Here is a 57,671-nt window from a genome sequence, read left to right as displayed (position 1 = left end):
CAGCCCCTCAAGCGTCACGGGCGTCGCGGTTTTCAAGGTTTCCTCGATGTGCTCGTCGATCTCGGCGGCGAAGCCCTCGTTCAGCACTTCGAGATCGACCTCGAAATTCAGCCGCAGCGACCGCGGATCGAGATTGGAAGAGCCGACATAGGCCCAGGTACCGTCGATCGTCAGCAGTTTCGAATGGCTGAAGCTGCCGGTGGAGCGCCAGATGCGGCAGTAATTCTTGAGGATCTGATCGAACTGCGCCGTCATCGCCCGGTCGACCAGCACGAGGTTGTTGAGCGCGGGCACGACGATATCGACTTCGACGCCGCGCCGCGCCGCCGTCACCAGGGCGCTGATGAGTTCGCGGTCCGGCAGGAAATAGGGCGACATGATGCGGATCGACTGGCGCGCCACGGAAAAGGCGCCCATCAGCATCTTGTGGTTGGTCTCGACGCTGCGATCCGGGCCGGAGGCGACGACGCGCATCAGGATGGGATCGCCAGGACTGCGCTCCGGCGGTTCGATGCGCCAGGGCTCGTCGTTCAACAACTCCTGCGTCGAGAAGCGCCAGTCTTCGGCGGCGAGGTCGAAAAGGTCGGCCACGACGGGGCCGGTGACGCTGAAGTGCGTGTCGTGGGCAAAGCTCTCGCCTGTTGCCTCCTCGCTGAAGCCCGCCCTGATGTTCATCCCGCCCGTCAGCGCGATTTTCCCGTCGACGATCAGGATCTTGCGGTGGGTGCGCAGATTGGCATAGGGCAGCCGTAAACCCATGATGACATTGCCGTTGAAGACGGCAACGGTGACGCCGCCTTCCCTCAGATGGCCGAGAATGCTCGGCACCGAATAACGCGCGCCGACCGCGTCGATCAGCACCCGGACTTCCACACCACGGCTGGCCGCCGCAATCAGCGCATCGGCGATGCGAAGGCCGACCGCATCGCGGTCGAAAATATAGGTTTCGAGCAGGATGCTGCGCGCCGCCTCGTCGATGGCGGTCTTCATCGCCGCATAGGCCTCGTCGCCGGTTTCCAGCACATCGATCGTATTGCCTGAAGTCAGCGGATTGCGCGTCACCCGGTCGCCGAGCGTCTGCAGCGCCGCGAAGCGGCGGCCGAACTGGCTGATCACCGTCTCGGCCTCGGCATCGAAGGTCTCGAGTTCGTCGAATTCGGCCGCAAGCAGCAGCGCGTCGCGCCGCACGCTCAACGATTTGCGGCGGATGCGGTTGATGCCGGCAATCGCATAGAGCACCGCGCCGATGATCGGAGACAGAATGATGACGCCGACCCAGCCAATCGCGGCGCGCACCTCCTCCTTGGTCATCGCGGCATGGATCGCCGCGGCAGCCCCCATGGCGATCGAAACGACAAAGAGGATATGCGGCCAGTAGGTCGACAGGAGATAGAACATCGCTGGCGAATATAGCCGCGAAACGCCGGCGATCAATCACAACGCTGTTCTCTCATGACGCGAAATTTTATGCCGTGACCATTTTACCGCCGCCGCCCGCTTCACCGCGGGAACAATGCCGGCACAGATCGATTGATCCCGAGGAGATGAGGGTCGCCATCATGACCATAGCCGCAAATGTCGGTCCCGCCTGGGCGCTTGAAGTCGCGAATGCCGACAGCATTCCCGAACTTTGGCATCAGGCCGAAGACTGCACCCGTTGTGATCTCTACAGGAATGCCACGCAAATCGTCTTCGGCGAAGGCTCCGGGAAAGCCGAGATCGTCCTCATTGGCGAGCAGCCGGGGGACCAGGAGGATTTGACCGGCAGGCCCTTTGTCGGCCCCGCCGGCCGGCTGCTCGATCACTGCCTCGAAGAGGCCGGTCTCGATCGTCAACGCTGTTATGTCACCAATGCGGTCAAGCACTTCAAGTTCACGCCGCGCGGCAAACGGCGGCTGCATGCAAAACCGAATGCCGGCGAGATCAGGCGGTGCGCCTGGTGGCTCGGCGCAGAGCTCAACATCCTGCGGCCGAAGCTCGTCGTGACGCTCGGTGCAAGTGCGCTGTATGCGTTGCTTGGCCCGAAAGCAAAGCTGACGCCGGAGCGCGGCCATATCCTGCATCCGACAAACCATCCGCCTGTTCTGGTCACCATCCACCCCTCCTATCTCTTGCGCATCCGTAACGAGGCGGACCGAGACCAGCAGCGCCGGGATTTCGTGTCAGATCTGCACAAGGCTGCGGAGTTTCGGCCCCGGTAAACCTCGATTCTCAACCCTAATATGCTGCGATGCGAAATATTTCCGGTTGCGGCGCGATTTCGCTTGAAAGAGCTCCCCTCCTCTGGAACCATCCGAGCAGTATCGCGTTCGAACGACGGCATCATGTGACTGGAGATCAGCGATGGCAGAAACTCGGGAAGAGTGGATCAAAAAACGTGCATACACCCTCTGGGAAGAAGAGGGATATCCGACAGGGCGAGATTCCATTCATTGGGAACAGGCACGAGACGAGCGCGACGCGCTCGAGGGCTCTGCTGCGTCTTCCAACGGCAAGGAAGCCAAACCCAAGGCGAAGCGCAGCGTGACGGGCAGCAAGGCCAACGGCGTCGTGACACCGGCACCGAAGCGGGCTGCAAGCCGCAAGACGGCGTCCTGAACACTGGATTACCGAGCAAGTCTATTAAAAAGGGCGTCGTCGCGACGCCCTTTGATCTCGTTTTGTCATATGCCTGAATTAGTTTTGCTTTAGGGATTCCACGATGGGCTTCCATGCGGGGGTGAACAGAGGCCGAATGACGCTGCAAGCTTTGAGGCTTCCGAAAAAAGTTGAATCTTCGTCCGATAACCGGGAACAAGAAGGTGCGATGATTGTTTATGGCGCAACGAGGAAGTTGCCATGAAGGACAGTCATACCGAAATCCTCTTTTTAGCCAGCAGCCGCGCTTCGACCGCGATCGTGTGAGGGATGGAGATGTCGCTCCTCATCGTCGCCGCGCTGCTCTACCTCGGTCTCGCCCTTGGCTTCATCCTTGTCGTCGATAACCTCGTCGGACTGGTTTTCCGCGATCCCCGTGCGCCCGCGCAGTTGCCCTTCTTCCACATCGGCCGCGCTTTGGTCGCTTCACAAAAGCTCAATCAAAAATAACCTCCCGGGCACCGCCGCAAACCGCGAAAAGCGTTGAACACCCGGCAGTCAGGGATATTTCGATCGCGCCCTTTTCCTCCCATCGTTAGCCTCTATGTTGAAGCTTTGGAAGGGCTGGACCCCGAGCCGACCGATCACATCGGTGCGGCAGACGACAAGGAAGCGATTTTGAATGAGAAGCGTCGGGGACGGCTGGCCGAGAGGTGGAGGCGAAATCGGCGAATTGTTACGGCATCCGGATTTCCACGCCGTCGGTCTCGGTCCGGTCGAAAGCTGGCCTGCCTCTCTCAAGCACGTCGCCGAAATGGTGTTGAATTCCCGCCAGCCCAAATTCGTCGCCTGGGGTCCGGATCTCGCTTTTCTCTACAATGAAGCCTATGTGCCCGTTTTCCCCGAGCGGCATCCCGATGCCCTCGGACGACCCTTCCGCGAGGTCTGGGCAGATATCTGGGAACAGTTCTCGCCGATCGTCACCAGCACGCTCGAAGGCAGTTCGCAGCTCTTCAAAGAGCTGCTTATCCCGATGCGCCGCGACGGCCGTACCGAAGACACCTGGTTCACCTTCTCATACACGCCGCTGCGCGACGATGACGGCAGGGTCGCCGGCATCCTCTGCGCGGCCCTTGATGTTACCGACCAGGTGTCGGCCAAGCGCGGCGAACAAAGCGCGCTGGAAGAACTGCGTGCAAAATCGGAGGCACTTGCGGTTGTCAACCGGGCGGGTGCGGCGATCACCGCCGAGCCCAGTGTCGAACGCCTCACCCAGATTGTCGTCGATGCCGGCGTGACGCTGACCGGCGCGGAATTCGGCGCCTTTTTCTACAATGTCGATGATGGCGAGGGTGGCAGCTACATGCTCTATGCCCTCTCCGGTGTCGATCGGAAGAACTTCGAGAAATTCCCGATGCCGCGCAATACCAAGGTCTTCGCGCCGACCTTCAACGGCGAAGGCATTATGCGCTCCGACGACATCCTGCTCGACCCGCGCTACGGGCAGAATGCGCCGCATGCTGGCATGCCGAAGGGCCATCTTCCCGTCAGGAGCTATCTTGCCGTGCCGGTGAAATCACGCGACGGCGGCGTCATCGGCGGCTTGTTCTTCGGCCACGGCCAGCCCGGCCGTTTTTCCCAAGCGGCCGAGGCGAGCCTCGTCAGTCTCGCCGGCCAATCGGCCGTCGCGATCGACAATATCCGGCTTTTCCGTGCCGCCAAAATCGAAATCGACCAGCGCCGCAATATGGAAGATCAGCTGCGGAAACTTAATGAAATGCTCGAGGTCCGCGTCGCGGCCGAGATTGCCGAGCGCCAGCAGGCCGAAGCAGCGCTCCAGCAGTCGCAGAAGATGGAATCGATCGGCAAGCTCACCGGCGGCGTTGCCCATGATTTCAACAATCTGCTGCAGGTGATCTCAGGCAACCTGCAGCTTCTGGGCAAGGACGTGGCAGAGAGCGGTCGGGCCAAGGAACGCATTTCCAACGCGCTTGCCGCCGTCGAACGCGGCTCGCGGCTGGCAAGCCAGTTGCTCGCCTTCGGCCGCCGGCAACCGTTGGAGCCGAAGGTCGTCAATATTGGCCGTCTCGTCACCGGCATGGACGACATGCTGCGCCGCGCGCTCGGCGAGGAGATTGAAGTCGAGACCATGGTCTCAGGTGGGCTCTGGAACAGCTTTGCCGATCCGACCCAGATCGAGAACGCACTGCTCAACCTTGCGATCAACTCCCGAGACGCGATGGCTGGCCCCGGTAAGCTGACGATCGAGGTCGGCAACGCCTTCCTCGACGACACCTACAGCCGCACCCATCCTGAAGTCACCGCCGGCCAATATGTCGTGCTGGCGGTTACCGATACCGGATCCGGCATGATGCAGGAGGTCATAGAACAGGCCTTCGAGCCTTTCTTCTCGACCAAGCCGGAAGGCAAGGGTACCGGTCTTGGCCTGTCGATGGTCTATGGCTTCGTCAAGCAGTCCGGTGGCCACGTGAAGATCTACAGCGAGATCGGCGAAGGCACGACCGTCAAGCTCTATCTGCCCCGCTCGTTCCAGAGCGAGGATCGCATCACCAATGTCGACAGCGTGCCGGCGACCGGGGGCACGGAAACCATCCTCGTCGCCGAGGATGACGAGGGTGTGCGCACGACTGTCGTCGAGATGCTGACGGATCTCGGCTACTACGTGTTGAAGGCCAAGGATGCGCAAAGCGCGCTCACCGTGATCGAAAGCGGCGCCCATATCGACCTGCTCTTTACCGATGTCGTCATGCCCGGGCCGTTGCGGAGCCCGGAGCTTGCGCGCATGGCACGCGAGCGTCTGCCTGACATCGCCGTGCTCTACACATCGGGCTATACCGAAAATTCGATCGTCCATGGCGGCAGGCTCGATCCCGGCCTCGAACTGCTCTCCAAACCCTATACGCGCGAGGAACTCGCCCGCAAGATCCGCCACGTGCTTACCATCAGGACGCAACGCCGCCAAGGGGCGAGCGATGCCGCGGTGGCCGCTCCCAAACATCCCGAGGTCGCCCGTGAAAAGCTGAAGCTGTTGCTGGTGGAAGACGACGCCTTCATCCGCATGGATACCGCCGAGCTTTTGCAGGATCTCGGCTATGACGTCATCGAGGCTGATAGTGGCGAACGGGGCGTGGAAATCCTCCGACATACCATCGTCGACATCATCGTCGCCGATGTCGGCCTGCCCGGCATGTCGGGTCAGGCCTTTGCCGCGAAGGCGCGTGAGGCCTTTCCTTCGGTCGGACTGGTCTTTGCCACCGGCAACAGCAGCCTGCCGGATGCAAATCATCTCCCCGGCTCGGTGCTGCTGTCGAAACCTTTCAGCAGCATAGCGCTCGACCAGGCGGTCAAGAACGCCGTCCAACAACGGCCTGGCGTGTAGGCCAGTCACGATATGCTACAACTTTTGCTTTATGCGTCCGCGCCGTCGAGCTCAGGATATTTCCGCATCAGATCCACCTCGCTGGTGCAACTTTCGTCGCGCGCCGTCAGCTCGATCGAGATCGTGTCGGCAGGGTCGAGACGGCCATCATCGTGATGGCTGCCGCCATCGTGAAAACTGCCATCGTCGTGATAGGGGGATGCGCGCACCGCTCTGACTGACCAGCACGGCATCACGCCTGAAGCCCCTCCGTAGCAGCCAGTCAGGCGGCGCCATCAAACGGATGTCGACCTCATAGGAACGCCCCTTCCCGTGCTTGAGGCTGACGGTTAGATGACCGGTGATACCTGGCCGTTCACGTCGATCGCACCGTTTCCATCGGCTTTGACGATGTGTTTTTCCATGTTCTCGGCTGCTTCTTATGCACATCGGAAACCTGACAAACCCGGCTTTTGTTCCGAATTCGGCCCAATGACCTGGGCGGGAACTTTTGGGCTCCGTACCGGTTCAGTCCCTTTGCAAACCACAGGAGGCCGAGATGCCGAGAGGTGATAAATCCGACTATACCGACAAGCAGAAGCGCAAAGCCGAGCACATCGAGGAGGGCTACGAGGATCGCGGCGTCTCCGAGAAGGAAGCCGAACGGCGTGCTTGGGCGACCGTCAACAAGGAAAGCGGCGGCGGCAATAAATCCGGTTCCGGCCGCGGCAAGAAGGATACGCATGAATCCTCCGAAAAGGGCGGCCGCGTCGGCGGTGCGGCATCCGCCGCACGCTCGAAGGAGGAACGTTCCGCTTCCGCGAAGAAGGCCGCGGCGACGCGCAAGCGTAACGAACACCACAGCCACCATTGACTAGGATGCGGCAGCGGAGGCTTTCCGCCAGCCACACGGGGAGTTTTAGACCCATGGCCAAATCGAAAAAGAAATGGTCTCAGGACGTCACCGAACGCAGCGATGCGATGGACCTGAAGGAAGGCGTGTTCAAATCGGACGATCCGAGGAAGATTGCCCGTTCCGTCAAGCACTCCGCCGAGGAGAGTGATCGCCGCAAGTCGAGCCCTTATCGCGCTGCCATGTCGATGCTGACCTTCTACATTAACCGCGCGGGCGACCAACTGACGAAAAAGCGGCGCGGAACCCTTGAAAAGGCCAAGGACGAACTGCGAAAAGACTTCGGTCGTAAACCGAAGGATTGAGCAGCCATGGCATACGAGCTTTATTATTGGGACGGCATTCAAGGCCGTGGCGAATTCGTGCGGTTGGCGCTGGAAGAAGTCGGCGCCGCATATATCGACGTTACCCGCCAGCCCGGGCGCGGCACCGGCGCCATGATGGAAGTGATGGAGAGCGAAAGCGAAACGCACATTCCCTTTGCGCCACCGTTCCTGAAGGACGGCGACCTTATTATACCGCATGTCGCCAACATCCTGTTTTATCTCGGACCGAAACTCGGCCTTGCGCCTGAGGATGACGGCCTTCGCCATGTCGTCAACGGCCTGCAGCTGACTGTCACCGATTTCGTCGCCGAAGCGCATGATACGCATCACCCGATCGACATGTCGCTTTATTACGAGGACCAGAAGCCAGAGGCAAAAGCCCGCTCGGCCGCCTTCATCCGCGACCGCATTCCGAAATTCCTCGGTTATTTCGAGCGGGTGCTGCGACAGAACCCGAAAGGCCCCAACCATCTGGTCGGCGATGCGCTGACCTATGTCGACCTCTCGCTCTTCCAGGTAATCGAGGGCCTGAATTACGCCTTTCCGAAAGCCATGACGAAGCGCAAGGCGGAATATCCCTGCCTCTTGGCTCTGCATGACGCGGTCGCGAAGCGTCCGAACATCGCCAGCTATCTCGCCTCCGCCCGCCGCCTCGCCTTCAACGAGGAAGGGATTTTCAGGCATTATCCTGAGCTGGACGGTGCCGGCTGAGACAAGAGAAATTTCAGGAAAAGTGCGAAGCGGTTTTCGCCAGTCAAAGCGCGAAGCGGTTTTGCCGGGACTGCGTAAAAGTAAAAGGATAGAGCGGCTTCTGCGCTTCCGTTAAAGCCGAACTAAAAGCCGTTCATTCCAGCGGAACGGCCGCATCGAAGAAATTTCCCCATGGATCCTTCGGCCGGGTCTCCAACCGTTGCGGCACGTTGGCGAGCGTGAAAGCGGCCGGACCGCTCACCTCGTTCAATTCTGACCAATCCAGCGGCATGGAAACCGGCGCGCCCGATCGTGCCCGCGTCGAATAGGCCGCGACCGCCGTGTTGCCGCGGCCGTTGCGGAGATAATCGATGTAGATATGTCCACCGCGTTTTGCCTTTGTCGCGGTTGCCAGATATTTGTCCGGCGCATCGGCCGACATGCTTTCGGCCAGTGAATGGGCGAAATCCTTCACCTCGGCCCAGCCGGCCTTCGGCGAAAGCGGCGTCACCACATGCAGCCCCTTGCCGCCCGACGTCTTGACGAAGGCAGCCAGGCCGCGGGCTTCCAGCCGCGACTTCAATTCAAGCGCTGCTGCTATCACCGCGCTCCAGGTCACGTCTTCGCCGGGATCGAGGTCCATGGTGACCATATCGGGTCTTTCCCAATTGTCGGCCGTTGCCCCCCAGGGATGAATTTCGAGCACGGCCGACTGCACCAGCGCCACGAGACCGTTGAAATCGCCGATGCGCAGCAAATTTTCGCCGTCCGCATCCTGCGGGTCGGCGATCTCCTCGATGTGCGGATTCATGCCCTTCCAGGCATGTTTCTGGAAAAATCGCTGTTGGCCCTTTATGCCGTCCGGCAAACGCAACAATGCCAAGGGCCGGTTGACGACATAAGGCGCCATGAATGGCCAGACCGCCGCGTAGTAATCCGCCAGCGCCTGCTTGGTCACGCCCTCGTCCGGCCAGTAGAGCCGGTCGGGATGCGTCAAGGATACGTCCGATGCCGGCGTATGTCTGGGGCTCATTCTTCGATCTCGCTTGTGAGGAAATCAAGTAGCCTGTTTTCCTCGGCCCGCAAGCCCCGCAGCGGCTCGTTGCCAGTCTCGATCAGCGGATGATCGTTGCCGGCGAGCGCGATGATCGCGGGATGGATATAGCTCGAGCGCGAGATCGCCGGTGTGTTGTGTAGCGCCTCGGCCGCGGCCTCCGACATCTGCTTCACGGTCGGCCGGCCGCCACCGAGGATCGTCTCGCGCGCCGCTCCGAAAGCCGCCAGCGATCCGGCCCAGGTGCGAAAGGTCTTCGCCGAAATCGGAATGCCCGATATCTCGGCCAGATAGGCGTTCAATCGCCCGGAATCGATTGGCTTCAGCGTCCCGCTTTCGTCCTTCCAGACGAAGAGTTGGCGGCCTGGCAGGTCGGCTATCTCCTCCAGGATCTTCTGCAGCCTGGGATGCTTGAGACTGCGCTGGACGCGCTTGCCACCTTTCGCACGGAATTTCAGTTCGATCTGCCCGTCGACGATCTTCAGGTGGCGTTTTAGCAGCGTCGTTGCGCCATAGGTGCCGTTCTCCCTGACATAGGCCTGATTGCCGACGCGTAGGTGCGCCTCGTCGAGCAGCGTCGTCAAGGCCGCAAGCACGCCATTGACATCCTCTGCACCGGTATCGAGATGGCGCAGCACGGTGCGGCGTATTCGAGGCAGCGCCCGGCCGAACTCGATCAATTGATGGAATTTTCCCGCACTTCGGAAGGATTGCCATTCCTTATGGTAGCGGTATTGCTTGCGCCCGCGCGCATCGAAGCCTGTCGCCTGCAAATGGCCGTTGTCGTAGAGGCAGATCCAGACATTCTCATAGGCTGGGGGCAGACCGAGCGCGCCTATGCGCGCCCGCTGCAATTCGTCGGCAAGCGTCGTACCGTCGGGCATCACATAGCTGAAGCCCTTACCCTTCCTTCGCCTGCGGATGCCTGGTTCGGTGTCGCTGACATAGACAAGACCAAGGTCGGTGATGGCTTCGGCATTCATGTTCTCTGCGACCCGTTACTTGCTCCTGCGGCCGAACTGGAACCAGCGGCGACGCTCGGCTTTTGTCGCGCCTTTCGGCGGCTCGGTTTGTCCCTTCGGCGCGAAGACCGCCACGCTCTGGGCATAGACGATGACCGGATTCTCTGGTTCGCGCACCTCGAAAGAACCCGTCTCCGAGCCCGTGTCGAGAACCCTCGACCACTGTTTCAGCCCATTCACCACGGGTAGGTGAACCTCGCAGTCGCCACCTGCATTAAAGACGAGGAACAGGTCGTCCATCTCCTCGGTGTCCGGTGCATGCACGCTCCTCGAGACGTAGACGCCGAGTACCTGCAAACCGTCGTCGTTCCAGGCCCCATCGTCCATGAAACCGCCATCTGGCTTGTACCAGGCGATCTCGATGCGTCCGTCGTCGGCTGTCTCTCCGGTCAGGAACCGCTCCTGCCGCAAGACGGGATGGGCCTTGCGGAAGGCGACGGCCTGCCGGCAGAAATCGAGGAAGGGGTCGTCGAGCCCCGACCAATCCGTCCAGCCGATCTCGTTGTCCTGGCAATAGGCGTTGTTGTTGCCGCCTTGGCTGTTGCCCAGCTCGTCGCCGGCAAGGATCATCGGAACGCCCTGGGAGAGCATCAGCGTCGCCATCAGATTGCGGCGCCGCCGCGCCCGAAGGCTGTTGATGTCCCCGTTATCCGTCACGCCTTCGGCACCCATATTGTCCGAATGATTGTCCGAATGTCCGTCCCTGTTCTCCTCGCCGTTCGCGTCATTGTGCTTGTCGTCGAAGGAAACCGTGTCCATCAACGTGAAGCCGTCATGGGCCGACAGCAGATTGATCGATGACGTCGCGCCCCGGTCCGAGTGGTTGAACTGTACCGCCGAGCCGGTGATGCGTTGCGAGATCTCCGAGACCATGCCGCCATCGCCCTTCCAAAAGCGACGCACGTCGTCACGAAACTTGTCGTTCCACTCACGGAAGGGATGTGGAAAGCCGCCAACCTGATAACCGCCATCGCCCACGTCCCAGGGCTCGGCGATCAGCTTGACACCGGCAAGGATCGGATCCTGGCGGATTGCGCCGAAGAACAGGCCCTGCCGATCGAATTCCATATCCTGGCGGCCGAGCGTGCTGGCAAGGTCGAAACGGAAGCCGTCGATATGCATGACGCCGACCCAGTAGCGCAGGCTGTCGAGCACCATGCGCATCACCATGGGATTGGCGGCATTCAGGGTGTTTCCGGTCCCCGTGGTATCGAAGGTGTGGCGCGGATCGTCGGGGGAGAGAATGTAATAGCTCGCATTGTCGAGCCCGCGGAAGGACAGCGTCGGCCCTTTCTCGCTGCCTTCGGCGGTATGGTTATAGACCACGTCCATGATGACTTCGATGCCGGCGGCATGGAACTTCTTCACCATGGTCTTGATTTCGGTGATCTTGTCGCCGGACAAGTAGCGCGATTGCGGCGCGAAGAAGCCGAGTGTCTGATAGCCCCAATAATTGCGTAGGTTTTTTTCCAGGAGATAACGATCGTCGAGGAAATACTGGATCGGCAGTAGCTCGATCGCCGAGATGCCGAGCTTGACGAGATGGTCGATGATCGGATCGCTGCACATGCCGAGAAAGGTGCCGCGTAGCCGGTCTGGCACCTTCGGATGGATCATCGTCAGGCCGCGCACATGCGCCTCGTAGATGATGGTGTCGGGCCAGGGACGGCGGATCGCCTCTTCACCCGCCCAATCGAAGTCCGGATCCTGCACCACGCCCTTGACCATGAAGGGGGCGCTGTCACGCTCGTCGAAGGAAAGGTCGTCCTCGCCGATCTGGTAACCGAACAGCGCGTCATCCCATTTAAGCTCGCCCGTCACTTGTTTGGCATAGGGGTCGAGCAGGAGCTTGTTCGGATTGAAGCGATGGCCGGCTTGTGGGTCATAGGGGCCGTGGGCGCGATAACCGTAGACCGTGCCCGGGCCGACGCCGGCGATATAGCCCGACCAGATGTCGCCTTCGCGCTTCGGCAACGGCAGCCGGGCAATCTCGTTCTTTCCGTCAGGCGAGAAGAGGCAGAGCTCCATCTGTTCCGCATGGGCGGAGAATACCGCGAAATGGGTGCCAGAACCCGTATACTCCGCTCCCAGCTCCGGCTTGAGGAAGTCGAGTTCCGAAAATGAAAAGCTCATGGTGCCCCGCTTGGTGAAAAGAACAAGCGGGAAACGTCACGGCGGTTCGAAAGTTCCCTTTTTTAAAAAGGGAAAGCGAGGATCTTGCCCGCCGATCGAGGCGTTCACGGCATCAGCTGGCCGCCATTGACCTCGATGATCTGGCCGGTGATGTAGCCCGACAGCGTCGGCGAGGCGAGGAAGAGATAGGCGCCGACGCAATCTTCCGACGTGCCGACGAAGCCCATCGGGATCGACTTGCGCTGCAGCTCCATCTGCTCGTCATTGGTATAACGCTCGTGGAAGGGCGTGGCGATAACGCCCGGCGCCACTGCGTTGACTCGGATCCGGTCGGGGACGAATTCCTTGGCATGGCCGCGCGTGATCGTCGAAACGAAGCCCTTGGACGCCGCATAGAGGATCGCACCATTGCCGCCGCCATTGCGCGCAGCGATCGAGGTGGTGTTGATGATAAATCCACCCTGCTTCTTCAGCCAAGGATGCGCCGCACGTGTTGCCGCCAGCACCGAGCGGGCGTTGAGGTCCATGACCGCGGCATAATGGGCGTCGGTATATTCCGAGGTCGGCTTGCGCCCCAGCATGCCGCCGGCATTGTTGATGAGCCCGTCGAGATGACCGAAGGTCTTCGCCGTCTCCTCGACGACACGCTCGGTCTCGCCTTCCCTCGACACGTCGCCCTGGATCAGGTGCACGGTGCCGCCGGCAGACCGGATCTCGTCTGCAAGCTTCTCCGCCGGTTCGCGGCTGGCATTGTAATGCACGCCGACCTTGGCCCCTTGAGCCGCAAAGGCGCGGGCCAGCGCCGCGCCGATCCCGGTCGAGGCGCCGGTGATCAGCACGGCCTTGCCGGACAGGTCCGGCAGCTTGATGGATGCGAGCGATTGCGCAAGTTCGACCATGGCGACGATTGCCTCCCGAATAACCAAGGACATAGGTGATGAAACGACTAGGAGAAGTCTTATCAGGGGAAATCGGCGAAGGGCAATGCACGAAAGGGAGAGATTCGCAGGGTGCCTAGTCCCGACCAGCGGGATTGAGTTCCCGAGAGAGATCGACAAGTGTCGCGCCCCGGCCTGGCAATGTTTCCTTGCTGCTTTCGATATAAGGACCATAGGCATCGAGGAAAGACTGCACGGTATCATTGAAGAAGACCGCGGTTGTCTCCTTGGAGCAGAGCGACGCACTCACGCAAAGACCAAGCCGGTTGAAGAAATAGACGACCTCCCTGACCTGCTCCTGGCGTGCGGGCTCCTGCGCGATCCGACGGTTGAAGGACTGCAGCAGGTTGTCCCTGGCGCGTCCGCTCGTCTCAGCCGTCTTCCTGTCGGCGGGCGGGACCGTCGCGATGAACGCCGTGTAGAACTCACGAAGTTCACCATAGGCTTGCCGATAGCCCTGCGTTTCCCAGGTCTCAATGAGGGTGAGCGTATATTTCGTCCGTTCGGTCTCCTGGTTCTCGCGGTACTCGAAGACTGCCCAAAAGATTCCCCCCACCGCGCCGACGAAGGTCACAACGGTGATAATGCTGCTCAGAAGCGACCAGCCGGCATCGGAAACGTAGAAGAAAGAGAGGCCGGCCGGCCGCCTGGATGATGGCTGGCTCATGGCTTGCAGTTCTCGACCAGATCGAACCGCACCGACGGATCGATCGTGCCTTCGTGACCATCCAGCAACCGCTTCAGGCAAACAAGGCCTGCCTCATCGAAGATGTAGACGGAGCGTAGCTCGCGCTGGTTCCGTGCTGTGGATTCACCTCCGGGCGGTAATAGCCCGGGCATCCGATCAAGACCGCGGCGTTCGCGTCCGTCGTCCCCGGCGCAGGCGGAGAGATCGACCTCCGCATTGCTCGTTTCCGCGCTCCGGGCGGTTGAAAGAAACTTTTCATAGTCCTGACGGAAGCATTTTGCCCTTACCTCATCCAGCTCGACGACCTCGTCACAAATGAGGCACGCGGCGCCGGCGGCGGCAGGTGCGAGAAGCAGCATGGCGGCGGCAGGTGCGAGAAGCAGCATGGCAGCTGCCAGGGCCGCAACCGTTTTATACGCGTCGCGAAATCTAAAAGAGGGCATAGTCTCCCACCAGTCGGCTGTTGATGATCCAGGGTGTCTGCTTGCCGTCGCTCGCCGCGAAAACCAGCGTCTTGACGCCGCGATACAGTTCGGAGGCCTCGATGCGACCATTGTGATTGTGGTCATAACGATCGCGTTCCTTTCCAAGGACGGTAACGATCGCGTTGGTGAACAGGCCGCCGACCTCCCGCCGCCCAAGCGACTCCTGTCGCCCCTTCGCAGCGGCGAGAATGGTGAGATTGGATTTAAGGGCGACGAGGCTGTTGGCGAGATCGTCGTTGGTGGTGAAAGCCCCGGTCCCCGCGGCGCCGGAGTGGCAGGCGTCAAGAAGGATGGTGATGCGCGCCTCGGTCCTTTCGAACAGCGCGGCCAGCCGGTCGAAAGGCAAGGCTGTGTGTTCGAGATCCGTTGGATCGGTGGCAGACGTCGCGAAATAGAAACGCCCATTGCGATCCTGCATGCCATGGCCGGCCAGAAACAGGACCGCGTGGTCCCCACGGACCAGCCCGTCCAGCAGTCGCGCCGTCGCCTCCAGTATGGCCTCGGGTGTGGCACGCCTGTCCTTCGGCCCTGCCTCGCCGCGGAACGGTGGCTCTTTACCAAGCGGCTCGGTCAGCGTTTCGAGCACCGTGCCTGCATCGCGCAGAGGGTAATTGAGCGAACGGAGGCGCTCATCCTCGTAAGTGTTCACGCCGATGACGAGCGCGCGGGTGACCGCACGGCGCGCAAGCGGCTCGCCGAGATCAGCCGATACCGGGAGGCTCGCCAGGCCCGCAGAATTGAATCCGATGACCGACACCCAACGCGCGTCCTTGAGCCTCTCGATCGACACTGCATTTCCGATGGTGGCTGCATCAACCGTTCCGGTCAGAACACCGTCCTGAAAAACGGACATATGCACCGTCTCAGCCGGGTCGAAGTGCAATACGGCTCTTACGCGACTGCCGTTTTCCTCGAGCGCAATCTCGCCTGTCAACGACGGCGGTACGCCCACCTCGGCGACGGCCTGCGGCGTCTGCCCTCGATCAAGAACGGCGCGCGCCAGATCTGGGACCTGGCGCGCTATGCCGAACCGGTCGAGACTATACTGTCCAACCCTACCGGGAAACTTCAGATCGATGAGGGCGGCGGCCTCGGCTGTCGCGTCGTAAAAGTAGTCCCTGGTCCAGACCGCGATCTCGTCGTCGGCGATGCGCCCGGACAGAAGCGACTGCCTATCGTCCAGAATGGCGTGAATATAGAAGTTGCCGTCAGAATTAAGTTGCACCGCATGGCGACGGTCTTTCGTCAACCAGGCGTCGACGAGGAGGTCGCCATTCGGAAGATTCTCGCCGATCCAGAGGAACTTCTGTGTTGCGCGGTCACGCACGGTAATGACGCCGTTGCCGGGCGCATAGGTCAGCAGCAGGTCGTCATTGGCTTTGATACGAAAAGCGTGCTGGTACCACAGACGATGGGCATTGTTTTCGAAGAAAAATGCGCCTTCCGCCTGAAGTGCCGCACTCGCCGCCGGCGCGGGGCGCGCGATATCCATGACGTAAAGGGCAGCATAGGGCCTGAGGCTCCCGAACGTCGCCCCCGCGACACACTCCGCACGCGCCACCCATACCGCCCCGCGAGACGTGCGGACGGTCGAGACCTCGACAACATCGCGAGGCGCCGACAGCGAGCCCATGCCCCCCGAGCTTGAGGATTCTCCGAGCAGAAGATGTTCACAGTCGGAGATGGGACCCTCCTCCCCGACGGGCAGAGCCCAGTCGAATCGCCAGCCCGCACGCTCCGCCTCGCGGCGGAAGCGCCCCATCGCCTCTGCCGATCGTTTCAGCCGCTGGTCGCGATCAAGCGCGTGAAGGGCGTTGTTTTCACCCGCGGCGTAGGACGCGAGGAGGCGTTCACCGTCGACCATTGGATCGAGCGCGACGCCGAGGCGCAAGAGTTGTTCGGGCAAGGCAGCGGCGAGAGGCGTGTCGTTGCCGGCTCTGGTGGAGCCTTGGTCGTTCGATGCCACAGCGGTATCGATCATGACTGCCTGAAGCTCAATTTTGGCCAACGTGCGCGACAGGCTCTCCGTAAAATCGCGGGGGCGGCGGCTGTCGGCTTCCGCGACCTCCCAGTCTTCCCAGGTACTGGTCGTCTTGAAGCCGCCGGCAACATCGAATTCCCGAGCGACACTGACGGGCGACACCATGCCAAGCGACCAGAACATATGAAAATGAAGGGGAATTGTCTCGCCACCTTCGGAACTGTAAGCGCCCGAAGAATTCGCGATCGAGGCGTAATCCGGGTTCTGGAGCGCACCAACGCGGTAGCCGGCGCCACCCCAGATGGCGTAGGCAGCATTCTCCAGATCGATCGCCACGCGCGTTTGACCGCGTTGCGCCGTGCAGCAAGACGGCCCGGTAATCTGTTCCCGTATGCGCAAATGATCGCCGAAGGTAGAGGAAAAATTCACCTCCGCCCAAGGCGCGAGTGTGGTGAAGACGACACTGTCGCCGAGCGCCCAGCGAAGGTCGCCGGCGTCCGCTGTCGCGGCCGTATGCCCATCGACCATGTCGACGATGTCGAGCCGGCCATTATGCTCGACGCCGATGAAGCGGTGGGTTGGCGAGATCTGCAGGTGTGTGCCTGCCCGCTCGACGATTTCCGTCCCGCTTGCCGCATCCAGCAGAAGAAAGCGGGTATCGTTGAGGAGGATGCGGCGGGAGAATTTAGGGATATCGATGCTATGTGTGAACGCCGCGCGACCCTCGGCGGTGTTGAGGACGATCTCGGCGGGCGCCGGTGCGATTTCGAGCCGCTCCGACTCTTCCTTCAGAACGATCTCCTCCTCGCAGGCGCGCAGATAACCCACCAATGAGACGGATAGGTTCAAAGGCCCGGCTTGCAGCGGAATGGCTGAAACTGAACCACTCGCCGCGGCGCCGCGCGTCGCCAGAGCGACCATGGCGCGTGTCTTGCCGAGACCGGTTTTGATCGCGAACGGATTGGGTGCATCAGGAGCCAACGCGACATGCCCCTTGCCCTTAAAACGGACGGGCTGTTCTGCTTTGACCATGAACCAAACCGGTATGCGATCTTCGAGCGTGTTGCCCGACCACTCGATCGCAAAGCTGTTTCCGGCGCGGAGCGGTCCCTGATGCGGCAGTGTCCATTGGAATTTTTCGGCCAGGCGCCGGAGCGTCTCCTTCTCCTCGTCGCATGACCCGCCGAGCCTGCGAGCAGCTTGCTTCACGCGGGCCTGGAAGCCTTCCAGCGGCTCGCCCTCGTGCCACCCGACCGCTCCATCCACGATCGGTCCCGGACCGCGGGTGGGTGGAGGTGCTAAACCCACTTTCCGGCCATCGAAAACGCCGCTCTTTGCGGCTGCGTAGGGTTTCGGCGAGCCCTTTGCGGACTTCAGGAAACATACCCCGCCGCTCGGGTTGAACGTATAGGCTCGGCACATGTCGGTTTCGGAGCAGATCGCGATACATTCGCCTTCCTTCAGGCCACGCAGAAGCGGATCGGTCAGCCCATGTCGAATGTCATCGCCGCCAAGATCCGTATTCGGCTGCGAGGTCCAGGTTCCTTCGGACACGGTGGCCTCGGCCAGTTCGTCGGCAAGACGGGAGAACTGGCCAGGGAAGGGATCCTGGCCGCTACGAAGCCTGGCGAGGAGGGTAGCACATGCCTTTCCAACCCGGTCGTACTCGGGGCCGAATTGCGCGAGACCGAAGGACATCGACCATGTCCCCAACTTGAGGTTCAGCGACCGCCCGGAGGAAAGGCGGGCGATGAGCGCTGCATCGCGACCGGCATCGAGGACCGGTCTCTTGCGGATGCCATCGAGGGGAAGCGTTGCCTCAGGGCCCCGATCCACCGTCAGTCCCGCGCTCGAGACCGACGGTGTCGAGTAGCCCGCTACCTCTTCGAAATCAAGGACCACACCGGCTTCGGCATCGCAGGCAAGACGAAGGCAGACTTTGCTGTAGCCGGTGGAGGCGCAGATTTTGCTGCCTATCCCCGTGTCGTCCGGCTGCCACGGTGGCAAGGCCGCATCGCCGACAACCGGGCCTGTCCCATGGGAAAGCTCCTCCTCCATGTTGACGGCATGTGCCTCGCGGATCGATGCCGGCGCCTCCCAGCTCCGATCGGCTGCCCAGGCCGCCATGGCAGCCATGGTCGCTTGGTCTGTCTGGCCATTCACCGGCCCCGAATAGTAGCCGAGCCGTGAGAGGGCCGATTGAACGCGACGAACAGTCCCATCTTCTGGACCAGAGCCTGGACGATCCTGTTCTGCGACCTGTCCCTGCGCGCGTTCAGCTTCAAGAGAATTGAGATGCGCGACACGGAGGGTTGTTGGAGCCTCCCATCCCCGGTCGCGTGCCCACGCTACCACCGAACTCCACGTCTCGACCCCGGCATTTCCGTCGATCGGACCATGATAGTAACCGAGCGCTTCCAGGGCACGCTGCAGGCGTTGCACTTGCGATCTTGTCAGCTGTGATTGAAGAGTCGGTATCGGTTTAGACGGTGGGCTACCAGCATCTGGCGGCGCGGCATCACGTGTGACGCCGTCGGTCAAGCTCCTGATGATGTCGAGTGGAGACTGCGCCAGAGCCGGCTGCGACAGCAACATGATACATGCCAGAGCAATCCCTATTACCCTCATTGATGCAGCATGGCCCCCAGCCAAAAGTTAATAAAGAGTATACTGCCGAAGAACTGAGGGTTCCTCAAGTGAATATTTAAGGATTGGTGCGTCTTACCCGTTACCGCCCTAGCAGAGCGCGTCGCCGTATCGTCCGCTACTACACCAATACGAACTCGACTTTTGCGTGAATCAAGTATATTCCTTGCCTTGCAACGCTTTGTTCTTTCGCAATCCAGAATGGCACACAAGCCAGCGGATGTGAATGATCGCGGTCCGGCTGGTCCTCGTCCATTTTTTACGGTGGAGGCGAATGTGCCGCCTGCGGTGTTGGCGATCTGGCGGCAAAAGTCGCGACGATGCGAAAACCTTGAGTGGGCGTTCACCGACGTCCACTCTCGATACTGCTCGTGAGGGCTTTAAGGCGCCGGTTACGGCGCCATGCCGAAGGCAGGTTGTGGTTTCTGGCGGGCGAGAGGCGGGAACGCGAGCGCTATCGCCGCGGCCCCCAGCCCGACCATCGCGGAGCCGATGAACAGCCAGGAATAATTGGCGAAGGTGTCGAATATCCAGCCGCCGATGAGAGGGCCGAAGGCCATGCCGAGGCTGGAGAGCATCGTCGCCGCGCCGAAGACCGTGCCGATGATGCGCGGCCCGAAATATTCCCGCGCCAGCACGGCATAAAGCGGCATCACACCCCCATAGGCGCTGCCGAAGACGATGGCGAGCGCGTAGAATTCACCGAGCTGGCTGACGAGGAGATAGGTCGCAAGGGCCGCCGCCTGCACGAGCAGGCCGGCGACCAGCACCGGCTTCACCCCGATCCTGTCGGCAAGGCTGCCATAGAGCAGCCGGCCACCCAATCCCGCCAGACCCTCGACGCTGTAGATGCTGACGGCCGCCATCGGTGCGACGCCGCAGATCGTCGCATAGTTCACCATGTGGAAGATCGGCCCGGAATGTGCCGCACAGCAGGCAAAAAAGGTCAGGCCAAGCACGATGAATTGCGGCGATCGAAAGACCTTCGACAGTTGCGGCCGGGCGCCGTCGGCCGCGAACTCGGCTCCGGTGTCAGTAGTCTCGGCGGGCGGACGCCTGACGAGAAACGCAGCCGGCACGAGCAGCACCCAGGCCGCAACGCCGATGATCAGCATGGCCGGCCGCCATTCATAGGTTGAGATCAACCAACGCGCGAAAGGTGAGATCGTCATCGGCGCGACGCCCATGCCAGCCGAGACCAGCGACACCGCAAGCCCGCGGTTTTCGTCGAACCAGGCGGTCGTCGCCGCGATCATCGGCGCGAAGAACGTGCTGGCGGCCAGCCCGACGAGGATGCCGTAGGTTAGCTGGAACTGCAGCAGCGTTTCGGCCCGGCTCGCCAGGACCAGCGCCAAGCCGAGCAGCACGGACCCGATCATCACGACGATGCGCGGGCCGAAGCGGTCGCTTGCCGCCCCCCAGAAGAAGCCGCCGAAACCCATGACGATGAAGTTCAGCGTCATCGCGCTTGCTATGCCGACATGCGACCAGCCGGTCGCCGTTGCAATCGGCTCCTGAAAGATCGCCAACGAGAACATCGCGCCGAGCGCAACGCATGTCATCAATGCGCCCGCAGCGACGATGACCCAACGATAGGAAACACTCATGGCTACATAACCTCCATGCCGACAGAGTGATCGCGGCGCATGCGGCAAGCCTACCGCATTTCGCGCCTGCGATCTCAAGACGTTTGAACCGCCGCGATTTCGACAGCGCACTCACATCTTTTTTAAGTGTCGAACCGGCAATGGCCCTATCGGCAATGCGCTCTGATCCTCGAAACTAGTCCAATCCCAGTCTCTGAAACAGTTCGGTCGGCGCGCCATACTGCTCGACGACTTGCCGCATAAGATGCAGCATTCGTTCTCGCTCTTCGCGCCGATCCTGCCAGAGGTCGCGCTTTTGGCCTGGATCATTGCGTCGATCAAATAGCAGCGGCTGGCTGTCCAGGTTCCGCCGGTCTCCGGGGCCGTCGGGGGTGATGGGAATTTTCCATTGCGGCATGTCGATACCGGGAATGTAATAGCCATGATCGACCGGCCTGTCCTGCGGCTCGATGGTGGTGGGCACCATGGTCGAGTAGGCGTAAAGCGGCTTTTCGCGATCCGGCGGCTGGATCAGCGTCCATTCGCCATCGGTGCAGCAGATGCCTTGCCCGAATGTCCCGTATATGACGGCGTTCCGCGCGTTGCTGGTCTCGCCTTTGAGAAGCGGCAGAAATGAATGCGAATGCGTCTGTCGTGGCGGCTCGACGCCGGCCATAGCCAGGATCGACGCGAAGAGGTCGACGGTCGACGTCAGATTTTTTATCGCGCCACCATTGGCTTGGAAGCCGGGGTGCCAGACGAGCAGCGGGATGTTTGCGTGGCTGTCGAAATGCGGGAATTGTTTGCCATAGCCGCCGCGTTCGCCGAGGTCGTGTCCGTGATCGGTGGTGACGATAACAGCCGTGTCGTCCCAGAGCTCAAGTTCGTCCAGGGTTGTGAACAGCTTGCCCAGCCACCGGTCCGTCATCGTCAGCTTGGCGCCATACTGGGAGCGAACGAAAGCCAGTTCCTCGGGGCTCGCCTGGCTCATGAACTCCGCCTGACGCGCCGCATCCTGATAGGGCGGCCACAGCGTGAAGCGGTCGCGCGCCGCACCGTCACCGTACATCGATGCATAGGGCTCCGGCACATCGAAGGGTTCATGCACGTCGAAGGACTCGACCTGCAGAAAAAACGGCTTTCCGGTTTTCGGTTTGGCCAGCCATTCGCTGGCTGATGTCATCACCTTGGCGGGAAAGAAATCGGCCTCATCGTTGAAGTTCGCGACATTGGAGAAGTAGCGATGGCCATAGCCCGGACGCCATTTCTCGATATTGTGCGCCCATCGCGGCAGATCCGCCTCCGGCACAAGCGGTTCCCAGAAATCCAGCTCGTGCCCTCGAATGAATTCCGCGCCTTGGAAGCTCTGGATGTAGCCGTTCGCCGACTCCTCCCAGTAGTGATAGTGATCGGTGACGATCGCGGTGGTGTAGCCCGCACTCTCCAGCAGTTTCGGCAGACGAAGGTCGAAGGGTTCGAGCGGGCCCCAAGGACGCCATTGCATGCCGCTGAAGCCGGCAAAAATCTCACGCCGCGCCGGCATGCAGGGCAGGCTGCCGACGAAGTGATTGTCAAAACGCCAGGCCTTTTGCGCAAATGACTGAAGGTTCGGTGTCGCAAACTCAGTTCCGCCATAGGCCGAAAGAGCATTGCGGTTAACGCTGTCGATAAGCACGAGGATGATGTTCATGGAAGGACCTTCGATGTTCGTTCGAGGCTTTCACGCCGCTACAGCTTCACCGCACCGGCCGCGAGATCGGAGACCAGCTTTCGTTGAAGCAGCATGAAAAGGACAAGCGTGGGCAGCGTCGAAATCACCGATGCCGTCATCACCAGATTCCATTGGGTGGTGTATTCGCCGAAGAAGCCGGCCAGCCCGACCGGCACGGTCTTGTTTTCGTCCGCTGTCATCAGTGTCAGGGCAAACAGAAATTCATCCCACCCCGACACGAAGGCGTTGACCGCGACCGTCACCACACCCGGCCAGGCGATCGGCAAAATGACCTTGAAGATGATCTGGATCGTGGAGGCGCCGTCGAGCTTGGCTGCCTCGTCGAGATCCTGGGGAATTGTGTCGAGGTAGCCGAGAAGCAGATAGATGGCGAATGGCAGGTTCATGGCCGTATAGGACAGAACCAGGCTCAGCGGATTGTTGATCAGCCCGACGGCGAAAAACATCGAATAAAGCGGCGTAATCAGGATCACGTAGGGAAATAGCTGCGTGCAGATCACCAGGATCAGCAACAGGCCGCGGCCGCGGAAATCGCGGTTGCGCGAAAAACCATAGGCGGTGATCAGCGCGATGGTCACGGCCGCGACAGTCGAGATTGTGCAGACGACGAGGCTGTTTCTGAGGTAGTTCGGGAACGGCGAATTCTGAAGGAGGGTGTAGTAGTTTTCCAGGGTGACGCTGGTGAACAGCTGAAACGTCCGGGTGAAGATTTCCTTGTCCGGGCGGAAGGAAATCAGAACCACCCAAATGAAGGGGAACGCCAAAATCAGCAGCAGGCCGATACCCAGAATGACGGTGATCAGGTCCCTGGCGAACCTGATATGCCGCGCTTTATGCGTCATCGAAACATTCATGACGACGCTCCCCGTTTCCCGCGGGAGAGAATCCCGAGATAGACGAGCGCGAAGGCGAACATCATCAGGCTCATGAGAACGCCGATGGCGGCACCCTCGCCGACGCGATAGTCGACAAACGAGACCGTATACATTTTCGTTGCCAGAACCTGGGTGTAGTCGCCCGGTCCTCCTCGGGTGGCGAGCCAGACGTAGACGAAATTGTTGAAGGTCCAGATCGTCGTCAGCAGCGCGACGACCGCGATCACGGGCTTCAGCATCGGCAGGATGATGCGCAAATGGATCTGAAACTCGGACGCGCCGTCGATGCGGGCCGCTTCCCTGAGTTCCCTCGGAATCGACTGCAGCGCCGCGAGAAAGGTGATGATGACGAAAGGAAGCTCGCGCCAGATCAACATCGTTTCGACCGCGCCCCAGACCGTCGACGTCCTGGAAAGGAACGGAATTCCCCTGTCGATGAGCCCCGTCGACAGGAGAAACTGGTTGACCGCGCCATAGCGGGGATCGAGCAGCCACTTCCAGGCGGCGACGGCGACGACCGGCGGCGTTACGAAGGGGACAAGCACCAGCGACCGGACGAGCCAGCCGATGCGCCATCTGGCGAAGACCTCGGCGTTGAGAAGGATCGCCAGCGCAAGTCCGAGTGCCAATCGAATGACGACCGTCACGAATGTCAGCAGGAAAGCGGTGTTGAATAAGGCGCCGGCAATTCCATCATCCTTGAGGACGGCGGCGAAGTTGGCAAAGCCGACCCACCGACCCTCCTTTCCCAGATCGAAAAGGCTAAGATCCTGAAAGCTGAGCGCGATATTGTAGAATGCCGGGCCGGCAAAAAAGATTGCCAGGATGAGCATCGCCGGCATGACCAGGCCATAAGGCTCGAAATGCCAACTCCGGAATGATCCTCGTCTTTCGGCGCGCTTGGCCAGCGCGCCGTCCGGGTTTGCGGAAACAGACATCATCAGCCCTTGCCGCGGGCAAGCAAGTCGTTGAGCTCCTTGATGATGACATCCGCAGCCTCATCAGGATTGCGCTGCCCGGAGAATACGGCGCCGAACTCACGATTGATGAGCGCTGTCATGCTCGACACCTTGATCGGGGACGAGATGTAGCGCTCGAAGGTCTGCGCCAACGGAAGCATCGTTACATAGCCCTGTTCGGCCGGCGGAAACTGGAGCTGTGAAAGCAGCGACTTCTGCGAGGGATATTGGTTGTAGGTTTTGAAGGTCTCGGGGCCGACCAGATATTTGACGAACTCCCAGGCCTCCTTCTGATGCTTGGTGTTGGGATTGATGCCCAGCGCACGTCCGCCAAGATGGGAGATGCGCTTTTCCGTCCCTTTCGGGATCGGTGCGGTCAGCAGCGGCTTTTCAGATTGTTTCTGGGCGGCCCTGAAGGTTTGCGGCGGAAAGAAAGTGATCGCGCAGTCGCCTCGGCCGAGCCCGCCGATCAGCTCGGGATCGCCCCAGGCATTCACGGTGATGAGGTTTTCGGGCGCCGTTCCGTCCACGAAAAACTGGTTGAAATAGTTCATCGCCGCCGCCAGTTGCTCCGGCGTCACCGCCACCTTCCATTTCCCCGGGCTTTCCTCCGTGACCAAGGTCGAGCCGTTGCTCCAGAGGTAATAATTTACCAGCGTCCACATGCCGCTGTCGGGTGCGCTGCCTGCGGGGAAGCAGAAACCGTGTTGTTCGGTCCCACTACCTTCGGTGGTCAACTTCTTGGCAGCTGCCGCAAGATCGTCCCAGCTATCGGGAAAGTTCGAGACACCTGCTGCCTGCAGGAGATCCGGGCGATAGGCCATCGAGAATGTATCCGCCGTCCATGGCAGGCCGAAGATTTTGCCATCGAGGGTGGCGAGGTCGAGAGCCAGAAAATCGTCGGTGCCGGCTCCCGGCGCATTCGATTGGATGAGAGGGCTAAGATCGAGGAGCAGCTTTGATCGCGCGAGATCACGCGTCCACACGAAAGCCAGCTGCTGAACATCCGGTCCCGCACCGGCGGGAATTTCGCGCGCCAACTGGGCAAGCGTGTCGCCGCCCGACATCGTCTCCAATTTGACCTGGACATCGGGATGACTAGAGTTCCAGGCCTCGACGGCGGCAATCAGGCCTTGAATTTCGGTCGGGGGATCGAATTGACGAAACGTCAGCTGGACCTTGTCCTGCGCCGCCGATGGAGCGATTGCAAAAATCATCGACGCCGCCGTCGTCGCGGCGAAAATCAACTGCCGGCCTATGCCATTTTTAAACATCGGTTCCTCCTCCTTCTATCCCCATCCCGCGCCCCGATTTCTTTGTCGAAGGCTTATTCTTCTGTGTAGAGCGTCCGTCGAGAACGTGCTCATCGGCGCGAAATTCCCTTTCATGAGGGGCTTTCGCAGCTCTTGGCACGCTCGAATTAGTCTACTATTGTTGTGTACAATGTGGCGCAGATGGTGCTGAGGTCAAATGCAAACATGCTATATGTTATGCATAAGTCGCATAGGGAGGGAGACGGATGCGGGAGCTACGCCAATTCGTCGAAGTGGCAAACCAGCGATCGATCTCGCGTGCCGCCAAGAAGCTGAATATTTCGCAGCCGGCGCTTTCCCGGGCTATCCGGCAACTCGAAGACAGCTACGGCGTTCCGCTGTTCAATAGGACCGGCGCCGGCGTCGAATTGAGCGTTTACGGTTCAGCCCTTTATAGCCGGGCGGTGCGGATATTGCCGGCGCTCGATGAAGCGAAAGAAGAGATCGAACATCTTCAGGGCCGCGCCAAGGCCGTTATTCGCATAGCCACCGGCGATCTTTGGGGGCTCGTCATATTGCCGGGGATCATAAAAGCCTTCAGCCGGACGCATCCGGGTGTCGTCGTCCACGTCGAGATCGCCGATGACGGTACACGTTTCGAAGGGATGCGGCACGGCGTCTACGATCTCGTCTTCGGAACGCTCTCCTACAAATATGAAGCCGTCATGCAAGTCGAGTTCGAAACGCTGGCAAGACAGGCGACCTACATCTACTGCCACAAGGATCATCACCTGGCCAAAGCGGCGACCGTCACCCTCGATGATCTTCTGCGTCAGCGCTGGATCAGCCCCGGTTACGGAGATGATGAAGGGCCTGGTCAACTCGAGCGTCAGACCCGGGATTTTGCGGTTCGTGTGGACTCCATGTTGCAGGCTCTGTTGATCATGCAGGGTTCGCCGCTGGTGATGGCCGCCTCCAGCGGCTTTGCGAAATTGTTCGATGGGTTCGGGATCAGACCGGTGATGTTCCAGGACCACGGCCGCGTACAGGAATCGGGCGCAATCTACTTTCCGCGCGCGCTCGAAAAATCTCCGGTCCGCGATTTCCTGCGTTTGGTGCGTGGTTCGATGCCGTTGTTGGCGTTGCCCGAATTCTCGCTTCCTGAAACTGCGTGATCAAAGCGTGCGAAACATCACCAATGCGTCGACATAGCCCTGCGTCGGATGAAGAAAGACGCCCGGGAGCCGGCCGACGATATCGAACCCGAGAGATTGCCACAGCGCGACCGCGCGTTCGTTGCTGCTGACGACGAAATTGAACTGCATGGCGCGAAAGCCACGCAAGCGGGCATGGTCCAGGGAATGCTCATGCATCAGCCGGGCGACGCCACGGCCGCTTGCTGCAGCATCGGTCATGTAACCGCAGTTGCAGACATGCCGGCCGCCACCTGCCTGATTGGCCTTGATGTAATAGGTGCCGAGGATCACGCCATCCGCTTCGGCGACGAAGGTCTCGCGGTCCGGTCCCATCCAGTAGGCCAGCGCATCAGCTTCGCTCAAATCGCGATCGAGCGCATAGGTTTCGCCGGCGCGGATCGTCGGACCGATGATCCTCCAGATGGCGCTTCGATCGTTCTTGTCCGCGGGTCGGATCAGCATGCCCGATCTCTAACGAAACCGGGCACGCCGCGCAACGGGTCGGCAGCCTCCGGCAAAAGCTGGAAGCGTCCCGGCCTCAAACCCTTTCAAGTGCTATCGCAATCCCCTGCCCGACGCCGATGCACATGGTCGACAGCGAATATTGTCCGCCGGTCTGCAAAAGCTCGAGGGCAGCCGTGCCGGTGATGCGTGCACCCGACATGCCAAGCGGATGGCCGAGCGCGATCGCGCCGCCATTGCGGTTCACCCGCGCATCATCATCGGCAATGCCGAGCGCGCGCAGCACCGCCAGCCCCTGGCTGGCAAAGGCCTCGTTGAGTTCGATCACGTCGAACTGATCCGCGGTCATGCCGAGCCGTGCCATCAGCTTGCGCGAGGCCGGGATCGGCCCGACGCCCATCACCCTTGGCGGAACGGCGGCAGCCGCGCCGCCGAGGATGCGGGCGATCGGCGTCAGGCCGTATTTCCGCGCCGCCGCTTCCGAAGCGACGATCAGCGCCGCCGCCCCGTCATTGACGCCGGAGGCATTGCCCGCCGTCACCGTGCCGCCTTCTTTTTTGAAAGGTGTCGCGAGTTTCGCCAGCGTTTCGATCGTGGTTGCGCGCGGATGCTCGTCCTTGTCGACGATAACAGGATCGCCCTTGCGCTGCGAGATGGTCACCGGGGTGATCTCCTTCGCCAACCGTCCGTTCGCCTGGGCGGCGGCGGCCTTCGCCTGGCTTCGCACCGCGAAGGCATCCTGATCCTCGCGGCTGACATGATAGTCCTCGGCGACATTCTCGCCAGTCTCCGGCATGGAATCGACGCCGTACTGCTTCTTCATCAGCGGGTTGACGAAGCGCCAGCCGATCGTCGTGTCATGGATTTCGGCGGCCCGTGAAAAGGCCGTCTCGGCCTTCGGCATGACGAACGGCGCGCGTGACATGCTCTCGACGCCACCAGCGATCATCAGCTCGGCTTCGCCCGCGCGGATGGCGCGTGCGGCCGTGATCACCGCATCCATGCCGGAGCCGCAGAGCCGGTTGATCGTCGTGCCGGGGACGGCGATCGGCAGGCCGGCGAGCAGAGCCGACATGCGCGCGACATTGCGGTTGTCCTCACCCGCCTGGTTGGCGCAGCCGAAGATCACATCGTCGACGGCTTCCCAATCGACGGCGGCATTTCGTTGCATCAGTGCCTTCAGCGGGATGGCACCGAGATCGTCGGCCCGCACCTGGGAGAGCGAGCCGGCGAAACGGCCGATCGGCGTTCTGATATAGTCGCAGATAAAGGCTTCGGTCATGGCTTTTCCTCAGAGTTTCGGGACGACAAGGTCGGCAACCGGCCCTTCGACGTGCAGCGGCGCACCGGTCATCGCCAGCAATTCCTCCTGCGACATCGCGGCCAGTTTCTCGCGCAGGACGAAACGTCCGTTGACGATGTCGACGACGGCGTGGCTGGTATAGACGCGGGTGATGCAGGCAACGCCGGTCAGCGGGAAGGTGCATGTCTCCACCAGTTTCGGCTCGCCTGTCTTAGTGACGTGCTCGGTAATGACGCAGACCTGCTTGGCGCCGTGCACCAGGTCCATGGCGCCGCCGACGGCCGGCACGCCTTTGCTGCCCACCCGCCAGTTGGCAAGGTCGCCGCTCTGGGCAACCTGATAGGCGCCGAGGATCGCGACGTCGAGATGGCCGCCGCGCACCATGGCGAAGCTGTCGGCGTGATGGAAGAAGGCGGCACCCGGCTTCAGCGTTACCGCCTTCTTGCCGGCGTTGATCAGATCCCAGTCCTCCTCGCCTGCCGCCGGCGGTTCGCCGAAATTCAGGATGCCGTTTTCCGTGTGGAAAATCGCCTGACGGCCGGGCGGCTGATAGCGGGCGACCATTTCGGGAAAGCCGATACCGAGGTTGACATAGGCGCCGTCGGCGATGTCCTGCGCGGCGCGCCAGGCGATCTGCGCATTGGAAAGCTTGATGTCTTCGCGGGTGTTGATGGGGCGGGTGTTGATGGTCATACGTAGGCCACTCCGGCTCGAATGAGCTCTTCTTCCTGCTGGGGATTGGAAACAGTGACGACGCGGTCGACGAAGATGCCTGGTGTCACCACCTGCTCGGGATCGATGCCGCCGGCCGGCACGATCGATGACACCTGGACGATGGTCTTCGCAGCTGCCATGCACATCAGCGGATTGAAGTTGCGGCCGGCCTTGTTGTAGGTGAGGTTGCCCTGGATATCGCCGATCGCAGCCTTGACGATCGCGAAGTCGGCCTTCAGCCAGCGCTCCTGCACATAGTGGCGGCCATCGAATTCGGCGATGACCTTGCCGTTGGCCAGTTCGGTGCCGTAGGCGGTCGGCGTATAGAAAGCCGGGATGCCGGCTCCGCCGGCGCGGATGCGCTCGGCAAGCGTTCCCTGCGGCACCAGCTCGAGCTCAATTTCGCCGGCCAGATATTTATCCGTGAAGGCGCGCGGATCCGACGAACGCGGGAATGAGCAGATCATCTTTCTGACCATGCCGGCATCGATCATCGCTGCAATGCCGATGCGCCCGTTGCCGGCATTGTTGTTGATCACGGTGAGGTTCTTGGAGCCCTTGTCGATCAAGGCATGAATGAGCTCGATCGGGGCGCCCGAGCCACCAAAACCACCGATCATGACGGTCGCGCCATCACCGATCTCAGAGACGGCTTCCGCCGTGCTCCCGACTGTCTTGTCCATGCGTGACCTCTCCTTGGCTACTCGGTCGGGGAACTCCCATCCCGTCCTCTGGCGTAGACATAAAGTGCCGCGGGCCAAGCGGCAACGTATTTGTGCGATATTTGACATTTGTTCATATATCGCACAAATTGAGATGAATCCATTGGAGACTGGACCCATGCGCGAAACGGATTTCGTCAGTGGCTTTGCCCGCGGCCTGAAGGTGATCGAAGCTTTCGGCGAAACGCGACAGCGGCTTTCCATCGCCGAGGCCGCCAAGCTGACGGAGCTCGACCGCGCCACTGTGCGCCGCTCGCTGCTGACGCTCGCCGAGCTCGGATATGCCGATTATGACGGCAAGTTCTTCACGCTGACGCCGAAGATCCTGCGGCTTGGCCATGCCTATCTCGCAGCGACGCCGCTGCCGGCGCTGCTGCAGCCGCATCTCGATCTTCTCTCGGAAAAGGCCGGCCAGAGCGCCTCGGCCTCGGTGCTCGATGGCACCGACATCGTCTATATCGCCCGCGCCTCGCAACGCCGCGTCATGTCGATCAACCTCACCCCCGGCAGCCGCCTGCCCGCCTACTGCGCCTCGATGGGGCGCGTGCTGCTCGCAGCCCTTAGCGAGAGCGAGGCGCGCGCCATCCTCGCCCGCAGCGAGCTGAAGCAAAACACGCCGAATACGAAGACCGATCCGGAGGACCTCATCATCGAATTCCGCCGGGTCCGCACTGACGGTTACGCCATCATCGATCAGGAGCTGGAGATCGGCCTCTGCTCTATCGCGGTGCCTGTCGACAACGACCGCGGCGAAACGGTCGCGGCGATCAATATCGGCGCGCCGGCCGCCCTCGTCCCGGCGGCCGAGATGAAGGAGCGCTATCTGCCGCTGCTGAAGGAAACACAGGCCGCGTTGCGGCCGCTGCTGCGCCGGTGAGCCACCGCAATCTCGGCTTCCCTCGGGCTCCCCGCACCCCGCAACGCCAGTTCGATGCGCAGAACGCAGCCGTCGCCGTCTCGCGCGGCGCTCCACTCGCAACGCGCAATGCGTCTGATTTCGAGGGGCTCGGCTTGCAGATCATCAATCCGTGGAAGGATCTCTAAGTCCCTCGCATCGCAGAATTCTGAACCATCTAAAATCAGCCGAGACCCAAGCACTCCCACTTGATGTATCATAATTTCCGATATACATCACTTCAGCGGAAATAGTGGAGGAATGATGGAACGCTCGTTTTTGACGATTGCCGCTGGCGAGAATAATGATGCGATACGCGCGCTTTCGGCACCGGCGCGACTCGAGATGCTCAAGTTGCTTTGCGCCAAAGGGCCGATGAATATCAACGATATCGCACGTGCCCTTTCTCTTCCTCAATCGACTGTCGCCACCGGGATCCAGATTTTGGAAGACGCCCGGCTTGTCGATTCGCAGTTGACGAAGGCCCGCAAGGGAAACCAGAAGATCTGCTCGGCGATCTACAGCGAAATTCTGATCAGTTTCGAGGAAAGTGCGGCCCAAAGGGCCAACAATATCATCGAAGTCGAGATGCCGGTCGGGCTCTACACCAGCTGTGACGTCCATGCGCCGTGTGGTCTTTGCTCCACCGAGAGCGTCATCGGCCCGCTCGATGTTCCCGACTATTTTCTCGACCCGCAGCGCATGCAGGCCGGGCTCGTCTGGTTCGGCCGGGGTTATGTGGAATATAAATTCCCCAACAATGCTAAGGTGTTAAACAAGGATATCCGCGCCATCGAGTTTTCGCTGGAGTTGTCGTCTGAGGTGCCTGGCACCAATCCGGACTGGCCGTCCGACATAACGCTCTGGGTCAACGGCATGGCCATCGGCACCTGGACGTCGCCCGGCGACTACGGCGACAAGCGCGGCGCCTTCACGCCGGCATGGTGGAAGCTCGAAGGCTCGCAATATGGGATGATGAAGACCTGGCGGATTTCCACCCGCGGGACCTTCATCGACGGTATCGCCGCCTCGAATGTCACGCTCAGCGACCTCGCGCTTGCCCAGCACTCCTCGATCCGGCTGCGGGTCGGCATCGCCGAAAATGCCGGTCATACTGGCGGCGTGAATATTTTCGGGCGTAGCTTCGGAAATCACGGGCGCGATATCATCATGCGACTGCATGTCTGAAAAATAAAAATCGGAAATCTTGATTTAAATATTACGATTCTTTCCGGTTCCGGTGGCCGATAAAGGCGCCCAAATAACTGTAATTAAACAATTTTTTTTGAACTCCATATTAGTATGATTAAAGTCGCAACTTGGTTGACACAACAACATTCCTGATATCAAGTTAGAGGCAAGAAAACAAAATATCTGATACATAAACGGGAGGATCCGTTGAAGACGAACGTTGTGGTTCACCGCGATTTCCGCATCGCGACCATTGATTCCAGGCTCTACAGTTCATTTCTAGAGCATCTCGGCAGGGCGATCTACGGGGGCATTTATGAACCCGGTCACCCGACGGCCGATGAGGACGGATTCCGCCAGGATGTCCTTGATCTCGTCCGTGATCTCGACACGCCCTATTGCCGCTATCCCGGCGGCAACTTCGTCTCGGCCTATAATTGGGAAGACGGCGTCGGCCCGCGTGCCGAGCGCCCGGTGCGCCTCGACCTTGCCTGGCGCACCCGCGAAGCCAACCAGATCGGCGTCAATGAATTCGTCGACTGGTGCAAGAAGGCAAATACCAAGCCGATGCTCGCCGTCAATCTCGGATCACGCGGCCTGGATGCGGCTCGCAATTTCCTCGAATATTGCAATCATCCCGGCGGCACCTACTGGTCGGATCTGCGCCGCAAGCACGGCTGGTCTAATCCGCACGATGTCAAATTGTGGTGCCTCGGCAACGAGATGGATGGCCCCTGGCAGGTCGGCCACAAGTCGGCCTATGAATATGGCCGGCTGGCGGATGAGACGGCCAAAGCCATGCGCGGCTTCGACAAGTCGCTTGAGCTCGTGGTCTGCGGCTCGTCCAATTCCGACATGAAGACTTATCCCGAGTGGGAAGCCCAGGTCCTCGAGCAGTGCTATGACAGCGCCGACCATATCTCGCTGCATATGTATTTTGCCAACCGCGAGAAAAATACCCTCAACTATCTTGCCCGCGCGACGAAGCTCGACCGCTACATCACCACGATCGGCGGCGTGATCGACTACATCAAGGCGAAAAAACGCTCGAAGAAGACGATCGGCATTTCCTTCGACGAATGGAATGTCTGGTATCATTCCAACCAGCAGGACAAGGAGATCCTGGCGCGCGACGAATGGCCGGATGCGCCGCATCTCTTGGAAGACATCTATAATTTCGAGGACGTGCTGCAGGTCGGCGGCATCCTCAACACCTTCATCCGACGTTCCGACCGGGTGCGCATCGCCTGCATCGCGCAGCTCGTCAACGTCATTGCCCCGATCATGACCGAGGACGGCGGTGCGGCGTGGCGCCAGACCATCTATTACCCGTTCTATTACGCCTCCAGATATGGCCGTGGAACGGCACTGCAGCTGGTCGTCGATGGCCCGACCTATGACAGCGACGAGGAGAACGACGTCCCCTATCTCGACGTATCGGCAGTCCATTCCGAAGACGGCAAGACGCTGACCTTCTTTGCCGTCAACCGCCATCCGAGCACGGCGCTCGATCTCGATGTGCGACTGGAAGGCTTCGGAAATGCCCGGGTGGTCGAGCAGGTGGAGATGACCCACGGCGACCTGGAAGCCGTCAATACGGCGGTGCGGCCGAAGACGGTCGCCCCCGTCAACGTCGAGAGTGGAAACATCGAGGATGGACGCCTGCGGGCGGCGCTGAAACCGTTCTCCTACAACGTCATCCGGCTGTCGGTGTGACAGCTACCGCCGGGTAGCCCATTGGGGGCACGCCCCGGCTGAAAATATTCGGCTCGCTGCGAGGAGGCAGGGAGCCGGAGAGATGGTTCACTGAGGTCCCGGACCTGATTGTTCAAGTCCTGACGCTTCTGCGAACCGACAACCGCGACGTGCCCATGCGTGCCTTTGCGGCCGCCGTATCGTCGCTTTCTAGGGAGGAGTTCATGCAACAGTGGAAGAGGCTCGCATTTGGCGTCGCGCTGGCCGCACTCGGCCTGACAGCGACGGCCAAGGCCGATGACTACACCTCCTTGCCGCGCAAGGAGACGCTCATCGTCGAAAATCCGGAAGGGACGATCAAAAATCCCGGCTGGTTCAACATCTGGGTCAATGGCGGCGGCGGCGTATCGACCGGCCTGCAGCAGCTGACCATGGATACGCTCTGGTATATCGACCCCGAACAAGGGCTTGGCGGCGCGACCTGGGACAATTCTCTGGCTGCCGACAAGCCGCAATACAATGCCGACTTTACCGAGATGACCGTGAAACTGCGCAAGGGGCTCTTCTGGAGCGATGGCGTGGAGTTCACGGCAGACGACGTGGTCTATACCGTGAAGACGCAGATGGATCACCCCGGAATGGTCTGGAGTGCTGCCTTCTCGGTGCAGGTGGCAAGCGTCGAGGCGACCGACCCCTCGACTGTGGTGTTCAAGCTAAAGAAGCCCAATTCGCGCTTCCATGCCATCTTCACCGTTCGCTGGAACGGCGCCTGGATCATGCCCAAGCATGTTTTCGAGAAAGTCGAAGATCCGCTTCGTTATGATTTCGCCAATCCCGTTTCGCTCGGCGCCTACAAGCTCAAGTCCTACGACCCCCAGGGCAAGTGGTATACCTGGGAGAAGCGCGACGACTGGCAGCGGACATCGCTTGCCCGCTTCGGCGAGCCGGCTCCGAAATACGTGACCTATGCCGATCCCGGCCCGCCGGATAAACGCACCATCGCTCAGCTCGAGCACAATCTCGATATCATTCACGACAACACGCCCGAGGGCATGTTCACGCTGAAGGAAAAATCCAAGACGATCGAAACCTGGTTCCCGGGTTTCCCCTTCGCCCATCCGGACCCGACGCTTCCGGCCGTGATCTTCAACACCCAGAATCCGCCCTTCGACAATGCCGATGTACGCTGGGCGCTTGCCCTGCTGATCGACATCAAGGCGGTGGATATGGCGAGCTATCGCGGGGCAGCGACGCTTTCGGCGCTCGGCGTGCCGCCGACGGCGGCCACGATGAAGGACTATCAGGCGCCGATGCAGGATTGGCTGAAGAATTTCGAGATCGATACCGGCAAGAGCAAGATCAAGCCTTATGACCCGACGGTCGGGCAACAGATCGCCGATATCCTGCGCAAGCAGCCGAAGTTCAAGGACCAGATCCCGACCGACCCGGAGGCGATCAGCGGTGCCTTCGGCTATGGCTGGTGGAAACCGGATCCGAAGGCTGCCGGCGAACTGCTGGAGAAGGCAGGCTTCAAGAAATCCGGCGGCAAATGGCTGACCCCTGATGGACAGCCCTTCAAGATCCGGATGACGGTGGAAGGCGACACACGCTCGGTCTTCACCCGCGCCGGGACGTTGATCGCACAGCAATGGGCCGCATTCGGCATCGACGCCAAAGCCGTGCCGGCCGCGAAACTTTGGCAGACGGCGCTACAGCCCGGCGATTTCCAGGTTGCGATCGCCTGGAGCGTCGAGACCTGGGGCGGCGATCCCGACCTGTCGTTCTTCCTGGACAGCTGGCATTCGCAGTTCGTGGCCAAGAAGGGTGACAATCAGCCGCCGCGCAACTGGCAGCGCTGGAGCAATCCGGAGCTCGACAAGATCATCGAAAGCATTCGCGGCATCAGCGCCGACGATCCGAAGGGCGTCGAGCTCGGCAAGGATTATCTGAAGCTGGTCGCCCGCGAAATGCCGACGATCCCGCTGATGTCGTATAACGTCTTCACCTCGATGGATACGACCTATTGGACCGGTTATCCGACGATCGCCGATCCCTATACCGATCCGGTGCCGAATTGGGCCAACTCCAGGCTGATGATGGTCAAGCTGAAGCCGGCACAACCGAAATAATCCTCCCAACGCCGGCGCGAGTGTTGCGCGCCGGCCCCCTAATCGACGGGCATGTGGCATGTCCGTCGATCCTTTCCACTTGATGAAGGGAACCAGAGAGGAACCACCGCCCTATGACGTCCTATCTGATCTTTGTGCTGAAGCGGTTCGGTCAGTTTCTGCTCGTTGTATTTCTTGGCGTGACCATCACATTCTTCGTCACCCACCTGACCCCGATCGATCCGGTCGAAGAAAGCATAGGCGCCATCACCCAGATGGGGCAGTCCGATCCGAATGCGATCGAACTGATGCGCCAGTCGCTTCGCGAGCTTTACGGCATGGAGGGCTCGATCTGGCAGCAATACCTGCATTTCTGGCTGCGGCTTGCGACCGGTGATCTCGGTCCCTCGCTATCGGCTTTCCCCACGCCCGTTTCCACCATCATCCTGCGATCCCTGCCCTGGACAATCGGACTGATGACGGTATCGACGCTGATCACCTTCGTGCTCGGCAATGCGATCGGCGCGCTCGCCGGCTATTACCGCAAGGACATGGTGCTGAAGGCCGTCAGCCTCGTCTTCATCGCCCTGCTTCCCATTCCCTATTACATCCTCGCCTTCGTGCTTCTGATTGTGTTCGGCTATCTCTGGCCGGTGCTGCCGATCAATGGCGGCTACGAGATGAACGCCAATCTGGACCTCTCCTTTGCCCTGGTCTTCGATATCCTGAAACACTCGATCCTGCCGGCCTTGTCGCTGATCATGGTCGGTGCCGGCAGCTGGCTGATCGGGATGCGCGCGCTCGTTTCCAACATCATCACCGAGGATTACGTCGTCTTCGCCGAGCTTGGCGGCGTTCCGAAGCGAAAGATCCTGCGCTCCTACATCGCCCGCAATGCCATGGTGCCGCAGTTCACCGGGCTTGCCATGTCGCTCGGCGCGATCTTCAACGGCACGGTCATCACCGAAATCGTCTTCGGCTATCCGGGCATTGGCAACCTGCTGATCGAAGCGGTGCATGCCGGCGACTATAGCCTGGTGCTCGGCCTCAGCGCATTGTCGATCGTCGGCGTCGCCGCCGCCGTCTTCATCATCGACATTCTGAGCCCGCTGATCGACCCGCGCATCAAGGTGGAATAGAGCATGTTTACGATCGTCCGCGACCTCGCGCGCCAGAATATGGAATTCCTCTGCGGCCTGCTGCTCTTTGCCGTCATCGTCGCATTGATAGTGGTGTCCTATTTCTCGCCTTACGGCGCGACCGACATCTATCTTCTGCCGCCCGATATGCCGCCCGATGGAGAATATTGGCTCGGCACGACGTCGCGCGGCCAGGACGTTTTCTGGCAGCTGACAACCGCGCTCAGGAACACCCTGTTTTTTGGCATCGGCGTCGCCTTCATTTCACGCATCATCTCGCTGGTCGTCGGCCTCGTCGCCGGCTATGCCGGCGGCGCGGTCGACCGGGTGCTGATGGCCATCAACGACAGCGTCATGGTCATCCCGCAATTTCCGCTGCTGATCCTGTTCTACTTCGTGCTGAAGGACAGCATGACCTGGACGGCGCTGATCCTCATCATGGCCGCGCTCGGCTGGTCCTATGATGCACGCCTCATCCGTTCGGTGGCGATCAGCCTGAAGACGAGATCCTTCACCACCCAGAGCGTCTATTCCGGCATGAGCATGCGCAAGATCCTCGTCGAGGAGCACCTGCCCTATGTTCTGCCGATCGTCTTTGCCACCACGATGAACAACATGATCTGGTCGATCGGCATGGAGATCACCCTGTCGGTGCTCGGCTTCACCGATATCGAGACGCCGACCATGGGCATGATGATCTATTGGGCCAATGCGCATTCGGCGCTGATATCAGGCATTTGGTGGTGGGTGGCCGCCCCCGTCGCCGTCATCGTCGTCCTCTTCCTGGCGCTCTTCCTGCTGTCCATGTCGATGAACGAATACAACGATCCGCGCAGCCGGCTGAACCGGATGGGAAGTTAGTATGGATCCTTTGGTCGAAATTGAGAATCTGAAAGCCTATTACCGTGCCTTCCTCTACGGCGTCGATCGCGAGGTGCGCGCCGTCGACGATATCAGCCTGACCATCGCCCGCGGCGAGGTCTATGGCGTCGCCGGTGAATCGAGCAGCGGCAAGACGACCTTGATCAAGACCATTGCCGGCGCGATCCGGCCGCCGCTGAGGGTCGTGTCCGGGAAAGTGACATTCCATTTCGACGGCGGCACCCAGGATATCTATGCGATGAAGCCGGAGGATCGGCTGGCGCTGCGCTGGAAGCATCTGTCCTATATCATGCAGGGCTCGATGAATGTGCTCAATCCGGTGCGCCGGATCCGTCATTCCTTCACCGATTTCGCCTTTCGCCACATGAAGGTCAGCGGCCCGGTCTTTCTCGAAAGGGTCGCCACCCATCTGCAGCGGCTGAAGCTGGATCCGCATCTGCTCGATGCCTATCCCCACGAACTCTCCGGCGGCATGCGCCAGCGCATGACCATTGCGCTGGCCACCATCCTGACGCCGGAATTCATCATCGCCGACGAACCGACGACCGCGCTCGACGTCATCGTTCAGCGCGACGTGCTGTCGATGATCCGCGAGATCCAACGCGAGATGGGCTCGTCCTTCCTGTTCGTCACCCATGATATGGGGGTTCACGCGACGGTCTCCGACCGTATCGGCATTGTCTATGCCGGGCGTCTTGTCGAGGAAGCGCCGACCGCCAAACTCTTCAACAAACCGCTCCACCCCTATACGCAGCACCTCGTCGGCAGCCTGCCGCGCATCGGCGATGCGACGGCCCGCCCTTCGCTGGAGGGGCGTCCGCCTAACCTCGCCATGCCGCCGGAAGGCTGCCGGTTTCATCCGCGCTGTCCCAAGCGCATGGAGATCTGCTCGCAGAAGGTTCCGCCGCTCGTCACTGTCGAGCCGCAGCGGCGCGTGGCGTGTTTTGCCGTTACGGGAGATCAGGTTTGAGCGCTCTTCTTAGCCTCTCGCACGTCACGAAGGTCTACCGGCAGGGCGGCATGCTCGGCCGGCGGCTGATCACGGCGGTCAAGGACGTCAGCTTCGAATTGGGAGCGGAGCCGGAGATCCTGTCGATCGTTGGAGAATCCGGCTCGGGAAAATCGACGATCGCGGCGATGATCCTCGGCCAGACCGAACCAACGGAAGGCGAGCTTCAATTCAGCGGCAGGACCGTCGCCATCCATAGCCGATCCGAACGCAAGGCTTTCATGAAAGAGGTCCAGCCGGTTCTGCAAAACCCCTTCGAAGCCTTCAATCCGCTGAAACGTGTCGACCGTTATCTCTTCGAGACCGCCCGCAATTTTTCATTCTCGGGAAATCGGCCGGACCGAGAGCAGGCGGAGAAGATGGCGGATGCAGCCCTCGTCCATGTCGGCCTGACCCTTGAAGAAGTGAAAGGCCGGTTCCCCCACGAATTGTCGGGCGGCCAGCTTCAGCGCGTCGCCATCGCCCGCGCGCTGATCCCGCAACCCCGGCTGCTGGTGGCCGACGAACCGGTATCCATGGTCGACGCATCGCTGCGCATGGCGATCGTCAATCTCTTCGCCCGCCTGAAAAACGAGCTCGGTCTTTCGATCGTCTACATCACCCACGACCTCGCCACCGCCTATTACATCAGCGACAACATCATCATCATGCGCAAAGGCGAAATCGTCGAACGCGGACAGGCGCGGGCCGTGCTGGATGATCCCCAGCATGAGTATTCGCGGGCGCTGAAGGATGCGGTGTTGGCGGCGGATTTTGGTGCGGCGGTGTGAGTGGTGCAACGAACAGGCAGCTTTCCTTTATGAGGGTTGGCAGGTTTAGCGTTGCCTTAAAGAAACCGTGCAAGGATGAGGGCCTGTCATCCACGCCGGTAACCTGATGAAGTTTCGAAGCAATCTCGCTCGCTCTGTAATAAGCCATACCAGCGCATTCGCTCCCGCAATATTTGCCGCAATTATTGCAACAATCGTCGTTTGGGTCGCAACGAACTGGCGGCTGGAGCGATCGCTTGCCGATGAACGCTCGATCGTTGCCGGCGAGCTTGCTACCATATCCTCCCGGCTTCAGACGAACCTCAATAGCAATGTGAAGCTGTTGCAGGGGCTGGCGGCCGGCATCGCAGTCAATCCAGAGATGGGCCAAAACGGATTTTCCAAACTTGCCGCGCAGATCCTGCAACCTGATTCGCAATTGCGAAGCTTCGCTGCCGCGCCCGACCTGGTGGTCAGGTGGGTTTATCCGGAGAAAGGAAACGAAAAGGCCATCGGGCTCGACTACCGAAACAATGAGCAGCAACGGGCTGCCGCGATGCTGGCGCGCAACACCCACAATATCGTTCTGACGGGCCCAGTGGAGCTTGTCCAAGGTGGAACCGCTTTTGTCGTCAGGTGCCCGGTCTACATCAATACCGGAACAAGCCAGGTCTTTTGGGGCCTGCTTTCCGGAATAGTCGACATACCGAAGCTTTACCAGGAAAGTGGCCTTGCTTCGACCGAGCTTGAGATCGCCATCAGCACCGTACCGGAGCCGAATTCGCCCAAACAGGTTTTTTTCGGCAGCCTGGCAACTTTTTCCAGCAAACCGGTTCAGACATCCGTTGACATGGTTTATGGCCGATGGACCCTCGCCGCACTGCCAAAGCAGGGATGGGGCCAAAATAGCGGGATCGGCATTTTTGAGTTCTACGCCAGCCTGTTGGCATTATGTGTCGTTGCACCGATTGTCTGGATCGGCTTTCTGACCGGATCACGCCAAAGAACGATCGAAAAGCTTCGCCTTCACAAGAAAAAGCTCGTTCGGGCACGACAGAGGCTGGAGCATCTCTCATTGCATGACGCATTGACGGGGCTTCCCAATCGACGATTTGTCGACCGGATGATCTCGCAACCGCCGAGACCCCGTCCACAAGATTGTCTGATATTCATTCACATCGACCTGGATCGATTTAAAGAGATCAACGACACGAGAGGGCATGCTGGCGGTGACGCGGTCTTGCAAGCAACGGCTTCTCGCCTTGCCGATTTGGTTGGTCCAAACGACGTAGCGGCTCGGATCGGTGGAGATGAGTTCATCTTCGCCAGTTGGAGTGCCGATCCGGAGCCGAAGGCAACCGCATTGGCCCGACAAATTGTCGATACGCTCGATCAGCCCCTCATCATCGACGATGCGGCGTGTGTTGTCGGTGCAAGCGTCGGCGTCGCCTGGGAGACTGAACGTGCTCTCGGTCCGGACCTCGGCCAATTGCTTCTCAATGCGGATTTGGCTTTGTACGAGGCAAAGAAGGCGGGTCGCGGCCGCGCGGCGGTTTTTACGGAAGAGCTTCGCAGCGCCGTGATCCACTCGAAAGAATTGGCGGACGAATTCAAGCAAGCGCTAGATCGCGATGAACTCGTTGCATTCTTTCAACCGCAGTTCGATGCAAATACGTTGGACCTTGCCGGCGTCGAGACACTTGCCCGTTGGGATCACCCGCAAAAAGGTCTGCTCGCCCCGGACAAATTTCTGGACGTTGCGGAAAAACTGGGGCGCACCGGCGACATGGATAGGCTGATCCTGCAAAAGGCCCTATTCGAGCTGACAAGATGGGACAGTCTGGGAATGCAAATTCCACGTGTCTCTGTCAACATTTCAGCGCGTCGGCTGGCGCAGCCAAATCTGCTTGCCGAGCTGTCCGAACTTCCCATAGCGAAAGGTCGCCTGTGTTTCGAGCTGCTCGAGACAATCTCCTTCAATGATCTTCAACCTGTTCTCAAAGAGATCATTCCAGCCGTCAAAAAGCTTGGCATCGAAATCGAGATCGATGACTTCGGCACCGAACATGCCAGCATTGTCAGTCTGCTTCGGTTTGAGCCGCGACGACTGAAGATCGATCGCGAAATTATCAAGCCGATTGTCGCGTCTCCATCTCAGCGCCGCCTGGTCTCCTCTATTATCGAAATCGGCCGATCGCAGAACATCGACATCGTTGCAGAGGGCGTGGAGACAATGGACCATGCGAAGATCCTGAAGGATCTCGGTTGCCATATATTGCAAGGTTACGCTCTGGCACGGCCAATGACCTCGGAGCAGTTGATTGAATTTTATTGTGTGAAGGACAAAGGAATGACAGAGGCAGGCCGATAGCCAAGCCCCGCATTCCCTACATGATTATCTTCCGTCGATCCTCGACTTATTGCAGCCAATCGCCTGTGGTCCGACCCAAACATCTACATCCCAAGCCCCAAGGACATGCCCCGCTTCAGCGACCGCTTCAACTCCATCTGCTGGGTGAGCTCCGCACGATGACTACGATCGGCAAGGCGAGCAACCTGGCGGATACGCTCGACGTCCCCGGCCCGATCCGGTCCCACTCGCTTCAGCTGCTCCGCGAGATCTGAGGGATCGGCCCGACCGAAGCGCGTTTCGATCGCAGTAGCGATGTCCTTTGCCTCGGCAAGCGCCTGACGGCCCTCCGGTGTCGCCGCCAGTCGTTCGACGAACTTGGCCTTGTCGCTATAGGGGAGATCGTCGAGCTGGCGCAGCAGCGCCTCGCTCCGGCGGCTCGGCCCCAGAACCTCGACCCCGTCCTGCTTTTCTCGCTTCCAGCGTTCGGAGCCGCATTCAGCCGCGAGGCGACGTTGCCAGGTGTTGGCGGATTGGCGAACATGCGAGGCCAGCGCATCGATCCGGGAAAGCGCTTGTTTGCGTTCGGTGTTGTCTCCGAACAGGCCGGTCTTGCCGGCGAGCGCACCGATCGTTTCGGGCGAAGCACTGAGTTGACTGGCGAGCGCAACCGGATCTGCATTCTCATCCAGGATGCGGCCGCGCAACACGTCCATGGCCGCTGGCGCGTCTTTGAACACCTGCGGCGCAAGCTGCTTTGCCGCGGCCCAATCTCGGTCGAATGCCGGCATCGCCTTTGATCGTCCGACCTCTTCGACGCTCATCGCATAGGTCTTCACCGCCGCAACGAGCACGCGGCGTTCATCGCCACGTTCATCGCCACTGGGATCCTGGTGCGAAGAGCCGCCATCGGCGATGCTGCGCACTGCGAGCGGTGTCGGCGGCCGCAGTTCTTGCATTGGCTTGGGAACCGTCGTGTCCGCGATGCGCTCCGCCTCCTTGATGATTGCAGCCGGTGCGACATCACTCTCGCCCTGCCCCCGGCGATCCTCCATGCCGCGCCGATTGGCAAAGTCATGGGTATAGTCGAGCGTCGTCTCCTTTACGCCTGAGCGGCTCAGTGTCTCTGTCAGGGCGCGCTCCGTCTTGAATGCATCGAGCCCCGCATAGAGCTGTACCTCCTCGCGATGACGGGTCATCGCCACGTAGGTCAGATGCCGGTCCATCGTCGTCGACGCCAGAACAAAACTCCGGTCGACGGTAGCCCCTTGCGTCTTGTGGATCGTCGTCGCGTAGCCGTGATCAAAGGATTGGTAACGATTGACCGGTACGGTCACCTGGCGTTGCCCATCTTGCGCCGGCGCCTTGCCGTCAAGCCGAACCTGTATTGCGTCCGGTTGGACGGCGATCACCTCGCCCAGCATGCCATTCTTGACGCCGAGATCACGATCGTTCTCCAGGAAGACGATGCGATCGCCGCGCGCAAAAGATCGCTTCCCATTGCTGGTCTGGTAGGTGAGCTCCTCACCTTTATCGCCAGGCGGGTTGCCGGATTTTGCCAGCTCGCCGCGATCCTGCAACCGAGCGCGAATGCCGGCATTGATGGCACGGACGTCGTCGCGTCGATGGGCCATCGCAATGCGCGTGTCGTTGGGATTGGCCGATCGGTCAGCGACGTAATCGGCAATGATCGCCTTCAGGGTTTCAGCGCGATCCGTCTTCAGATGAAGATTTTCCCGTGCCTCATAGGCAGCAAGCCCGTCGGCAGTCCGATGCGAGGCGAAGTCGATCGAGGCCTGCTTTTGCCAATCGGTTCGTTGACGTCGGACTTCCGACAGTTGCGCATGACCGACGGCTTCGGCGATTGCCCGAAACGGCGCGCCCGCGCCGATCGCCTGAAGCTGTTCATGGTCGCCGACCAGGACGAGCTTGGCGCCGGCCCGTTTGACCTCGTCGACGAAGCGGGCGAGCTGCCGGCTGCCGACCATGCCACCCTCGTCGATAACGAAGACGTCACGAGCATTGAGCCGACCACGATCAGCTTGCCAGCTGTATTCCCACGACGCCAAGGTGCGGCTCGCGATCCCCGACGATTGCTCCAGGCCTTCCGCGGCCTTGCCGGCCAACGCCGCGCCATGAACGCGATAGCCCTGCGCTTCCCAGGCCTGGCGGGCAGCTGCCAGCATCGTGCTCTTGCCGGCACCGGCAAAGCCGATCACCACGGCGATCTGAGCTGGACCCGTGACATGCTCGATCGCCTGACGCTGTTCCGCCGATAGTCCCTGCCCCGGTGAAGGATTTCCCGCCTGGATCGATCTGTCCTGATCGCCGATTGCCGCATCGACATTGCGCTTGAAGACACCGTGGTTTTGGCGCGTCTTCATCGCAACAGTGGCTGTTGCCATCGCACCCTCGATCGCCACCATCTCGACCGTCGAATAGCGTGCCTCGCCGTCACGACCGCGAAGGCTTGAACTGTCGGGTCTGAGCTCGACAAGTGCCTTCGACGCCATGACCGCGGCAAAAGCATTCTGGAAGGTCTGCGGATCGTCGTTGATGGTGCGATGCAGAGCCCTGGCAATGTCATAGCGGTTGAAGACGCTTTTCTCGTTGGTAATCAGCTTCAATATCTCTTCGGGCCGCCGGCGAATGGTCTCGGCATTGCGATCGGCCGATTGCGGTGAGAGGCGCGCGCGAGAGACTGCCCCACCCTGGCGATCGATCTGAGTGGCATGTACACCGACATGTTCGGTCGGCTCGATCGTGATCCCGGCTTCCAGATGCGAACGGTTGTCGATACGGATATCGAGGCCGGCCCTCTCAAGGTGCGTGTTGGCAAGATGCTCCCAGGCCTGTCTGATATCCTTCAGCTGCAGCTGCGATGGCGGCAGGTGATTGGCGAGAAGCCATCTGTTTTCCCGCTCGAGCAGCGTCTTGTCGCCAAGACCGGTTTCCCTCACCTCACGCGTCGTCATCATCAGATGCGCGTGGCTGTTGCGGATATCGCTTCCCTCACCTGGCCGATGGATCGCGAAGTCGACGGCAGCGCCATAGCGGTTGGCGAGATCTTCGGCAAAGGCCCGCGTCAGCACCAGGCGTTGATCGGAACTCAATTCGTGCGGCAGCGCGACTTCGAATTCCCGGGCAATCCGGGCGTCGCTGCGTTTCTCGGCACGCTCGGCGGCATTCCACAAGGCCGATCGCTTCATCGCCCAATAGGCGGAAGACCCAGTCGGCAAGACGATCTCGGCATGCTCGACACCTTTCCTGTTGCTAAAATCATGGGTTAGCCCATCACGCTCATTGGTCAGCCGCTCAGCCGCACGATAGGCGGCGGACGCGACAGCACTGCGGCCAGCGCTGCGGGCGATCGGCTTCATGCTGAGATGATAGATCGCCATCGCTTGTCCCCTTTGTTAGCGGGCTGCCGGCCCGCGCTTTGAGTTGCCCCGCAACTCGTAAGTGCGCCCTTGTGCCTTCGTCGCTTCGCGCCTTCGGGCACTGGTGGGAGCACGCGGCAATCTCCCGATGACCTCGTAAGCCGTTCAGCCGGTTGCTTCCACGCGCAGATTTGCGGGTAGCCGACATGCCACCCATCGTCGCAGCATCTGCGCATGCGATCCCGTGCGGTCATTGTCCTGATGCCGCGGGTTCAATCGCTCATCGACGTGAAGGGAGACAATGACAGTGGTACGCAAAACCATCGGCGAACGGCTCGCCCAGCTCGAGGCCCAGCGCAAGACATTGCAGATCCGGCTCGGCAAACAGGAACGCGCCATCGATACGCGCCGCAAGGTGCTGATCGGTGCACTGGTGCTGCATCGGCTGGAGAATGATCGCGATGTGCAGATCGGCGGAGGACTGGCAGCCTGGCTCAGATCCGAACTGCCAAAATTCCTCACCCGCGATGGCGACCGGGATCTGTTCGACGATCTGCTGAAGCCGCAGGCAAATGAGCCGACTGTCGGCAATATCGGCAATGTCGGCAGCGGGAGTGCAGTGTGATGATCCATGCCAACCAGATCAAGATTGCCTTGGCAAACATGATGCGCGTGGCGGCCCGCGATCCGCTCTGGGCGATCGTCGCTCTGATCACGTTTCCGCTGCGATATGCCAAGTCGTTTGTCATGGGTGCATTTGGCTATTTGCTTGTCGTGTTCACCGTCTACTTCGGGATCGACTACCTCAGACGCGTGATCATCGGCGGCCACAGGGGTGACGTCATCTGGCATGTCGGCGATTGGGTGGTGATGGCCTTTGCCATCGTGCTGCTCATTCGGCTGTTGTCGGTACCGTTGATCACGCATTTTGGATCGGCGGTGGACGACACGCATGGGTCTGCGCGCTTTGCCGGCCGAAGAGAGATTGCGCCGCTCACCAAGGCGGGCAGTGGCCTGCCGGCCAGCGGCCGATCGTTGCGACGAAGTTGCGCTATTATGCCGATCCGGAATTCGTCGGATTGTTTGGCAAGCAGGACAGATAAGGCAGGAGAGATGAACCAGGCGGTTCACATCACCCCGATGAACCGATCGGCGCGCGTCTTGGACGCATTCGCAGTCGCGGCAGCGGAAGATCCGTCATGACAGCGTGCTTGTGATTCCAGCCTTATTGATTGGCGCAACTGCTGAGTACCGGCGTCATCACCTTCACGTGCTCATCGATCCGCTCGAGCACTTTTTCCGGGACGACGGCCCGTTCCGGAAGGCTCCACCAATGCCTGTTGACGCGTTCAACGACATCGATGACCGCCTTGAGCACAGCCGGCTCCGGCAGCCTCGCGCGGTTGGCGAAGATCTTCCATCGCTGCGCGACGAGCGCCTTGAAGGAGCGCTCGCCGCCGAGCGACAGCGCCATCGCGTCGGCGGGAATATAGGGCACGGTCGACAGGACATCGTAGATCGGCGCGAGCTCCGGCTTGTCGCCATTGCCACGATAGATCAGCGACCAGTTTTTGAGGTGCATGTCGCCATTGCCGGTTATTGCCGTCAGGGCCAGACGGCGTACGAACTCGAGGGCGGCCGTCGGCGAGATGGCGACACCGAGGGCGGAGGCTATATCGTGGTATGCCGCGGCCTCGTATTTGCGCGAGGGATAAATGCCGAAGACCTGGGCGAAATCCTCGATATGGGTGCGTTCGGCGCCGGCGCCCCGATCGAAGCGTTTGACCAGGAGGACCTTTCCGTCCGACAGCGTGTCGAACTCCTCGGGGATCCCTTCGAAATCGGACTTCTCGACAAGCTCGCGTTCTGGCACTTCCATGCCGATCGCTGCAGCCAATGCAAGGTTGGCGTACTCGTTTTCAGAGACACCAGGAAACGATGTCGAAGGAAACTTTGCGATGTAATGGCCCTGCTTGTCACCCATCGGCAAGGTTAGGCCACCACCCCTGCCAGTGTTCTTCATCACCGAGAGTTTCATCTGCACACCCGCGAGTGAAAACCGGGCTTTCGGCTTGCCCCTCGACGCGTCCTCGATCACCGCCGTCGTGCCACCGCTCGGTACAACGCGGACAGCGCCCGGCAGGTCCTGACCGAGTGCGGCCAGTAGATCAAAATCGTTGCCCGCGCGCACATGACCTGCGTGGTGCTTTTCCATCGCCTCGCGCAATTTGTCTTCAGGAAGAAGATTGGCGAAGAACGCCGGCAAGGCGCCGGCAATTGGCTTGGGATCCTTGCGCAACCCTCCCGTCGCCGCCCGGAATGACAGGCTAAGGACTGGGAACCCACCCGTCGCGCGATAAGCTTCATCGAAGCTGAACGCATTGAAATCTCCAGGAGTCCTGACGAGTGTGCCGACCTTCAGATCGTTCAGCAGCACCTCAAGCGAAGGAATGGCGTTGGGAGCCTGAAACATCTTAGCCATGATCGTTATCGTCGGGGCGGGAGAAGAAAGCCGGGAGATCATCGTCGTCATGTGGGCGCAGCAAGGCCTCGACCGCGGGAACCATTGCTTGGGGGATCATCATCATTTCCAGGCCGAGCGCGCGGGCGACATTCAGCAAAGTCGTCGCGCGAGCCGCGGCGACCCCCGTCTCGATGTCGCGATAACGAGGGCGCGAAATGCCAGCCAAATCGGCGACCTGTTCCTGGGTCATTGCCGAGGCCTGTCGTGCCTTCTTCAATAACCGCCCGATTTCGAGCAAAGCCGCCGAATCTGGGGTCATGATGATACCTGCGCGTTTCATTCGACATTGCACTGATACGTATAGATATCTTCTTGTCCCCGTTGTCAATGAAATAGATCTGTTTACGGATCATATTAGAGCAAACGATATGTTTAGAGATCATCGCCAGGCCTTCCTTAACCTCAACGGATAGGGCCGACTCCAATTTGCCTGGCCAGGAGACCGTGGTGTTCAACACGCGGCGGCACTGTGTCGGAAATTGCCGAGCAGCGTGTCGCCCGCCCGCTGCTGACGCCCGCCGATTGTTGCGATGAAGTCGCGCTATTATGCCGATCCGGAATTTTCCGGATTGTTTGTCAACCAGGAGAGATGAGCCAGGCGGTCCCATCACCCCGATGAATCGATCGAGCCTCATCGATTCACAAATGTCGTTGGACGCAGTGAACCGTTCTTTGCGATTCTGCCCGCATGACAGCTCAGCCCTATCGTCTCTACATCGAACGCATCGATCCATCGAAGAACATGGCCCGCTTTTATGCGCTGTCGATCGAGCCGAACCTCTTCGGTGAGACCTCGCTGGTGCGCAGCTGGGGACGCATCGGCAGTCGCGGGCAGCAGAAGATCCATGTCTTCGACAGCGAGGCAAAAGCCGTCGATCTCCTGCTCAGCCTTTTGCGCAGGAAGCGCGCGCGGGGCTATCGGGTCCTGCAGTGATCGGCATCCGCGTCTCGCATGCCTGATTGAAGGAAGAGACAGTTGAGTGAAGAAGAGACGGCTTACGCCGCCTCCTCCTCGTTGCGCTCCGGCTGCAGGGAATGCAGATAGTCGACGGCGCGCTGCGCATGGGCTGCCGCCGAGAAGATGGCGCGCTTGTCGTGGTCGAGAACCTTCAGCCAGCCATCGAGATAGCGTGCGTGGTCGGGGCGCGGTTCGAGCTCTGGGACGATGCCGAGTTCGGCGCAGAGAAACGCGCTGCCGAGTTCGGCAATGAGCTCTTCGCGGGCGCGTTCGCGCCGGTATTGGCAAAAAAGCGGCCGGCATTGCCGATGCGGCTCATCGGATCCTGGTGAGGTGCGCCGTCGTCAAAGCGGCCATCAAGACGGGCGATCTGATCGGTATTGAACACTGTGTAGGCTTTGAGGAATGGAACATCCTGTTCGATCTCGCTGCCCGTGTCGGTCGTCTCGGTGCGGACGAACGAACTGGCAAAGACGACGGTTGTGCCGGTTTCGCCCTTGCGAACGGCGCCACCGAGTTCGATGGCCTGGCGGAACGTCATCCATCTCGATGAGGCAAAGCCGCGGGCGATGGCTTGCGACCACAGCAGCAGAACGTTGATCCCGGAATAGGGTTGGCCATTGTGGCGCAGTGGCCGGCTGACCTCGCTTACCGCATGTCCCGTCGTCCAGGGCTTGGTCCATGGCCGCACGCCCTGTTTGAGATCGGCGATGATCGTGTTGGTGATGCGGCTGTAGATATCGGATCGTTGATTGGATTGTTGCCTGCTCATGTTGGAACCTCCGTTTCGAGGTCGCGGCCATCGCGACCTGCTACGGCGGTCCGAAAGCCGGGCTGCAAGCGCTGCCTGCACCCGCAGGGCCGCAACGAAGTGGAGGACGGCAAAGCCGTTGCCGGCGGCGCGAGCCTGGCAGGACCAAAGCCGGGGCAGGACGCGATGGTCGAAGTCTAGGTGGGGGGTTAGACGCAGGCGGACGTAGCAAATCCGCGAGGCGGCGTCACATCGCTCGCTTCGCGGCTGCACGCGACGGCGATGGCTTGCTCGGCCGGCCCGACGATCGCCATTGCCCCGGCGAGCGACTGACGCGCAAGACAGGCCAAACGGAGCTTCAAGCGTAGCCCATGTCCCTACGCCGCGCGCACCCTGTCCCGTCCGCTCAACTTGGCAGCGTAGAGCGCTTGATCGGCGCGTCGATAAAGCTCTGAAGCGCTGTCTGACGAGGCGCAAGCGGCGATACCGGCGGAGCAGGTGTAGCTGAAGTCGGGTGATTCAGGCAGAGGCCGGGAGAAGCGGATCACCGTCAGCATGCACTCGACCATGGCAATGGCGTCTTCCGGCCCGGTTGCCGGCATCACGAGAAGGAACTCTTCTCCGCCGATCCGTCCAAAACAATCGTTGCGGCGAACATTCTGATGAATGCGATGAGCAAAATCGCGCAGGACGACATCTCCGGCATGGTGACCAAGCCTATCGTTGATGTGCTTGAAATTGTCGATGTCGAATACGGCAAGGCATCCGTTGTTTCCGTGCCGGGCGGCTGTCAGCATGTCGTCGACGCGTGCCATCACAAAGCGGCGGTTGGCAACACCCGTGAGTTCGTCGGTGTAAGAAGCCTTGATCGCCTGGTCCCGATCCTGCCGGACAGTCCTGCCATGTACTCGTAAACTGGTGATGTCGCTCGCAATGCACAACATCCAACCGTTCTTCTGGACCGCCTCGGTCATCCAAAACCACCGGCCATCGCACAGGTCCGTCTCGAAAGCTCGATAGCCGATCTTGCCGCGGCGTGACTGCGTCGAGCGCAGCCACTCGTCGAAATTGCTCGTCCGAATGACAGTGCCTCGCGCGAGCTCGAAATTGCGCCGCATGAGATCAGGCCAGAGTGGAGTTTCATCGGGCTCGATGAAGTAGACAGAACGAAAGGCGCTGTTGGCGTACCGCAGCCGGTCATGACCATCGTAGACGGCAATGAGCGTCTCTGTGCGTCCAGAAAGGTGCAGAAGCTGCTCGAAAATTTCGTCCATACCGAACACTGCCTGGTTGCCTTGGCATGACATGGCGCGGAAACCCTATGAGAAAAGAGCCGCCCCCCAAGTAAAAGGCGCCTCCAGTGATTACGGAAACGTCAACGACATGTCCGTTTTCAATCGTGATTGGACATCGGCCGCGACCTGAGCGACGCTGTTTTCGGGAGGCGGACCATCTATTTTTCCGGAGATAGGAGGCCGAAATGGAACAGTACGCACTCGATCAGTTGAAAACCATCGCAACGGTCAGCCCGACCTGCAAGCGCCTCGAAATAACGCGGCGCGAACGGCTTGAACGGTGGGCCGAAAGTCTCGAACGCAGCCCCAGACCGTTTCTCAAGACACTTCACGAAACCGAATATCAGCCGATTTCAGATCGGCTTGCCCTGCGCGATGACGGCACGCCCATCTCCGTCGCGTTCGCTGATCCCATTCTGCGGGCGGCGGGAATGGAAAATGACAGCTATGGAGAAGCCAAACGGTTCTTCGAACTCAGCGACGAGCAATTGCATGATCTCGTGTGCTTCTGCCATTTCGGTGAACGCGTCAGCGCGGCAGTCGTCGCTCGCCGTTTGCGGAAGATGTCAGGTTCCAAACCAAGTGGGTTTTTCGCTCAACTGCGCGCGTTCTTTGGCTAAGCACGGTTAAGGCGGCTGCTGTCGCTCGCCTCGGAAGAAAGGGCCGCCGGGTCATCGGCTGGTCCTCGTTTCGACGCGTGCCGACGTCGTCAGCTCAAACCGACCACACTCGCACCCGTGGGCTGGCGACGTGTCGCCAACATCGCTCGCGCGGTATCCGATCCAAGGATGCCGCGGCGATGGTGAAGCGCGACAGCAGCTTATCCGTGGAACGGGGAACAATGTCGCCGCGACAGCGGTGAGCGTGAAAACGGCAATCCGATGCGTTCTCAAAATCGCGTCGCCAAACCCTCCAGCGATGTCACCTTGCTCGGGCCTCGGCAATGCCCGTTTCCGCGACGGGATCGGCCGCTGTTTTCCATACAGGTCAATGGCTCGCTTCGGCAAAGTTTCAGTTGACCGTTTTCGCTGGGGAGGTGACATTCTCCTGTAGCGAGGCAGGAGGAAAAAACGATGGACGAGGCAGACCGTTGGCGCCATATGGCAAGCGCACCGAAAGACGGTAGTCGGATCCTGGTCACGATCCGGCCATCCGAGCAGGGGCCGGCGGAGGTCGATCTCGCGTACTGGTCGAATGGCGATCAGTTCGCGGGAGAAGGCTGGCGGGCGTCCGACTCCTCGCCGGGGCAGGTCATCGAATATGCCGATCCGGAACTGAAATGTTGGATGCCAATGCCTTCGGCCAACCTTGGTCGCACGTCGATACCCCCACCCTGGGAGGGCGACGATGACCGGAACCTCGACGGGTCGGGGATCTGAAAAAATCGCGCTCAAGGACAATGTGACAAGCGGGTGTGGATTTGCCCTTCACGGGCTTCCTCGGATAACGAGCCCGTTCTCACGTTGTCGCGCCGCGAGTTGAAGCGGGATGGGCAACGTCTCGCATTGCGTGGTTATCGGCCACGCTCGGAGAATTCCTGATCTTTCCCGGGAAGGCAAACCCGCGTTAAGCCGGCATGAGGGTTTCGCGTGCGAATTTGGAAACGGGCGCCTCGCGACGCGTTTTTGAAGAACAGAGAAGGCAACTCCTTATTGGCGAACACGAAATTCAGACACACGGGCTGGATGATCGTCATCATCCTATTCGCGATCGGGGCATTCCCACTGGAATCGACGGCGACCACGGTGCGGGTCATAGACGGGGACACCATCCTTGTTGACCAAATCACGGTTCGGCTCGACGGAATCGACGCACCCGAGGCCGGACAGAAATGCGCTTCTCTCTCCGGACGGGATTGGCCCTGCGGCAAGGTCGCCATCGCGGCGATGGAGGAACTGGTGGCATCGGGAGACGTCGTCTGCGATGATCGCGGAGTGGACATCTATCAACGACAGCTGGGTGTATGTCGTGTCGGAAAGCGTGAGATCAATGCCGAAATGGTCGCGTCGGGCAACGCCTGGGCATTCCGAAAATACTCCACCGACTACGTCACACTCGAGGAAAGGGCCCACAGCGAGCACCTGGGGATTTGGCAGGCTTCCACGATCCCCGCGTGGGATTATCGCGCCGACAGATGGAACGTGGCCGAGCAACAAGCGCCTAAGGGCTGCCCGATCAAAGGCAACATCTCCGAAAACGGCCATATCTACCATGCGCCTTGGTCTCCTTGGTACGACCGCACCAAGGTCGATACCAAGAAAGGCGAGCGCTGGTTTTGTGATGAAGCCCAGGCGCTGAAAGCCGGATGGCGGGCGCCGCAATGGGGCCATTGATCACGGAGACAGGGACTGAGCCCGTCTCCGGATCCTGATTTCGATGCGTCGCCGGGCCTCGACATTTCCTGCCTGCCCTACGGTGACGGTATCGCCCGGAAGTATCAATTGCGCCGCCGACATGGGAAGCACCGTTGCTTGCCCCAGTTTTGGATTCGCCTTGAGGATATTCGCGACGGCGATCGCCCGGGCCAGTCCCAGACCGGCGTTGTCGGCCGGCTCAAGGGCAGTGATTGGCAATTTACTGTCCAGGACATCGATGAAGGTTTTGTCGAGATTGGAATTCGTCCGGGACAGCGGCTGCTCGTCGGTATGGCCAATGACCTCGATGACGTCGACCTGATAGCGAGACAGGTTATCCGCGATCTGGTCGGAGATGGACGTGCCCAGTTTCTGCTGAAATTCGTTTGTCAGCTCGGCGCTGCCTGACCTGAAATAATAGCCGCCCGCTTCGCTGAGATTGATGATGGGCGGCCACTCGTGTGGGCTTTTGGCCGCCGCGTTGGCGGTGACAAGCCTTTTGATCTCCGCGGGAGCGGCGTCGAGATCTATGCCGTTTTCGTTCAGGACTTTCCGCAACGCGGCCAGTTTTTCGAGCTCCGACATCTCGACCCCGCTTTTCTGCAAGCGATCAACGGCCTGGCGGGCCGAAATCAGTTCCCGCCATTCCTTCTCGAACTTCTCCCGATCAATGGGTGAGAGGTTGCCGGCTCCAAGCCTGGCCTGAAGTTCGACCACCCGGGCGGTCGCGTCGAAATTGTCCTTCTTGAGTTCCGCCAGCTTTTGCTCGGTGACCCGCAGCTCCCGTTCGGCCTCATATCGCTTTTTCCTTTCGGCAGTCACCAGCGCGGCTGCCACCAGCAGGAGACAAAAGACGAGCAGCAGCATGGATTCGGCCATGGTCAGGCCCAGAATGAGGCCGCGATTGTAGCCCTTATGCTCGAGCTTCGGGGTCTCGGCTATGTGCGCTGCCAATTGAACCACCTCTTACGCTCGATCGCTGATGCAGGTCGCGGCTTATCATCGACTTCAACCGGTTTGGCTGGCGAGGCTTCAAGACTGGCCAAGTCGATCGCGGTTTCCTCAGAGACCGAACCAGCCCCCGTCGGAACGGCCGGCTCAGGACGCTCAGCGTACGTGCTCGGGCTCGGGCCTGCTTCAGGCGGCAACGGTGTCGGGGGCTTCTCAAGAGCGTTGGCGATACGGTCGAGCTTTTCTTCAAGGGTCTGCAGCGGCTGCAGCGCTTCCTTGGTCTGCTCGATATAGGAACGCCCTCGCTCGGTATCCGCCTCCATGCGCTTCAAATGGGCCTCGGTCATCTCCCTGATGGACTCGATGACCGGCGTGAGTTCGATCTTGATGACATCTTCCGGGGCACGTATCTCCCCAAGCCGTGTCCCGACGCTTTCCACCGCGCCGCCGAACTTATCGATGATCGTCGAAAGCTGGCCGGTGGTTTCGGTCAGTTTCGCCGCCGCGTTGTTGTTGCTGTCATTGATGGTCTTATTGTGGGATTCGATAATGGCCGAAAGCTGCTGCGCCGCCTCCTGAATGGGCTTGATCGCCTCTTTCGACAGGGATTCGATCGCCTTGCGAATATCTTCGCCGTTCTTCTCGGCCTGGCGGGCGATCTCGTCGAACCCCTCCGACAGCATCTGGTTGCTGACCCTGCGGTAGTTCGAAAACTCCCGGGCCGAGGAATCGAGCTCGGTTCTGACGCGCCTGGTCATCTCGGCAAGCTCGTGCCTGGCACTGCGCTCGATGTCCAACGGATCGCGACGCATCTGGTTGAACAGGATCCGGAGCGTCACCCCGGCAATCGTCGACGTCACCGCGATACCGAAGTTTCGCACGATCGTGTCGATGGAGGTCTCACCGGCAAATAGATAGAGCGACACCCCGAGGCTCGAGAGCGTGAACAGAAAGCCCATGTAGTAGAGATTGTCGCCGGCCTGCTCGTTATGCAGCCGGAAGCCCGCCAATAGCAGGGAAGCGAGAAAGTAGGTCGCCATCAGCAGCAACGGGACGACGGTGACGACCGCCGTCGACCATCCCCATAGCTTGGCCGTCCAGATGAACACCATGCCGCCGATGGTTGTGAGCGCAAACAGCACCAGCGGCCCGTAGTCGCGGATCGCGGATCTTGTCACCTCTCTCGAGGCCATCAGCGTTTTCCTTCCAGACGGATGAAACCGTCGAAGTAGCCGTTATTCTTTGTGATCCACTCTTTCCAGAATTCGGCCAGTTCCTCGGCGGAAAATTTCAGGTTAGGACGCTGAAACGCGAGGATCTTCACCGACACCCCGTCGAGAGATGTCCTGAACTTATCACGTGCCTCGCTTTTCTGAAATTTCGAATAGGCGACACCGTCGCGGTAGTTCGAGAACGCCGGCGTGTGTTCGATCATGTCGGAGGCGACGAACAGGGCCCTGGGCGTTCCGGCGGGGAGGCTCGAGAACACCTCGAGGTTGATCCGCTGGATTCCGGCCATGATCGGCGAGGCATCGCCCGCCTTGCCGGACGCCAGCCTGCCAGCTATTTCCTCGAGGGGCTTTTGAAAGCCCTTTTCCCAACGGTCCTGGATCAGTCGTGGATTGCTGGTCCATTCATCGGCGAGGTCGCCGCTGCCCGGATTGCAGCCGTGGAACGTACGCTCCGGCTCGCCTTCCTTCTCGGTCAGCGAATAGATATCGATGGCACCGCCGACTGGAACTCTGGCCACGATTTGCTGAAACTGGTTCTTGAGATCAAGCGCCGTCGTGTCGGAAATGGGATCGGTGACGTCAAGCAGGATGGCGGTTTCGGACGTCGAGCCGGTGACCGGGCAAAGGGAAGCCTTGTCGACCGCCACGGTGCTGCTTGCCCTGTATTTGAGCCACCCGAACGCGCCGATAATGGCGACAGACACCAAGCCAAGGGCAATGGCGCCGACAATCAGTCCGACGGAATTGCCACCCCGCCTACGGCTACGCCTGCTGGATCGCGCCAAGGCCGGCCTCCGGGAATATGTTGTCCAGCTTGTGATAATTTTCGACAGCGGCTTCGAACTCGGCACCGATCCTGCGAATCTGCTCCGACAGTTCCGCCTGAGCCGCCTGAATTCGGCCGCTCAAGACCGCGTCATCCCATTCCTCGCTGGTGCGCAGCACCGGTGTCAGGCGCTCGAGCTTGTAGGGATGGGAAAAATAACCGGGCTCGGGTTCCGTCCGTCCCGCGCGGTTCGCGTCGCGATAGATCGTCAGCAGCGCGTTGGCGGCGCGCTCGAGATTGCTCTGATGCTCCGCAAACAGTCCCACGGTCCGTGTCCGGTGAGCGATGATGGCCGCGCATTCTTGGCGCCGCCCGCTGAGATCGCGCACGATCTCCTCGATCTTGGCGTTGTGATCGTCTCTTATGTCACGGAGGTTGTCGATGAGCTCGAGCTTCCGGTCGATGTAGTTCGCACGCGCGTTGTCCAACCGCTTCCTCACGCCGGCAAAACCCGGATAGGGATCCGTGAGGTAGCAACCGTCGATGAAGGCCAGAATCGAAAAAAGCAGTCCGACGGCGAAGAGCATCCAGGAATTCAGTTCGGCAAGCTCCAGCGGCGCGTTTCCGAGCCGCAATATAACTTCCGCGCCGGCTCCGGAAAGAACGGTCGATGACACCTCGCGATAATGCGCCAGGGCAAGATTGATGCTCAGGGCGATGCAGATATAGGCGACCAGCCCACAGAACCCGAGCAGCTTGAAAAACAGGGATCGATGGACCAGGAAACGAACGCAATAGACCGAGAACAGCAGAGCCGATCCGATGTTGAGGACGGCGAACGCGATCGCCTCCGTCACGCCGCCGACGATCCCCTGCTCGCTTCCCTTGGCGAGGAAGCTTCCATTCATGATCATCTCGAAGAGCACGAGGAAAACGATCAGGGCGATCTTGAACGCCTGCGCGGCGGCGGTCGAAACCTTCGCGGCGCGATCGAGATTGTGTTTCGCCTTGAAGGATGACATCTCGTCCTCGGCGGCCTTCAGGTCGCGGCGCAGCCCGTGCAGTTCGTCGACGCCACTTGCCACCTCGGCCTTGAAGTCGGATACGCTCGACGCGTTGGCTTGCCGGATCAGTCCGAACTGCCCCTCGAAGTCGAGATTGCGCAGGCGACCCTCGAAGGTCTGAAATTGATCCTCGAGGACCTGATAGGAGGCGGCCTTCTCCTCCTCGATCCGAGAGACTATCCGCTGCTCGACCTCGTCCGGCGACGCGGCGCTTGGCGCGGGCCGATTAAGCTTGCCGTTCTCGGCACCCTTTGCCCGCAGATCGAGCGTGGAACTGGTCTTGTCAATATCGAGCGAAGGGAAGATGTCGGTCGAGGCACGAAAGTCGTGGCTGGATTCCCGAACGCCCTCCCAGAGCCTGTTCAATGCTTCAAAGCGCACGCGAAACCTTTAGTGGTTTGTTTACCAAATGATGCTGCTGAACTGGATATCGCAGCGGTTGTACGTGGTCCAGCGTCCGTTTCCTTCGCCGATACTAATCGAGCCATACGGTTAATCGAGATCTTTTCCAAACATACACGAAATGCTCGCGCCCACGGCAGATCGCGGCCAGTCTGCGGTCCTTTTCAAAGCCGCGCCGGTGATGGTCGATCGTTGTTGGTCCGAAAACACTTGTCCGGCGACCGAGCGAAATGGCTCGCGATCGGCCACGTGGCGCCAAAAATCCGTAACAGCATCGTGGCGGGCGGTCGCTGCCGCAGGCCCAAGCTTAACGCGCGGCCGTGCCGGCCACGGCAAGGCGCC

At 60.4% G+C, this 57,671-nt stretch carries 48 protein-coding genes and 3 pseudogenes (1 of these 51 only partly in view); 24 read left to right on the top strand and 27 right to left on the bottom strand.

All coding sequences use genetic code 11. The annotated features are described in order from the left end of the window. On the bottom strand, positions 1-1,398 hold the 5' portion of the coding sequence (locus AC25BC_RS29510) for a phospholipase D-like domain-containing protein (protein ID WP_128407615.1). The gene continues 66 nt to the left of window position 1, outside the view; only the first 1,398 of its 1,464 coding nucleotides appear in the window; its start codon is at positions 1,396-1,398; the stop codon falls past the left edge of the window. Between the two features lie 161 nt (positions 1,399-1,559). On the opposite strand from AC25BC_RS29510, the gene AC25BC_RS29505 reads away from it, so the two are divergent. The 4 genes from AC25BC_RS29505 (at position 1,560) to AC25BC_RS29490 (ending at position 5,977) form a co-directional block, all read left to right on the top strand. Continuing rightward, on the top strand, positions 1,560-2,201 hold the full coding sequence (locus AC25BC_RS29505; RefSeq protein WP_003554004.1) for a UdgX family uracil-DNA binding protein: 642 nt from the start codon (positions 1,560-1,562) through the stop codon (positions 2,199-2,201). A gap of 142 nt (positions 2,202-2,343) precedes the next feature. Next, positions 2,344-2,598, top strand: coding sequence for a DUF2934 domain-containing protein (locus AC25BC_RS29500; RefSeq protein ID WP_026157615.1), 255 nt, complete (start codon positions 2,344-2,346; stop codon positions 2,596-2,598). Positions 2,599-2,913: 315 nt separating this feature from the next. After that, a complete protein-coding gene (locus tag AC25BC_RS29495; RefSeq protein WP_003554009.1) occupies positions 2,914-3,087 on the top strand; it encodes a hypothetical protein in 174 nt (57 codons plus the stop codon). A 172-nt stretch (positions 3,088-3,259) separates the two neighbouring features. Next, positions 3,260-5,977, top strand: coding sequence for a hybrid sensor histidine kinase/response regulator (locus tag AC25BC_RS29490; RefSeq protein WP_128407614.1), 2,718 nt, complete (start codon positions 3,260-3,262; stop codon positions 5,975-5,977). A 29-nt stretch (positions 5,978-6,006) separates the two neighbouring features. On the opposite strand, the pseudogene AC25BC_RS29485 reads toward AC25BC_RS29490, so the two are convergent. Then, positions 6,007-6,381: pseudogene (locus AC25BC_RS29485) on the bottom strand (hypothetical protein). 134 nt (positions 6,382-6,515) lie between these two features. Here AC25BC_RS29485 and AC25BC_RS29480 point away from each other — a divergent pair. The 3 genes from AC25BC_RS29480 to AC25BC_RS29470 are packed head-to-tail and all read left to right on the top strand — an operon-like array spanning position 6,516 to position 7,906. Beyond that, positions 6,516-6,830: a hypothetical protein gene (locus tag AC25BC_RS29480; protein WP_003554014.1), complete on the top strand. Its 315-nt coding sequence runs from the start codon at positions 6,516-6,518 to the stop codon at positions 6,828-6,830. 53 nt (positions 6,831-6,883) lie between these two features. Further along, positions 6,884-7,174 carry a DUF3175 domain-containing protein gene (locus AC25BC_RS29475; protein WP_003554016.1) on the top strand — a complete coding sequence of 97 codons (291 nt, stop codon included), beginning with the start codon at positions 6,884-6,886 and terminating at the stop codon, positions 7,172-7,174. Positions 7,175-7,180: 6 nt separating this feature from the next. Beyond that, positions 7,181-7,906, top strand: a complete 726-nt coding sequence (locus AC25BC_RS29470) for a glutathione S-transferase (RefSeq protein ID WP_017996502.1) — start codon at positions 7,181-7,183, stop codon at positions 7,904-7,906. A gap of 133 nt (positions 7,907-8,039) precedes the next feature. On the opposite strand, the gene ligD is transcribed toward AC25BC_RS29470, so the two are convergent. From ligD to AC25BC_RS29410, 12 genes are all read right to left on the bottom strand, one after another. After that, positions 8,040-8,918, bottom strand: coding sequence for a non-homologous end-joining DNA ligase (gene ligD / locus AC25BC_RS29465; protein ID WP_128407612.1), 879 nt, complete (start codon positions 8,916-8,918; stop codon positions 8,040-8,042). After that, entirely contained in the window at positions 8,915-9,922 is a 1,008-nt protein-coding gene (locus AC25BC_RS29460; protein ID WP_003554023.1) for a DNA topoisomerase IB, read from the bottom strand. Before AC25BC_RS29460 ends, ligD begins: the two co-directional genes overlap by 4 nt. A gap of 15 nt (positions 9,923-9,937) precedes the next feature. After that, complete coding sequence (gene glgX, locus AC25BC_RS29455; RefSeq protein ID WP_017996504.1) at positions 9,938-12,094, bottom strand: glycogen debranching protein GlgX; 2,157 nt, start codon at positions 12,092-12,094, stop codon at positions 9,938-9,940. Between the two features lie 104 nt (positions 12,095-12,198). Next, positions 12,199-12,993: an SDR family NAD(P)-dependent oxidoreductase gene (locus AC25BC_RS29450; protein WP_128407611.1), complete on the bottom strand. Its 795-nt coding sequence runs from the start codon at positions 12,991-12,993 to the stop codon at positions 12,199-12,201. 115 nt (positions 12,994-13,108) lie between these two features. Further along, positions 13,109-13,699, bottom strand: a complete 591-nt coding sequence (locus AC25BC_RS29445; RefSeq protein WP_128438631.1) for a DUF4760 domain-containing protein — start codon at positions 13,697-13,699, stop codon at positions 13,109-13,111. Next, positions 13,696-14,163, bottom strand: coding sequence for a hypothetical protein (locus AC25BC_RS29440; RefSeq protein WP_026157616.1), 468 nt, complete (start codon positions 14,161-14,163; stop codon positions 13,696-13,698). Before AC25BC_RS29440 ends, AC25BC_RS29445 begins: the two co-directional genes overlap by 4 nt. Beyond that, positions 14,150-18,727, bottom strand: a complete 4,578-nt coding sequence (locus tag AC25BC_RS29435) for a caspase family protein (RefSeq protein ID WP_487778575.1) — start codon at positions 18,725-18,727, stop codon at positions 14,150-14,152. Before AC25BC_RS29435 ends, AC25BC_RS29440 begins: the two co-directional genes overlap by 14 nt. Before the next feature lie 497 nt (positions 18,728-19,224). Then, positions 19,225-20,439, bottom strand: a complete 1,215-nt coding sequence (locus tag AC25BC_RS29430) for an MFS transporter (RefSeq protein ID WP_128438629.1) — start codon at positions 20,437-20,439, stop codon at positions 19,225-19,227. 175 nt (positions 20,440-20,614) lie between these two features. Then, positions 20,615-22,108 (bottom strand): sulfatase, encoded by a 1,494-nt coding sequence (locus AC25BC_RS29425; protein WP_003554037.1) that lies wholly within the window; start codon positions 22,106-22,108, stop codon positions 20,615-20,617. 38 nt (positions 22,109-22,146) lie between these two features. Continuing rightward, on the bottom strand, positions 22,147-23,004 hold the full coding sequence (locus AC25BC_RS29420; RefSeq protein WP_003554040.1) for a carbohydrate ABC transporter permease: 858 nt from the start codon (positions 23,002-23,004) through the stop codon (positions 22,147-22,149). Continuing rightward, complete coding sequence (locus AC25BC_RS29415; protein WP_260693982.1) at positions 23,001-23,966, bottom strand: carbohydrate ABC transporter permease; 966 nt, start codon at positions 23,964-23,966, stop codon at positions 23,001-23,003. Before AC25BC_RS29415 ends, AC25BC_RS29420 begins: the two co-directional genes overlap by 4 nt. Then, the gene (locus AC25BC_RS29410; protein WP_128438628.1) at positions 23,966-25,258 is read right to left on the bottom strand and encodes an ABC transporter substrate-binding protein; all 1,293 of its coding nucleotides are present in this window, start codon (positions 25,256-25,258) and stop codon (positions 23,966-23,968) included. Before AC25BC_RS29410 ends, AC25BC_RS29415 begins: the two co-directional genes overlap by 1 nt. Positions 25,259-25,503: 245 nt before the next feature. Here AC25BC_RS29410 and AC25BC_RS29405 point away from each other — a divergent pair, with 245 nt between their 5' ends. Next, positions 25,504-26,412, top strand: a complete 909-nt coding sequence (locus AC25BC_RS29405) for a LysR family transcriptional regulator (RefSeq protein WP_003554047.1) — start codon at positions 25,504-25,506, stop codon at positions 26,410-26,412. Here the strand turns inward: AC25BC_RS29405 and AC25BC_RS29400 are convergent, their stop codons facing one another. The 4 genes from AC25BC_RS29400 to AC25BC_RS29385 form a co-directional block, all read right to left on the bottom strand. Next, positions 26,413-26,895 carry a GNAT family N-acetyltransferase gene (locus tag AC25BC_RS29400; RefSeq protein ID WP_128407607.1) on the bottom strand — a complete coding sequence of 161 codons (483 nt, stop codon included), beginning with the start codon at positions 26,893-26,895 and terminating at the stop codon, positions 26,413-26,415. 76 nt (positions 26,896-26,971) lie between these two features. Next, entirely contained in the window at positions 26,972-28,177 is a 1,206-nt protein-coding gene (gene pcaF, locus AC25BC_RS29395; protein WP_128407606.1) for a 3-oxoadipyl-CoA thiolase, read from the bottom strand. A 9-nt stretch (positions 28,178-28,186) separates the two neighbouring features. Beyond that, positions 28,187-28,891 carry a 3-oxoacid CoA-transferase subunit B gene (locus tag AC25BC_RS29390; protein ID WP_128438627.1) on the bottom strand — a complete coding sequence of 235 codons (705 nt, stop codon included), beginning with the start codon at positions 28,889-28,891 and terminating at the stop codon, positions 28,187-28,189. Continuing rightward, positions 28,888-29,595: a 3-oxoacid CoA-transferase subunit A gene (locus AC25BC_RS29385; RefSeq protein WP_003554056.1), complete on the bottom strand. Its 708-nt coding sequence runs from the start codon at positions 29,593-29,595 to the stop codon at positions 28,888-28,890. The genes AC25BC_RS29390 and AC25BC_RS29385 overlap by 4 nt, the downstream gene beginning before the upstream one ends. A gap of 157 nt (positions 29,596-29,752) precedes the next feature. Between AC25BC_RS29385 and AC25BC_RS29380 the strand changes: the two genes are divergently transcribed. The 10 genes from AC25BC_RS29380 to AC25BC_RS29335 all read left to right on the top strand — a co-directional run bounded on the left by AC25BC_RS29380 (position 29,753) and on the right by AC25BC_RS29335 (position 41,673). Further along, complete coding sequence (locus AC25BC_RS29380) at positions 29,753-30,511, top strand: IclR family transcriptional regulator (RefSeq protein WP_128438626.1); 759 nt, start codon at positions 29,753-29,755, stop codon at positions 30,509-30,511. Beyond that, positions 30,508-30,678, top strand: coding sequence for a PIN domain-containing protein (locus tag AC25BC_RS29375; protein WP_409565780.1), 171 nt, complete (start codon positions 30,508-30,510; stop codon positions 30,676-30,678). The genes AC25BC_RS29380 and AC25BC_RS29375 overlap by 4 nt, the downstream gene beginning before the upstream one ends. Positions 30,679-30,790: 112 nt before the next feature. After that, positions 30,791-31,717 carry an ArsR/SmtB family transcription factor gene (locus AC25BC_RS29370; RefSeq protein ID WP_017996516.1) on the top strand — a complete coding sequence of 309 codons (927 nt, stop codon included), beginning with the start codon at positions 30,791-30,793 and terminating at the stop codon, positions 31,715-31,717. A 210-nt stretch (positions 31,718-31,927) separates the two neighbouring features. Beyond that, complete coding sequence (gene arfA, locus AC25BC_RS29365) at positions 31,928-33,436, top strand: arabinosylfuranosidase ArfA (RefSeq protein WP_128438624.1); 1,509 nt, start codon at positions 31,928-31,930, stop codon at positions 33,434-33,436. A gap of 203 nt (positions 33,437-33,639) precedes the next feature. Further along, positions 33,640-35,544, top strand: a complete 1,905-nt coding sequence (locus AC25BC_RS29360; RefSeq protein WP_017996517.1) for an ABC transporter substrate-binding protein — start codon at positions 33,640-33,642, stop codon at positions 35,542-35,544. A gap of 113 nt (positions 35,545-35,657) precedes the next feature. Further along, a complete protein-coding gene (locus AC25BC_RS29355; protein ID WP_003554064.1) occupies positions 35,658-36,662 on the top strand; it encodes an ABC transporter permease in 1,005 nt (334 codons plus the stop codon). A 3-nt stretch (positions 36,663-36,665) separates the two neighbouring features. Further along, positions 36,666-37,523, top strand: a complete 858-nt coding sequence (locus AC25BC_RS29350; RefSeq protein ID WP_003554066.1) for an ABC transporter permease — start codon at positions 36,666-36,668, stop codon at positions 37,521-37,523. Position 37,524: 1 nt separating this feature from the next. Then, positions 37,525-38,514, top strand: coding sequence for an ABC transporter ATP-binding protein (locus AC25BC_RS29345; RefSeq protein ID WP_003554069.1), 990 nt, complete (start codon positions 37,525-37,527; stop codon positions 38,512-38,514). After that, positions 38,511-39,323 (top strand): ABC transporter ATP-binding protein, encoded by an 813-nt coding sequence (locus tag AC25BC_RS29340; RefSeq protein WP_128438623.1) that lies wholly within the window; start codon positions 38,511-38,513, stop codon positions 39,321-39,323. The genes AC25BC_RS29345 and AC25BC_RS29340 overlap by 4 nt, the downstream gene beginning before the upstream one ends. 106 nt (positions 39,324-39,429) lie before the next feature. Beyond that, positions 39,430-41,673 (top strand): bifunctional diguanylate cyclase/phosphodiesterase, encoded by a 2,244-nt coding sequence (locus tag AC25BC_RS29335; RefSeq protein ID WP_128438622.1) that lies wholly within the window; start codon positions 39,430-39,432, stop codon positions 41,671-41,673. Positions 41,674-41,756: 83 nt separating this feature from the next. Here the strand turns inward: AC25BC_RS29335 and traA are convergent, their stop codons facing one another. After that, positions 41,757-45,053, bottom strand: coding sequence for a Ti-type conjugative transfer relaxase TraA (gene traA, locus AC25BC_RS29330; protein ID WP_128438621.1), 3,297 nt, complete (start codon positions 45,051-45,053; stop codon positions 41,757-41,759). A gap of 280 nt (positions 45,054-45,333) precedes the next feature. Between traA and AC25BC_RS29325 the strand changes: the two genes are divergently transcribed. Together AC25BC_RS29325 and AC25BC_RS29320 are read left to right on the top strand one after the other, a co-directional pair. After that, positions 45,334-45,657: a mobilization protein gene (locus AC25BC_RS29325; RefSeq protein WP_128438620.1), complete on the top strand. Its 324-nt coding sequence runs from the start codon at positions 45,334-45,336 to the stop codon at positions 45,655-45,657. Beyond that, positions 45,657-46,073 (top strand): annotated as a pseudogene (locus tag AC25BC_RS29320) (hypothetical protein); the annotation flags it as partial. The gene AC25BC_RS29325 and the pseudogene AC25BC_RS29320, both read left to right, overlap by 1 nt. 184 nt (positions 46,074-46,257) lie before the next feature. Here AC25BC_RS29320 and AC25BC_RS29315 read toward each other — a convergent pair. Together AC25BC_RS29315 and AC25BC_RS29310 are read right to left on the bottom strand one after the other, a co-directional pair. Continuing rightward, positions 46,258-47,514 (bottom strand): type II toxin-antitoxin system HipA family toxin, encoded by a 1,257-nt coding sequence (locus AC25BC_RS29315; protein ID WP_128438618.1) that lies wholly within the window; start codon positions 47,512-47,514, stop codon positions 46,258-46,260. Beyond that, positions 47,507-47,836, bottom strand: coding sequence for a helix-turn-helix domain-containing protein (locus AC25BC_RS29310; protein WP_128438617.1), 330 nt, complete (start codon positions 47,834-47,836; stop codon positions 47,507-47,509). The genes AC25BC_RS29315 and AC25BC_RS29310 overlap by 8 nt, the downstream gene beginning before the upstream one ends. A gap of 408 nt (positions 47,837-48,244) precedes the next feature. Here AC25BC_RS29310 and AC25BC_RS29305 point away from each other — a divergent pair, with 408 nt between their 5' ends. Then, the gene (locus AC25BC_RS29305; RefSeq protein WP_128438616.1) at positions 48,245-48,490 is read left to right on the top strand and encodes a WGR domain-containing protein; all 246 of its coding nucleotides are present in this window, start codon (positions 48,245-48,247) and stop codon (positions 48,488-48,490) included. Positions 48,491-48,552: 62 nt separating this feature from the next. Here AC25BC_RS29305 and AC25BC_RS29300 read toward each other — a convergent pair. Both AC25BC_RS29300 and AC25BC_RS29295 read right to left on the bottom strand, forming a co-directional pair. After that, positions 48,553-49,286: pseudogene (locus AC25BC_RS29300) on the bottom strand (ArdC family protein). Positions 49,287-49,642: 356 nt separating this feature from the next. Beyond that, entirely contained in the window at positions 49,643-50,539 is an 897-nt protein-coding gene (locus AC25BC_RS29295) for a GGDEF domain-containing protein (RefSeq protein WP_128438615.1), read from the bottom strand. A 206-nt stretch (positions 50,540-50,745) separates the two neighbouring features. On the opposite strand from AC25BC_RS29295, the gene AC25BC_RS29290 reads away from it, so the two are divergent. From AC25BC_RS29290 to AC25BC_RS29280, 3 genes are all read left to right on the top strand, one after another. Further along, entirely contained in the window at positions 50,746-51,180 is a 435-nt protein-coding gene (locus AC25BC_RS29290) for a hypothetical protein (RefSeq protein WP_012763335.1), read from the top strand. Between the two features lie 453 nt (positions 51,181-51,633). Continuing rightward, positions 51,634-51,939 carry a hypothetical protein gene (locus AC25BC_RS29285; protein ID WP_128438614.1) on the top strand — a complete coding sequence of 102 codons (306 nt, stop codon included), beginning with the start codon at positions 51,634-51,636 and terminating at the stop codon, positions 51,937-51,939. A gap of 210 nt (positions 51,940-52,149) precedes the next feature. Then, a complete protein-coding gene (locus AC25BC_RS29280) occupies positions 52,150-52,893 on the top strand; it encodes a thermonuclease family protein (protein WP_128438613.1) in 744 nt (247 codons plus the stop codon). Here the strand turns inward: AC25BC_RS29280 and AC25BC_RS29275 are convergent, their stop codons facing one another. Genes AC25BC_RS29275 through AC25BC_RS29260 form a run of 4 tightly spaced genes read right to left on the bottom strand, consistent with a single transcriptional unit; the run spans position 52,894 to position 57,308 of the window. Next, positions 52,894-53,868 carry an OmpA family protein gene (locus AC25BC_RS29275; protein WP_128438612.1) on the bottom strand — a complete coding sequence of 325 codons (975 nt, stop codon included), beginning with the start codon at positions 53,866-53,868 and terminating at the stop codon, positions 52,894-52,896. It lies immediately after the preceding gene. Continuing rightward, on the bottom strand, positions 53,853-55,058 hold the full coding sequence (locus AC25BC_RS29270) for a hypothetical protein (RefSeq protein WP_128438611.1): 1,206 nt from the start codon (positions 55,056-55,058) through the stop codon (positions 53,853-53,855). The genes AC25BC_RS29275 and AC25BC_RS29270 overlap by 16 nt, the downstream gene beginning before the upstream one ends. Beyond that, entirely contained in the window at positions 55,058-55,882 is an 825-nt protein-coding gene (locus AC25BC_RS29265; protein ID WP_128438610.1) for a hypothetical protein, read from the bottom strand. Before AC25BC_RS29265 ends, AC25BC_RS29270 begins: the two co-directional genes overlap by 1 nt. Further along, positions 55,860-57,308, bottom strand: coding sequence for a hypothetical protein (locus tag AC25BC_RS29260; RefSeq protein ID WP_128438609.1), 1,449 nt, complete (start codon positions 57,306-57,308; stop codon positions 55,860-55,862). The genes AC25BC_RS29265 and AC25BC_RS29260 overlap by 23 nt, the downstream gene beginning before the upstream one ends. Positions 57,309-57,671: the final 363 nt, after the last annotated feature.

Source organism: Rhizobium sp. WSM409, from assembly GCF_057653825.1.
The sequence above is the reverse complement of the archived record's forward strand: the minus strand, read 5'-3'. Positions and strand labels throughout refer to the sequence as shown.

Excerpts from the sequence above, each read along its gene's own strand:
- AC25BC_RS29505 (WP_003554004.1), top strand. The coding sequence starts at position 1,560 with ATGACCATAGCCGCAAATGTCGGTCCCGCCTGGGCGCTTGAAGTCGCG.
- AC25BC_RS29500 (WP_026157615.1), top strand. The coding sequence starts at position 2,344 with ATGGCAGAAACTCGGGAAGAGTGGATCAAAAAACGTGCATACACCCTC.
- AC25BC_RS29495 (WP_003554009.1), top strand. The coding sequence starts at position 2,914 with ATGTCGCTCCTCATCGTCGCCGCGCTGCTCTACCTCGGTCTCGCCCTT.
- AC25BC_RS29490 (WP_128407614.1), top strand. The coding sequence starts at position 3,260 with ATGAGAAGCGTCGGGGACGGCTGGCCGAGAGGTGGAGGCGAAATCGGC.
- AC25BC_RS29480 (WP_003554014.1), top strand. The coding sequence starts at position 6,516 with ATGCCGAGAGGTGATAAATCCGACTATACCGACAAGCAGAAGCGCAAA.
- AC25BC_RS29475 (WP_003554016.1), top strand. The coding sequence starts at position 6,884 with ATGGCCAAATCGAAAAAGAAATGGTCTCAGGACGTCACCGAACGCAGC.
- AC25BC_RS29470 (WP_017996502.1), top strand. The coding sequence starts at position 7,181 with ATGGCATACGAGCTTTATTATTGGGACGGCATTCAAGGCCGTGGCGAA.
- ligD (WP_128407612.1), bottom strand. The coding sequence starts at position 8,918 with ATGAGCCCCAGACATACGCCGGCATCGGACGTATCCTTGACGCATCCC.
- AC25BC_RS29460 (WP_003554023.1), bottom strand. The coding sequence starts at position 9,922 with ATGAATGCCGAAGCCATCACCGACCTTGGTCTTGTCTATGTCAGCGAC.
- glgX (WP_017996504.1), bottom strand. The coding sequence starts at position 12,094 with ATGAGCTTTTCATTTTCGGAACTCGACTTCCTCAAGCCGGAGCTGGGA.
- AC25BC_RS29450 (WP_128407611.1), bottom strand. The coding sequence starts at position 12,993 with ATGGTCGAACTTGCGCAATCGCTCGCATCCATCAAGCTGCCGGACCTG.
- AC25BC_RS29445 (WP_128438631.1), bottom strand. The coding sequence starts at position 13,699 with ATGAGCCAGCCATCATCCAGGCGGCCGGCCGGCCTCTCTTTCTTCTAC.
- AC25BC_RS29440 (WP_026157616.1), bottom strand. The coding sequence starts at position 14,163 with ATGCCCTCTTTTAGATTTCGCGACGCGTATAAAACGGTTGCGGCCCTG.
- AC25BC_RS29430 (WP_128438629.1), bottom strand. The coding sequence starts at position 20,439 with ATGAGTGTTTCCTATCGTTGGGTCATCGTCGCTGCGGGCGCATTGATG.
- AC25BC_RS29425 (WP_003554037.1), bottom strand. The coding sequence starts at position 22,108 with ATGAACATCATCCTCGTGCTTATCGACAGCGTTAACCGCAATGCTCTT.
- AC25BC_RS29420 (WP_003554040.1), bottom strand. The coding sequence starts at position 23,004 with ATGAATGTTTCGATGACGCATAAAGCGCGGCATATCAGGTTCGCCAGG.
- AC25BC_RS29415 (WP_260693982.1), bottom strand. The coding sequence starts at position 23,966 with ATGATGTCTGTTTCCGCAAACCCGGACGGCGCGCTGGCCAAGCGCGCC.
- AC25BC_RS29410 (WP_128438628.1), bottom strand. The coding sequence starts at position 25,258 with ATGTTTAAAAATGGCATAGGCCGGCAGTTGATTTTCGCCGCGACGACG.
- AC25BC_RS29405 (WP_003554047.1), top strand. The coding sequence starts at position 25,504 with ATGCGGGAGCTACGCCAATTCGTCGAAGTGGCAAACCAGCGATCGATC.
- AC25BC_RS29400 (WP_128407607.1), bottom strand. The coding sequence starts at position 26,895 with ATGCTGATCCGACCCGCGGACAAGAACGATCGAAGCGCCATCTGGAGG.
- pcaF (WP_128407606.1), bottom strand. The coding sequence starts at position 28,177 with ATGACCGAAGCCTTTATCTGCGACTATATCAGAACGCCGATCGGCCGT.
- AC25BC_RS29390 (WP_128438627.1), bottom strand. The coding sequence starts at position 28,891 with ATGACCATCAACACCCGCCCCATCAACACCCGCGAAGACATCAAGCTT.
- AC25BC_RS29385 (WP_003554056.1), bottom strand. The coding sequence starts at position 29,595 with ATGGACAAGACAGTCGGGAGCACGGCGGAAGCCGTCTCTGAGATCGGT.
- AC25BC_RS29380 (WP_128438626.1), top strand. The coding sequence starts at position 29,753 with ATGCGCGAAACGGATTTCGTCAGTGGCTTTGCCCGCGGCCTGAAGGTG.
- AC25BC_RS29370 (WP_017996516.1), top strand. The coding sequence starts at position 30,791 with ATGATGGAACGCTCGTTTTTGACGATTGCCGCTGGCGAGAATAATGAT.
- AC25BC_RS29360 (WP_017996517.1), top strand. The coding sequence starts at position 33,640 with ATGCAACAGTGGAAGAGGCTCGCATTTGGCGTCGCGCTGGCCGCACTC.
- AC25BC_RS29355 (WP_003554064.1), top strand. The coding sequence starts at position 35,658 with ATGACGTCCTATCTGATCTTTGTGCTGAAGCGGTTCGGTCAGTTTCTG.
- AC25BC_RS29350 (WP_003554066.1), top strand. The coding sequence starts at position 36,666 with ATGTTTACGATCGTCCGCGACCTCGCGCGCCAGAATATGGAATTCCTC.
- AC25BC_RS29345 (WP_003554069.1), top strand. The coding sequence starts at position 37,525 with ATGGATCCTTTGGTCGAAATTGAGAATCTGAAAGCCTATTACCGTGCC.
- AC25BC_RS29335 (WP_128438622.1), top strand. The coding sequence starts at position 39,430 with ATGAAGTTTCGAAGCAATCTCGCTCGCTCTGTAATAAGCCATACCAGC.
- traA (WP_128438621.1), bottom strand. The coding sequence starts at position 45,053 with ATGGCGATCTATCATCTCAGCATGAAGCCGATCGCCCGCAGCGCTGGC.
- AC25BC_RS29325 (WP_128438620.1), top strand. The coding sequence starts at position 45,334 with ATGACAGTGGTACGCAAAACCATCGGCGAACGGCTCGCCCAGCTCGAG.
- AC25BC_RS29315 (WP_128438618.1), bottom strand. The coding sequence starts at position 47,514 with ATGGCTAAGATGTTTCAGGCTCCCAACGCCATTCCTTCGCTTGAGGTG.
- AC25BC_RS29310 (WP_128438617.1), bottom strand. The coding sequence starts at position 47,836 with ATGAAACGCGCAGGTATCATCATGACCCCAGATTCGGCGGCTTTGCTC.
- AC25BC_RS29305 (WP_128438616.1), top strand. The coding sequence starts at position 48,245 with ATGACAGCTCAGCCCTATCGTCTCTACATCGAACGCATCGATCCATCG.
- AC25BC_RS29295 (WP_128438615.1), bottom strand. The coding sequence starts at position 50,539 with ATGGACGAAATTTTCGAGCAGCTTCTGCACCTTTCTGGACGCACAGAG.
- AC25BC_RS29290 (WP_012763335.1), top strand. The coding sequence starts at position 50,746 with ATGGAACAGTACGCACTCGATCAGTTGAAAACCATCGCAACGGTCAGC.
- AC25BC_RS29285 (WP_128438614.1), top strand. The coding sequence starts at position 51,634 with ATGGACGAGGCAGACCGTTGGCGCCATATGGCAAGCGCACCGAAAGAC.
- AC25BC_RS29270 (WP_128438611.1), bottom strand. The coding sequence starts at position 55,058 with ATGGCCTCGAGAGAGGTGACAAGATCCGCGATCCGCGACTACGGGCCG.